The following is a 45,244-nucleotide window of genomic DNA, read 5'->3' as shown; positions in this document are numbered from 1 at the left end:
CCCCTGTCCCCGGGCCGGGGGGCGGGCGCGGGTTTGTTTTTATTCGGGCCTTAACACCATTTGGTTTCCCCCCGGGGGCGGGGGGGGGGGGGGGGCCGCCCCCCCCCCCCACTCCTGGGGAGGAACGTCTCCGTTGTCCCACAACGTCCGTGCAGTCGCCGTCGCCCTCGTACTCGCCGTGACGGCCGGCGGTGCCTCCGTCGCCCCCGCCGTGGCGGCGCCCGCCGCGACCGGTCCGTCGGCGGCCGCCGACCTGTCACAGGAGCAGGCCGTGCGCGTGCCCGAGAACGGGCTCCTGCGCGGCGGCGGCCCGTCCGGCTTCCTGACCGTCCACGAGCAGGCGCGCGACCGCTTCACCTGGACCCGGTACGCGGACGGCGGCACCGTCGAGCTGCCGGCGGGCACGTACCGGGGGTCCGTCGGCAGCGACGTCGTCGTGAAGCAGAACGGCCCCACCTCCTACGAGCTGCGCGACATGGCGACGGGCGCAGCGCCCGTCGTCGTCGACACCTCGTCCCTCGGCCCCGCCTCCGACCTCCTCAGGGCGGCTGGGAAGGCCCTCCTCCTGGCGGTCGTGGACGGCTCCGGGCGCACGAGCCTGCACCTGGTCTCCGCCGACGACGACGGCAGGCTCGTCGACCACGAGGTCGCCGGCCTGCCCGCGGACGCCGCCTTCGGGGCCTACGACCTGTCCGTGCCCGACGTCTTCGCCCTCGCGTACACCGGCACGGTCGGCGGGACGGTCCAGCGGCGCCTCGCCGTCGTCGAGCTGGCCACCGGCACGATCGCGGACGACCGGGCTCTGCCCGCCTCCGCCACCGACGTCAGCGCCTCCGCCACCCACGTCGCCTGGGCCGAGAAGGACGCGCAGGGCCGGCTGACCGTCGTCTCGGCCCGCCGCGGCGAGACCGCCACGGTCCGGACCCCGCTCACCGGCACCGGCACCGGCCTCCGGGTCGACGTCATGGGCAACTGGGTCACGTACACGGTGCACGGCGGAGCCGACGCCTCCGCGCCGAACCCGCTGTTCGCGCTCATGGCCCGCCCGCTCGCGGGCGGGGACGCGGTCAAGGTCATGGACAGCACGAAGGCCCTCTACGGCTCCGGCACGGTCCAGGGCGGGACCCTGGCTGGCGGCGAGGGCGTCTACCGGATCGACCCCGGCGCGGACGGCCGGCCGGTCGCGACGCTCCGCGCGAGCAACGGTCTGGCCACCGCGCTGACGCTGACGTACGAGTCGGTCCCCACCACCCTGAGCTTCCGTACGGCCGTGCCGCAGCCGACCCTGATCTGGCACGTCGGCCGGAACAACGCGGTGGCGGACTTCGAGCTCGTCCACAAGGCGACCGGCAAGCGGTGGACGAGGGGAGAGGGCCCCGTCAACGGAAACATCGGGCTCACCGCCGCCACCTGGGACGGCGTCTTCCCCGACAGGTCGGCCGCCCGCAACGGCGCCTACACCTGGACGCTGACCGCCAAGCCCCTCAACGGCATCGGCCCCGACCTCGTCCGGACCGGCACCCTCACCGTCGACAGCGGCACCGGACCGCACGACTACTCGGACAGCGGCGCCCCGGACCTCCTGGTCCGCAACGACGACGGCCGGCTGCTGTCGTACGACTTCCGGCAGATCCTCACCCAGTACCTGCACGTGTCCGAGCGGACCGACCACGGCGGCGGCTGGAACACGTACGACCGCGTCGTCTCCACCGGCGACGTCGCCGGCTCCCGCTTCGCCGACGTGGTGGGCCGCGACCGCTCCGGCGTCCTCTGGTTCTACCAGGGCACCGGCACCTCGCTCGCCCGCCGGGTCGAGGTCGGCGGCGGCTGGCAGACCTACGACAAGATCACCGCCGGCTCCGACCTGACCGGCGACGGCCGCGCCGACCTCCTCGCCGCCGACAAGACCGGCGTCCTGTGGCTCTACCGCTCCACCGGCAGCGCCACGAAGCCCTTCGCGCCCCGCGTCAGGATCGGCGGCGGCTGGCAGACGTACGACCGGATCACCGCCACCGGGAACATCGCCGGAGCCCGCGGCGGCGACCTCGTCGCCCGCGACCGGGACGGCGTCCTCTGGCTGTACCTCGGCAAGGGCGACGGCACCTTCACCACCCGCACCCGGATCGGCGGCGGCTGGCAGGAGTACGACGAGATCGTCGGCATCGGCGACGCCGACCGGGACGGCCGCGCCGACCTGCTCGTCGACGGGAAGGCGCTGTACAGGGGCCAGTCCCTCTCCTACTACAAGGGCACCGGCGACGTGCGCGCCCCCTTCGCCCCGAGACGGAAGCTGGGCACTCCGAACACCTTCAACGACGACAACGGGCTGGTCTTCTGAGAAGGCCGCGGAACCCCCGGACCTGACGGACTACCGGGTCACGGCCCAGCGGACGGCGCCCTTCGCCCCCCGGGCGCTACATCGGCTCGCTGTGAAGCGACGCGCAGCTCTACTGACCCCCTCCCCCCTCCCCCTCCCCCTCCCCCTCCCCCTGAGAGGCTTCCTTCCTTGGCTCGCCCCAGATACACCGCACACCGCCGTCTCGGCGCGGTCGTCGCCGTCGTCCTGATGGCCACCGCCGGCCCCGCCGTCCTCCCCGCCGGCGCCGCCACCAGGACCGGCTCCCTGCCCGTCACCGCGCCCGCCGCGACGGCGGACGCCACAGCGCCCGTCCTCAAGCCCGGCGACAAGGTCCTGGGCATGGGCCGGACCGGGTTCCTGAGCCAGGACGCGGACGACTACACCCTCCGGCGCTGGACCCGCCTGGCCGACGGGGCGGTGACCACCGTCCCGTACAAGCCCCGCACCTACCTCTCCCGCGACTCGGACATCGCGGTCCTCCAGAACCGTGCCACCACCACCCTGCGGGACTTGACCACGGGCACGGACCTCTTCTCGCTGCCTCTGGACTGGGACCGGTACGCGGGAGCCGTCGGCTCCCACCTCTTCGTCCGGGCCGACCTCTCAGGCCACAGCCCCCTGGACGTCTACTCCTCCGGCACGGACGGACCGGTGCGCCGAACGGTGACCGGGCTGCCCGCGGACGCGTCCGATCTGTTCGCGGTGGCGGGCGCCGACGGCGAGGCGCTGGTGAAGTACTTCACCGGTGAGGGGACGACAGTGGTGGCCAAGCACCTGGCGATCGTGGACCTCGACTCCGCCACCGTGGCCTCCTCCCGCCAGATCCCGGCCGAAGGCTCGACGGAGGAGTTCGCCTACGCTCTCTCCTCCGGGCACGTCGCCTGGACCGAGTACGAGTCAGGTGCGGGTACAAGCGTCGTCGTCCTCGACCGCTCCACCCAGATGGTCCAGCGCTTCCCGATGCCCACATCGGGGAGGCTGCTCCTCGGCCTTGCCGGGGACTGGGTCACCTACTCCCGGCCCGGAGGGCTGCTGGCGGAGGAAGCGAGCACGCTCATCCCGCTGACCGCCCGCAGCCTCACCGGCACCACCACGCGCAAACTCCTCGACCACACGGTGTCCGGTTTCGACACCGCCGGCGACACCCTCGGCTTCGTCGGCGGCACAGTCACCGGCGGCGAGGGCCTCTACCGGGTCGCGCCCGGCACGGACGGCGTCCCGATCGCCACCCGGCTCGCCGTGACGGGCGAGCCGACGCAGGTCACGCTGCTCGGCCAGGCCGTCCCCACGACGGTGGACCTCGACCTCACCGGCGGCAAGCTCCCCATGTCCTGGGTGCTCAGCCGGACCAACGTCACCATGTGGGTCACCCTCCGCAACACCCGCACGGGCGAGTCGATCACGGAGTACGTCGCCCAGCCGGAGCAGGGCGAGGATCCGCAGCCGACCCGGTTCGACTGGAACGGCACGCTCAACTGGCAGGGAACCCCCAACTTCTGGACCTCCGCCTCGGCCAGCCCGTACACCTGGGAGATCAGCGCGAGCCCGCTCAACCGCGTCGGGCCCACACTGAAGGCGTCCGGCTCCTTCACGGTCAACCGCAAGACCGGCGCGCACGACTACGACAGCGACGGCTCCCCGGACATCCTGGCCCGCGACGAATCCGGCAACCTGTGGCTCCAGGACGTCCACTACCGGGAGGAGGGGCGAGAGACCTACCAGAACCCGGACTCGCTCGTCGGCGGCGGCTGGCAGGCGTACGACCGGATCGAGGCCACCGGCAACATCGCCGGGGCCGCCGCCCCCGAGGTCGTCGCCCGCGACCGGAGCGGGGTGCTCTGGCTGTACCAGGGCACCGGCAACGGCAAGGCCCCGTTCACCACTCGCACCCGGATCGGCGGCGGCTGGCAGGCGTACACCCTCCTGACGGGCGGCAGCGACCTCACCGGCGACGGCCGCCCCGACCTCGTCGCCACCGACGGGTCCGGCCGCCTCTGGCTGTACCGGAGCACGGGCTCCGCGACCGAGCCCTTCGCCTCCCGCCGGCTGATCGGGAGCGGCGGCTGGCAGACGTACGACCGGATCGCCGCGACCGGCAACCTCGCGGGCGCCGCCCACGGCGACCTCGTCGCCCGCGACCGCACCGGCGTCCTCTGGCTATACCTCGGCAAGGGCGACGGCACCTTCGCCGCCCGGACCCGCATCGGCGGCGGCTGGCAGCGCTACGACGACCTGATCGGCTCCGGCGACGCCGACCGCGACGGCAAGCCCGACCTGTACGCGTCCGACGTCAACGACGCCATCCCGGAACCGTTCCTCTACCGAGGCACAGGCGCGTGGCAGGCGCCGTTCCGCCCCGGAGAGGGAGTGAACCTCATCCAGGACAGCCGTTGGTTCAACCTCTTCGCCTGATCCCTACGGCGCGACACGGTCGCCCAGACCGTCTTGCCGACCGTCCGGTCCCTGACGCCCCACGCCCTCGCTAGGGTGGCCACGAGCAGCAGCCTGTAGCCACCCTCGTCCGGCTCCCGGGACGGTAACGGCCGGCACTCGCCGCGCGCGTCCCGCAGCCCCACCCGTACGTGCCCGCCCTCCCCCTCCATCCGCAGCTCGAAGTCCCGCAGTTCGTGCTCCGTCTGACGCCCACGCCCCGGGGCGCGCGCCTGGCCCGGCGGCTGGCGGCGCACCAGCTGCGGGCGTGGGGGCCCGCGTCGGAGGCGGCGGAGCTAGTGGTGGCCGAGCTGGCGAACAACTCGGTGCAGCACGGGCGGGTGCCGGTCCGGGGTCTTACCGATCAATGCGCGCCGCCGTCACACGCTGGTGAGGAATGTGGTGACGCAGGTCCTCACGGCCGCCCTCAGGGCGTCGTCGCTATGTTCCGATGCCACCCAGCCCATGGAGCTGCGGATGGATTCCCTGACGAAGTTGAACGTGCGCCGCACATTGAGCTGGTCGAACCCATCGTCGGCGGCGAGCGTACTTGCCCCCCGCACCAGCAGTCCGGCATCCGGGAGTGAGCGCAGGCAGTTCACCCCTTGATCGTGAGCGGGCCCTGTTCGGCTTCAGAGACTTCGCGGGCGGGCGTGACTGTGCCCCGCAGCTTCTCGTTCGCGGGCCCCTTGTGCACACCGCGCTCGTTGTCGACACGCGCCCAGGTGCCGGCGACGTGCCCGGTCGGCGGTACCGTGATCGTTGTTCCGTCCTCCTGCCGGGGGTCGGACGGTACCTTCACCCACGGGTAGTAGACGGTGGTGTACCTCCGAGCCGACGTGGGAATCCCCAGCAATTCGACGGCGTCCTTGCTGGGTTCGGCATCCTGGGCCAGGTGCAAAACCGCCATCCGGTTACGCATCCGCTCGCAGTGCTCCGCGATGGCCGCCGCACGGGACCGCACCCAGCGCGACCACGACGCCGCACTGGCCGCCCGCGCCTCCACCAGCCTGCTCGGACTGATCGACCCCACCGCCCCCGCCGACCCGGAGAGCTGATGCCGCGCCACTCCAGGCTTCGGGCCGGGCCTTGTGCGCTTCACCGACGCACATCTGCAGGCCCTCGCCTCCGGCGTCGGCGGGGTCCAGCGCCTTCCATGGCAGCGCGTCGTTCGGCAGTGGGGCAGCGGCCGCGGGCAGGACAGTAGCGGCCGCTGCGGCCGCGCACGCCGTGAGGACTGGCAGGAAATTTCGTAAAGCCTTCATGAGATCCCTTCTCCATGGGGCTCGAGCAGGATGGTCAGCGAAAGCGGGCTGGCAGAAGGCAAGCGCCGGCTCAGGAAATCCGAGGGGCCGGCGACTACACAGCCGGGGTGTGGTGGACGACGGCCGTTTCGCACGGACCATCGGCGTAGACCTTCAGCGCGTCGGCCTCGCCCTGGTCGGCCGCAAGGCCCCAGCGGAGCTTGGTGGCGACCCACTCCGAGACGTAGCGGCAGTGCGCGTCGGGGAGCGGCGGCATCCATTCCCACGGGTCCTGGTCGGCCTTCGACCGGTTCGTGCGCACGCGAAGCTCCTGGTCGGCACGGGTGATCTTGGTCGTGAACCCGTCTACCAGGAGCTTCGTCGTTCACCTCGCGTAGGGTGCCCCAACCAGCCAGCCCCGCCAGCAGGTTGGAAAAGGCTCACTTCTCGTCAGTCCTCGACCCGGGGCGTCGGCTATGACTCCCTAATACTCCAGCTGTAGATCGTGATCTTCATGTCTGGGTTGCGGCTTGCCGCCGGTAATGGCTGGTGCGGGACCGGGCTTGATGGCGGCGTCGCCAGTGAGACCAGCCGAGTCGGTGGGCCATGTCATGGAGAGGCTGTACGACGGCCGTGATGAACAGGCGCTGGATTTCGTTGCAGGACAGCGGGACCAAGTCGGCCGGCCCGGGATGGCGGGCGTGTTCATCGGCACGGACCACCGCAAGGAAGGCGTGGGCGAGCATGGCGAGGGTGACCCAGCGGGTCCAGGAGGGGTAGCGGCGGACCTGGTGTTCGTCGAGTCCCGCCAGCCCTTTCTCGGCCTGGAAGGTCTCTTCCACCCGCCATCTGGATCCGGCGACCCGTACCAGCTCGGTCAGCGGCACCGGCCGAGGTGAGAAGCAGCGGTAGTAGGCGAGTTCGCCGGTGGTTCGGTTGCGGCGGATCAGGAGCTGGCGTCTGCCCGGCGTCGGCTCGGCAAGGTCGATGACGGCCCAGTCGTAGAACCGCTGTCCCTTCGCACCACGTCCGGCCGAGAGCTTCTGCCAGGCCCGCTTCGGCACCTTCGCCGCCAGGACATCCGCGCGGAACTTCCCCGCGCGGGTGGCGACTTCGGCCGAGCAGGCCACCGCGAGGACATGGCCGACGCCGCGTTCCTCCAGGGCCGCCCGCAGTTTCGGGTTGCCGCCGTAGACCTCGTCCCCAGTGACCCAGCCTACGTGGTGTCCGGCGTCCAGGAACCGTTCGATCATCGTGCGGGCCAGTTCCGGCTTGGTCGCGAAGACGGTGTCCTCGCCGAGCCCCGCTACCCGGCAGCGGTCCGGGTCGCACGTCCAGGAGCGCGGGATGTACAGCTCCCGGTCCACCGCCGCGTGTCCCCGGACGCCGGCGTAGACGAGGTAGACCGCGACCTGGGAGTTCTCGATCCTGCCGGCCGTTCCGGTGTACTGGCGATGGACCCCGACCGTGTGGGTGCCCTTCTTCACGTCGCCGGTCTCGTCGACGACCAGCACCGCGGCCTCGTCGTGGAGGTGCTCGACGACGTATTCGCGCACGTCGTCGCGGACGGCATCTGCATCCCAGATGGCCCGGCACAGCAGATGCTGCATGCCGTGCGGGCCGGCCTCCCCGGCCCACTCGGCGATCGTCCAGCAGTTCTTGCGCGGCAGGTCCGACAGCAGACCCAGCACCAACCGCTGGGCCCGCAGCCTCGGTTCGTACCGTGCGAACCGACCCGCGATCCGGCCCATGGCCGCCTCGAACGCCTCCCGCCATCGGGCGGGATCTATGCTGTGACCTGCGGCCACCGTCTCATCGTCAGTCCACACAACTCACGATGATCAACGGTGGCCGCACCCGTCTCTGCACCGGCCCCACCACCCTTCCCCGCACAAGAACTGACGGAAGGTCACGACATGCTCCTGATGGACCAGATCCGGTCGCTCCTGCTGGCGCACGACGACCCCCACCACCTGGAACGCCCCGCGGATTTCGACCTGGACACTTCGCGGGAATGTTTCGCCCGGCTGGTGGGTGCCCTGAAGGAACGCTTCGGGCCGTCCTGCTCAAGTGGCCTGGGGCAGGACGCCAGTTTCTACGGTGTCATCAATGTCCCAGCGGACGCGACGGGCCTCGGTCGGTCCATGTGTGTCGCGATGAGCAACTTCGGCAGCTACTTCGTCACCGCGGAAGTGGTGGTCGGTGAGGGTGTCCCCCGCGGCGAGGCGGGCCTGACCGAGGAGTTCGTGACGTGGCTCGACGGCGTCTGTACGGCGGTGGGGTGCACCTTCGTCCCGTCCGAGCTGCTCTGGGAGCCGTACGACGGGCCGTCGGTCCTGGAGGCGCACCGAGACGAGGAGCTGGTGGCGGTGCTCGTGGCCGCGCGCGAAGTGGCCGAAGACGAGGACGACGAGGAGCTGGGAAAGGCGTACTGGTACGACCGGTACTTCGAGTACATGTGAGACTCCTGGAGCTGCTGGTCCGGCACGGCCCTTTGGCCCCGCCCGGCCCGACCCGCGCGAACTGGCCCGCGATCTGCCCCTCGAATGCCTCCCGCCATCGGGCGAGATCTATGCCGTGACCTGCGGTCACGGTCTCAGCATTTATCCACACAACTCACGGTGATCAACGGTGGCCGCACCGTCTCAGCACCGGCCCCACCCGCAAGATCACGATCTACAGCTGGAGTACTAACCCGGCTCGTCGGCGTCGCGAAATAAGATTGGAAACCAGGAGGAGAAAAAATACGAGAACTGTAATGGCTGCGAATAAAATGCGGCCAGCGCCGTCATGTTCGAGTATTCGCCAGGCCAATACGCCAAGGCTCAGGCACAGCATCGTCCCGTATAGCCACGGCCCCCACGAGTTGCCCGGCGCGGTCCACGACGGCACGGTACGGCTGTCCGGGTTCCGCCTCACTCCTACCGCTTCCCTTTCCTGGAGCCGTGGAGGGCATAGGCGCCCATGGCGAGGGATGCGATCCCTAGGAAGCCGAGGATGAAGAGCACTACCTTTCCCGACCCTTCGGATGTGCTTCCCTGAATGAACGCCGCGATAGTGGCTGCCACGATCAGGAGAACGAACACCGTCATCTTCGCTTTGTTTCCCATATTTCTGCTTCCCTATTTCTCCGCTGTGGTTTCCTGCGTGCAGCCGAGGTGGGAACCCAGACCGGTTCCCACCTCGGCCGTGAATCGTCTACCGTTCTCCGGGGTATTTCATCCGTAGCTGATTATGTCCGCGTTGTTGTAGCCGAGGACCCCGCCTACGGCGCAGCTTCCGGCCAGCGCGAAACCAGTCCCCCAGGGTCCGTAGACGCTGGCGTACGCGAGCACCCCGGTTTCCGCGGCAGCGCCGATCCCAGCGACACAGCCGGTGACAGCCCCCCAGATGTCATTGCTGTCGTCCAGGAAGTCCGCCACACCCGACAGGAAGGAAAGACCTGTGGGGTCGGTGTGGTTGATGGGGTCGCCGCCGGCGTAGAGGTAGGGGTTGGTTTCCTGGCCGGAGGGGTCGGGCTGGGTGAAGCGGCCGAGGTTGGGGTCGTAGTAGCGGGCGCCCATCTTGTACAGGCCGGTGGGGTCGAGGTAGGCGCCGGCGTAGCGGTAGGGCTGGGAGAAGGACTCGACGGGGTCGCTGTAGTCGGTGCCGTAGGCGGTGTAGGTATAGGTGTGGGTGCGCTTGCCCGCCTCGTCGACCAGGCCCAGGACGTTGCCGGTGGCGTCGGTGAGGTAATAGGAGGACTTGCCGCCGTTGCGCACGGAGCTGAGTGTGCCCGCGGGTTCCCGGATGAATCCGGTGTCGGCTCCGGCGGTGGTGGTGCCGGTCAGGCCGAGCGCGGTGTGGTGGAAGGTCGTGTCGGCGAGCTTGGTGCGCTCGGTGTTGTCGGTGCCCGCGTGGGTCAGGGTCCGGGTGGTGCCGGAGGTGGTGATCGACTTCAGCTGGCCGTGGTCGGTCCAGGTCTCGCCGGTGCGGGCGGTGCCGTCGGCGGGGGCGGCGGAGGTCTCGTTGCCGGCCTTGTCGTAGGACCAGCCCGTGGTCACGCCGCCCTTGGAGATGAGCTGGGAGGCGTCGTTGTATCCGTAGCTGGTCGTGCAGGTGGGACGGGGGGCGCCGAGGAGATTGCCGGCCTTGTCGTAGCAGTACCGGGTGAAGAGGGTGCCCTGGTTGGGGTTGCGGGGTTCGACGCCGGACAGGCGTCCCTGGCTGTCGTAGACGTAGGTGGTGGTGGTCTGGGTGGCGTTGTCCTTCAGGGTGCGGATCTTGGTGCCGTCGGTCGTGCCACTGGTGCCGTACTTGTAGGTGTAGGCGAGGTCGACCAGGGTGGCGGTGCCGGAGACCGTTTTGATGGCGGTGGGGCGGTTGGGTGGGCAGGTCGGTGCCGGCGACCGTCTGGTACTGGGCGGTGGCGTTTGCGCCGGTGGGCAGTTTGGCCGCGATGGGGTTGTTGCGGGTGTCCCAGCCGTAGGTGGTGACGTTGCCGCCGGTGCCGCCGGTGCCGGTGCCCATCGCGTCGGTCGCGGTCTGCACCAGGTGGTTTTGGTAGGTGGTGGAGCGGTTGTGCCCGAGCGGGTCGGTGACCTTGGTGACCTCACCGTCCGCGTTGTGGGTGTGGACCGTGATGTCGCCGTCCGGGTCGACCGCCGTCGTGGTACCCGCCTGGTACGGGTACTCGGTGTTGTAGGCGTAGGTCCAAGTCGGGCCCGAACCGGCGTCCAGGCGCTGCATGGAGACGACGCGGTTCTCGGAGTCGTAGTTGAAGACGGTCTCGTTGCCCCGCGGGGTGGTGACCTTCGCGACCCGGTTGGAGGAATCGTAGGTGTAGAAGGTGGACTTGCCATCGGTGTCGGTGGACTTGATCAGGTTGCCGCCGCCCTCGCCGGTCGTGTCGGGCGCGGAGAGTTCGTAGGAGACGGTGCGGCCGGTGTTGTCGGTGGCCTGCCAGTGCGTCTCGTCCTGCTTGACCAGGTCGATCCAGCGGCCCGAGCGGGTCTCGGTGAGCTTGAAGCCAGCGTGGTCGCCGTCCTGGCTGTGCCGGGTGACGGTGATGACGCCGTTGTTCTTGTCGGTCACCTTCGTCAGGACGCCGCCGGAGGTGTAGGTGTCCTTCGAGCCGGACTTGCGGTCGGTCAGCGTGTAGGTGCCGTCCGCGTTCTTCCTCAGGTCCTTGCTGTAGCCGGCCGGCGTGCCCAGCGTGCCGTCGGCGTTCTTGGTGAACTCCACCGTCGCGCCGGTGGCGTCGTAGTGGAACAGCGTGTCGTTGAAGTGCACGTCCAGGCGGCGCTCGTAGCCCTGCCACCAGTTATCGATCTGGCCGATGGGCCCCGTGAAGGAGTTGTAGGTCCGGGTCAGCTGGAGCTTCTGGCCGACCCCGGCGATGTCGAAGTCGGTTGCCGCCAGCATCAGGTTGCCGGTGGACAGGTTCACCCGCGCCACCAGGGCGTCGGTGAGGCGCGTGGCGGAGTAGCGGTGCCAGGGGTACCTCCCCCTGCCCCTTGGGTACGAACGTCAGCACTCCCAGCGTCGAGGGCGCCGACTTCTGCGGCTCGCCCGGCTCGCCCCCTTCACGGCCCTGCTTCTGGGCCGCACGCCAGGCGGCCTCCTCCGCCGACGGGGCTGCCGACGGCTCGCTGGGCACCGGCTTGTTGACGCCCACCGGCACCTCCGGCGCGGTGGGCTTGGCGCCGTCCTTGCCCCAGGCGGATGAGGTTGGCGTCTCCTCCTGCGCGACCGCGCCCACGGCCGGCAGCGAGGACAGGGCCAGCGCACCGGAAGTAATCACGGCCAGCGCGGCCAGACGAGCGGTCTTCTTGCGGGCACGCCACGAAGACGTGCTTAAGAGGTCGCACAGATAGGCAGGTTGGGGAGTCCCTGGCGACAAGGCGGACACCGGTCCTGGTGATCACGAAGTTGCGACGCTCTGTGATCACTGGGCAGACCTGCGCACGTGCTGCCGTCATGCTGGAGTCTGAGCCCAGGTGGTGGCTGGTTTCAGCTGAGGGTTTCGCCGTCGTCGATGGTGATGTATCTGGCCAGTGACGTAGTTGTTGACCATGAGGAAGAGGGCCGCGGCGGCGGCTTCCTCGGTGGTGCCGAAGGCGACCGAGGGGAGCGGTCGATCTGGGGAGGCGGCGGTCGCGCGAGGTCGCCGAGGTCAGTGGTGTGGTCGGCGTAGCCCTGCGATGAGCAGTTCGGTCATCCGGCGTGCGTCGTAGCGGGGATCGCTGTCCGCGCCGATGCAGAGGTTACCGACGCCACGCATGAGCTGATACGCGTCGATGTCGGGGCGGATCTCGCCGGCGACGGCTGCGGCTTCGAGCAGTTCGGTGCAGACGGGTAGGAGACGGTCGAGGAAGTAGGCATGCAGCGCCTCGAAGCCGGCGCTGTCGGTCTGCAGCACAGAGGCGAGTCCGTGTTTGGCCACCAGGAAATCGACGAAGAGGTTGATCCACTTCCCTAGGGCTGTGTGCGGAGAACTAGTCGCCAAGAGGGCCGGGCCGGCATCGGCGCAGGCGTCGACTTGATGCCGGTAGACGCCGATGATGAGGTCCGCTCGCGTCGGGAAGTGGCGGTAGATCGTCCCCAGCCCGACGCCCGCCTTGGCCGCGATGTCGCGTACCGGCGCGTCCACGCCTGACGTGACGAAGACCGCTGCGGCTGCATCGAGCAGGGTTTCCTTGTTACGTCGGGCGTCCTTCCGCCCAGACGGGGCCGCCTGTCCTGCGCCCTCGCAGCTGTCGCTCACCACGTGTTCCTTCCACTCACCGCTTGCAAAAACGGAACCATGTTCCGTATCGTTCCGGAACGAGGTTCCGTTTTGCTCATAATGCCAGAGCAGGAACCCGGTAACCAAGCCATGTAATGCACCACGCTTCCCCCATGAGGAGACACGGTCATGCAGTACCGCACCTTGGGCCGCACCGGTGTGCAGGTCAGCACCCTCGCGCTCGGCGCGATGAACTTCGGAAAGATCGGGCGCACCACCCAGGACGAGGTCACCGCCATCGTCGACGCCGCGCTGGAGGCGGGGATCAACCTGATCGACACTGCCGACGTGTACAGCGGCGGCGAGTCGGAGGAGATGGTCGGCAAGGCCATCGCCGGGCGCCGCGACGACATCGTGCTGGCCACGAAAGCGACCATGCCGATGGGCGACGAGCGCAACCGCCAGGGCAGTTCGCGCCGCTGGCTGGTCACCGCGCTGGAGGACAGCCTGCGTCGGCTCGGCGTCGACCACGTCGACCTTTACCAGATCCACCGGTGGGATCCGAACACCAGCGACGAGGAGACCCTGTCAGCGTTGACCGACCTGCAGCGCGCGGGAAAGATCCGCTACTTCGGCTCCTCGACCTTTCCCGCCTACCGCATCGTGCAAGCCCAGTGGGCCGCCCGCGAGCACCACTTGAACCGTTATGTCACCGAACAGCCCAGCTACTCGATCCTGCAACGCGGCGTCGAGACCCATGTGCTGCCCGTGACAGAGCAGTACGGGCTCGGCGTCCTGGTATGGAGCCCACTGGCCTCGGGCTGGCTGTCGGGCGCGATCCGCGAGGGCAGGGACATCACCACCAGCCGCTCAACGTTCATGCCGCAACGCTTCGACACCACCACCCCCTCCAACCGGGCCAGGCTCGACGCCGTCGAGCGGCTGGCCGGAGTCGCCGACGACGCCGGCCTGACGATGATCCAGCTCGCGCTCGGCTTCGTGACCGCGCACCCCGGCGTGACCAGCGCGCTCATCGGCCCCCGGACGCCGGACCACCTGCACTCGCAGCTCGCCGCCGCAGACACCAAGCTCCCCACCGACGTACTCGACGCGATCGACGCCATCGTCGCCCCCGGCGCCGACCTCGCCGCACACGAGAAGAACGACACCCCGCCCGCGCTGCTCGACCCGTCCCTGCGGCGACGCTGATCGTCCCAGCGACAGCCTCCATCCTCTGGCGCGACATCACGAAGCTGCAGCAGTAGACGGCGATAGCACATTCCGCTTCATAGTCTGCCTATGGGACTTCCATCACCTGGCGGCCCATCAATAATCCGCCGCACTCACGCAGACAGGCGGCGTGGGAAGTCCCCGGCGACAAGGCGGGCCCAGGACCCGGTGATCATGGAGTTGCGACGCTCTGTGATCACTGGGGGACCTGTGCCCGTGCTTCCATCATGGCTGACTGACCCGCTCTGGGACCAATTCGCGGCGTTCTTGCCTGAGCGCCCTACGGTCGATCCGTCCCACCCGCTGGGGTGCCACCGCCGCCGCATCAGCGACCGGATCGTGTTCGACAAGCTGTTGCAGCTTCTGCGCTTCGGCTGCTCCTACCAGGCGATCTCCGACACGACCTGCTCGGCGACCACCATCCGCAACCGCCGCGACGAGTGGATCCGGCTCGGCATCTTCGCCCGGCTCAAACAGATCATGCTGGAGTCCTACGACCGGATCGTCGGGCTCGTGCTCGACCAGATCGCCATCGACGGCTCCATCACCAAGGCCCCCGGCGGCGGCGAGGTCGCCGGGCCCTCACCGGTCGATCGCGGCAAGCAGGGCTTGAAACGCTCAGGCATGACAGATGGTTACGGGATCCCACTCGGCCGGGTCCTGGCCGGGGCGAACCGCCACGACTCACCGCTTCTCGCGCCGACCCTGGACCTGCTGGACGACCTCGGGCCGCTGCCCGACGACATCACAGTCCATCTGGACGCCGGCTACGACTCGGACACTAGCCGCACCGAACTCGCCGCCCGCAACCTGCACGGCCGCATCGCGCACAAGGGTGAGAAGGCGCCGATCCAGGCGAGCCAGCGGTGGCATGTCGAGCGCACGCACGCCTGGCAGAATGCCTTCCACCGCCTTGCCCGCTGCTACGAGCGCCGTGCGACCGTCATCAACGCCTTCTTCGACCTCGCGGACACGATCATCACCATCCGTAGCCTGATCCGCCGAGCCTGGACCACCCACCGCTGGGACGACCGCCCCAAGCGACGCCCATGAGCGCCCGCCTATCTGCGGGAGCTCTTAGTCACGCCCAACAAGGACTTCTACCGGGTGGACACCGCCCTGGTCGTCCCCAAGGTGTCGGCGGATTCCTGGCGCCTGCGGATCCACGGACGGGGTGTACGCCGGGAGTTGGAGATCTCCTTCGAGGAGTTGCTCTCCCGGGAGCTCATCGAGCGCGACATCACGCTGACCTGTGTCTCCAACGAGGTCGGCGGCCCGTACGTCGGGAACGCCAGGTGGCTCGGAGTCCGGCTCGCGGACCTTCTCACCGAGGCGGGCGTCCGGCCCCCGTCCCAGGGCGGACCGGCTGATCAGCTCGTCGCCCGCTCGGTCGACGGCATGACGCTCGGCACTCCGGTCGAGGACGTCATGGACGGCCGCGACGCCATGCTCGCGGTCGGCATGAACGCCGAACCGCTCCCCTTCATCCACGGATTCCCGGTGCGCATGCTCGTCCCCGGTCTCTACGGCTACGTCTCGGCGTGCAAGTGGATCGAGGACATCGAGCTGACCACGTTCGACGCGTACGACCCGTACTGGGTCAAGCGCAAGTGGGCCCGCAAGGCACCGATCAAGACCCAGGCCCGTATCGACACCCCGAAGCCGTTCGCCCGCCCGGCCGCAGGGACGGTGATGGTGGCCGGTGTCGCCTGGGCCCAGCACCGCGGGATCGACCGCGTCGAGATCCGCGTCGACGACGGCCCCTGGCAGGAGACCGACCTCGCCGCCGAGGACTCCCGCGACACCTGGCGCCAGTGGTCCTACCCCTGGAAGGCCACACCTGGCACCCACACCCTCACCGTCCGGGCCACCGACCGCACCGGCGAGACACAGACCGAACGGCGCACACGCACGATCCCGGACGGTGCCAGCGGCTGGCACTCCGTCGTCGTCACCGCCGAATAGACCACCGCTGCCCTCTCCCATTCCTTATACAGAAATTCTTCGAAGGAGATCCCTCTCATGAACGTTCTTCGTTTCCGCCGCGCGGCCGTCGCCGTGGCTGCCGCGTCCGTCCTTCCCTTCTCGCTCGCCGCCTGCTCGGACTCCGGCAATGACGCCGCCTCCAACGAGACCAGCAGCGCGGCACCCGCGACCCAGGACGACTCCCCCAGCGCGGACGCCGACATGGCAGCGGACAAGCCGTTCGGTCCCGCCTGCGCAGGCGTACCCAAGGAGGGCGCCGGCTCCTTCGACGGGATGGCCAAGGACCCCGTCGCCACGGCCGCCTCGAACAACCCGGCGCTGTCCACGCTGGTGGCCGCCGTCAAGCAGGCCGGCCTGGTGGACACCCTCAACAACGCGCAGAACATCACCGTCTTCGCGCCCACCAACGACGCCTTCGCAAAGATCCCCAAGGCCGACCTGGACAAGGTCCTCGCCGACAAGGACACGCTGACGAAGATCCTCACCTACCACGTCGTGGGCCAGAAGCTGACGCCGAAGCAGCTGGAGAACGGCTCCTTCGAGACCCTGCAGAAGGGGATGGCCACCACCAAGGGCTCAGGCGAGGACTACACCGTCAACGACTCCTCCAAGGTCGTCTGCGGCAACGTCCCCACGGCCAACGCCACCGTCTACATCGTCGACACCGTCCTCATGCCCAAGTAGGCACGGCACACCGCGCACACACCGAGCCGTGCGACCTCCCGAAGCAGGGCGGCCGCATGGCTCGGCGTGCGTGCGGCGACAATTGCCGCTCGCGGAGCGACGGCATGACCCAAGCGTCCTGCCGCCCTCCCGCCTCACGTGGTGGGGAAGGAGGTGAGGGCGAGTGGCGCGCTGGTGGGCTGGGGGGATCCACCGGCCGGTTCCAGGGTGATGCCCATGCCCCTCGCCCGACCCACCGGCCCGTCGAGAAGGGTCACTGTGGTGGTCCGGTCGGGTTCGATCAGACCGGCCGGGCGCATGGCGCCCCGGTCTTGGTACCACAGCTGGTACACCTTGCCGGCGGGCGGTTCGGCAAGGCCGGTCGCGGTGAACACCGCTTGGTCGCGGCTCTTGGACACCGCCACGGTGCCGGTGGCCTGCTCCGGCAGTCGCGTCACCGCGAGCTGGGCGTCGGGAGCGGACAGGACGGCGGCAACGGCGTCCGCCGCCTGCTGGACGCGCTGGGTGTCCCGTTCCGCGTCGCGGGCCGCATTCGTCTGCACGACCGCGGTTCCACCGAGGATTACCGCGGAAGCGATGCTCGCGGCCAGGGCCCATATCAGGCCCGCCCGTCCGGCTCCTTTGCGCTTCTGCCGCAGCACAGGCGCTCCGGATACCGTGGGCGGCAGCTGGCGTACGCGAGGGATCTGCCGCATGACGTCGTTGTGCAGGGATTGGGGGGCGGGCGCCGACACCGCGAGCGCGAGCCGCGCCGCCGTCTCGGACAGCTCTCGTACTTCCTGGGCGCACGAGGCACAGCCGGTCAGGTGCCGTTCGAACGCCTCACGTTCTGCGTCGTTGAGCGCGTCGAGCGCGTAGGCACCGGAGAGCATGTGCAGGTCGTCCGGGTTCATGCCGTCACCCCCAGGCAGTCGCGCAGCTTCATCAGGCCGTCCCGCAGACGGGACTTGATCGTGCCCAGCGGCTGGGCGAGCCGTTCGGCGACCTCGCGATAGGTCAGACCTCGGTAGTAGGCGAGCGTCACCGACTGCCGCTGCAGTTCACTCAGCCCCCGTAGACAGGACCTCACGGCCTCACGCTCGAACCGCGCCTCGACCTCCTCGACCACCTGGTCGAACTCGGTCTCACGGTCGAGGAGTGCCACGCGTGCCTCACGCGAGGATGCCGCCTGTTCCGACCGGACACGGTCGACCGCCCGGCGATGAGCCATGGTGAGCACCCACGCGAACACCGACCCACGGCCGGGATCGTAACGAGGTGCCGTCCGCCATACCTCCACCAGAACCTCCTGAGCGACCTCCTCCGACATGGCGCGGTCCCGCAGGACACGGCTGACCATGCCGAAGACCGGATCCGACACTGCCTGGAAGACCCCGGTGAATGCCTCCTGGTCGCCCTCCGCCACCTTCTTCATCAGCGACGGCAGGTCGGCCTCTAGCTCGGGGGTCCTGTCACTGCGGACGTTGTCTGTCACGGATGTGATTCTCCAGCACCGCCCGCCTACGACCCTTATTCGGAGCGGCAAGCCGCCCGGTTTGGTCCCCATAAGGACAAAGGCATGCAAACCGTAAACCTCGTCGACAGGGGCACCTCGGGTAGCCACGGAGAGTACACAAAAGGCTGCAAGGCGAAGTGCTCGGCGGAGATGGTGACGGCCTCGGTGTCGAGCGGACACCGAGGCCGTCGTGATGACGGAATGGCTGTGGTTCCAGGACAGGGGGAGCCACCTTTTGAAAGAGGCTAGTTCTTGCCCATGGAGCCGCCGCTGTGGCCTTCGATCGTGCCGCAGCTGGCGGGGGCGGTGGCCTCCTGGGGCAGCTTGGGGTCGAGTTCGCTCTTGCCCTTGCCGAAGTCGTACACGCCGTTGCCGTTGGGGTCGATTCCGTGCTGGACGAGGTGCAGGTAGGTGATGTTGTCGGCCACGGCCTGGGAGACGGCGATGGTGCGCGAGTAGGAGAGATTGCCGTTCTTGTCCGCGACCGGCATCCGGTCGACGGCCAGGCCGCTGGCCTTGGTCGTGTCGCCCTTGGTGGTCAGGGAGATGTTGATGTCTCCGTAGGCCGGCAGTCCCTCGGTGGTGGTGACGACGCCGTCGCCGTTCTTGTCGGCACTGGCGTCGGGGCAGGTGAAGTCGTGTCCAGTGGTGGAGCCGTGGATGTGCTGGGCGTGGGGCTGGCCGGGGACCAGGCCCTGGGCGTCGATCTTCACGGTGAGCTGGCGGCCCTGCAGGCTGAGCTCGGCGGTTCCGCGGGCGCCCGAGTCGTTCAGCTGCCGCAGATCGACCTGGTAGCTCCCGCCGTGCTGCGTCTGCCGGGCTCCTTCGCTGGCATCGTGGGCCAGCGCCGGGGCTGCCATGGCGAGCGCGAGGGCCGCGGGCAGGGCCACGAGGGCGGTGATACGGGTTGAGCGCTTGACTGTCATCGCGATGCATCCCCTTCCGGGGAGATTTCACCGGCATGAGGCCGGATCGAATTCGGACATTTGTCCCTTTCGCTCTCTATTCGGAGTGATGCAGTAGAAGGATTGGTAACGGGTGGGACTCCTGTGATGTGAGAGAGGAGCGGGCCAGGAGGTACCCCCACCTGAGAGGCGCCGGGCGCGTGGGGCTGGCCGGCCCACTTCGCCGGGGAAGTGGCTTTTCAACACACGGGTTTCCACGTGGCTGGGGTCCCCGCAGGTCCGCTGGCCGTCCGGGGGCTCATGAGGGGTAGAGCTTGATGGTCTCGGTGATGAGGTGCCGGGTGTGGTCCGGGTTGAGGGCCTGGGCCTGGAGGTGTGCTACAACCGGCTGTACTGCTGCACGTCGGCCGGCCTTTCCAGGCAGAGGCCGCTGGTGAACCTCTCCAGATACACCACCGCCTTGGGGCTGTCGGGGAACCGCAGGAGGCAGAACTGCCCCGAGAGGCCCGGGTGAGCGCCCGCCGTGTGCGGGAGGACCTGCACCGTGATGTGTGGTTCGGTGCTCAGGGCGTGCAGGTGCTCCAGTGCCGACGACGCGCCGCAGGGCCGACTCGTCCAGGACGACCCACAGACGCAAGGGACAAGCGGGGTCGTAGATCCGGTGTTGACGGCGAAGCCGCACCTTCAGGCGCGCGGCGGCCTGGTCGACCGTGACCAGGGGGATCGTCTCCTCGATGACCGCGGCCGCGTAGGCGGGGGTCTGCAGAAGTCCGGGGATCACCATCGGCTCGTAGGCATGGATGGAGGCGGCGTCCGTCTCTGGTCCACGTAGACGCTGTGGGGGATGTCGCCGTAGGCGTGCCACCAGCCCTGCCGGCCCGATTCCCTCTGTTCCATTCGACCGCCCATGTCGTCGCCCCACCAGCCAGGCCGCCGTGTACCCGCGGACCCTCACCGCAGACTCCCCCACTGGCTCCCCTGACCGGGCCGTAGCAGGGTCCCCGCCAGAGAAGCACCGTGAGTCCCCCGCAGGGGGCGGCCTCACCCGGCGGGCGGGAAGACGCGGTTGTGCCACTCGTGCGGGGGCTCGAAGCCGTCCCACCCGATGACGGCACGGACGGGCTCGACCACGAACGCGTCGCCGGGCGCGCCTGCGTGGGCGTGGGTGAGGTACTTGCTCACGGTGCCATTTCCTCAGCGCAGACGGCCGACTCCGGCGGTGACCTCGAACTCCCCGCGCCCCGCTCTGCCCTAGCACTGGCTGCTGCCGAGCAGGGGCTCGCGGCCATCAGCACCATGCAGGGTCAGATCGCGAGTCAGCCCTGACGCTGATCGTTTGCAGTGCCTGCGCAGGCCCGCAGTTCGCTGGAAGCAAGCGCGCCTACCACCGTGGCGATGGCTGCTGCCGCGGTGTCGCCTTCACCGATGACCGGCCGTGACCCTGTCGGCGATCTCCGGCCGGTCTCCCCCACCCGCCAGATGCTCGAACCGGCTCCCGGTGAACGCCACCGTGCCGGGCGGCAGACCTATACCGAAGTATCGCCGCAGATCATCTGCAACACGCTCTGCGCTCAGCAGTACGCGCAGCCGCTGCCAACGGCGACAACGACGTTCCAGTGGAAGAGATCACACGAACCCATCCTTCATAAGACGAGCAGTGGCCCGAATCCCCCACCGCCCCTCTCCGGCCTGAGAAGCGGGGAAGCTCCACACCTGGTGCGGGGTGTGGAGCCCAGCTCACTCAGCGGAAGGGACCGTCGGTCGCGAAGGCGTGAGCTGCAAAGCGCTTGCCCATTCGACGGTAGGCGGTGGCGGTGGGGTGAAGGCCGTCGGCCAGGTCGTCTGCCTCGTCCGGGCCGAGCAGCTCGCGTCCGTCGAGATAGTGGAGGTGGGGATCGGACGCCTGTCGTGCCGCAGTGATCCGGGCAAGCTCGGCACGGACCACCGCCAGCGACAACGCCCCGCCGGCCACATCGGCCGGGTCGCCCAGGGCGGCGAGCCTCCCGTCAGGGCCGGTCGCGGTTGGGCCGGGAGTCTCCTCCAGGGCCGGGCAGCTCACCGGAGAGATCAACAGCAGCGGGGTGTCCGGGTGTCCGTCCCGGATCGTGTCCAGGAATCCGTGTACCGCCGGGCCGAACGTCCGCAGTCGGAAGGCGGACAGGCTCACGATGTTGATGCCCACCTTGAGACTGATCAGGTCGGCGGGCGTATCGCGGATCGTCCGGGCGACATAGGGATCCAGCAGCGCGTTGCCCGCCTGGCTGAGGTTGATCACCTCCACCCTTCCGAGCGCAGCTGCCACCACCGGCCAGGTCCCGGTCGGGCCGTCAGCCTCGATGCAGTGGCTGATGGAACTGCCGTGGTGCACCCAGCGGCGCCGCCCGTCCGGCAGCGGCGCCAGCACGTCACCGTCAGCACGCAGGGCCACCAGTTCCGTCGGGGTCTGCTGTGGCAGCCACAACTCGACGTCCTTCATGCCGGCCGGCAGCCCGGCGAACCGTACGGTTGCTGGCTCGCCCGGGATGAGTCGCTGTACGGTTCCGGGGCCCGCCATCCGCAGCACGTTGCCCACCGGCGCCTGCTGACGCCCGGCCAAGGCGCCGTCCACCAGCAGCTCCAGCATCCCGGTCGGGCGAGGCTGGGGGTCGGAGGCGAGCTGGCCGGTGGAGGTGAGTACCTCGAACTCCAATGTGCGCGCATCGGTGCGGAACACCAGTCGCACTCCCGAAGGCATCACGGTCACCCCGTAGACCGACGGGTCCTGGTACTGCTTCTTGGTCCACGCGGGCAACCGGCGCGGCATCACCCCGGCCTGTGTGGTCTCCAGGTCCAACGCGCCCCGTATCTCCACCGGCCCGCCCACCAGCGGAACCGCCCGCAGCGCCACCGTCACCGCCGCCGTCCCGGGTCGACGTGGTCCGGAGATGTCATCGACCCGGCGTCTTCGTGGCTCATCGACGCCCGCCGAACTCCCAGTCGTGGACCTCGATGTCCGCGTACCGGTCCGCAGTCAGGACGGCTCGTGCCGTGTCCGGGTCGGGGGCCCTGAGCAGCACCGCCGTACCCAGCCAGGTGTTGCCGTCGTCGGACAGCAGCGGCCCGTACGCGACCAGCTCGTCCCGGTCGAGCGGCGGGGCAAGGTCGGCGGCCGGGCCCTCGCCGAGGCCGAGCACCAGGTACCGGTTGCCATCGGTCCGGCCACCGGGGAAATCCCACATGGTGCGCCCCAGCACGTTCCGCCACCGGCGCAGCAGCACATCCCGGTACGCTCCGGCCTGGTAGTTGGGCTCCTCGAAGGCGAACGCGCGGGCGGCGGCGGGATCGGGCAGATCGACGATGTGCACGCTGCCGGTGGGTGTTTCACCATCACCGGCGAAGGTCGGGCCGCGAGCGATCAGCTCCTTCGCGTACCGGTCCATGTAGGACCAGTGCTCCTCCACCAACTCCTCGCGTAACGCGAGGGAGCCGGGCCGGTCACGGTGGTAGCAGAAGAACTCCATGACCACAGACCCTTCCCCATCAAAGGCACCATCTCAACTGGCTTTCGGCAACGATGACCAGCGCTCCAAACCTACGACCGGGACGGCAACCTGGCGTCTGAGCCCGCACGCCGGCGTCCGATCAATGACGAGGCCAGGATCCGCCGCATCGGACGCCTTCCCCACGTCGTGTTCCACTCCGACGCCCTCAACAGCCCTTACTTCCGCAAGGTGCCCCGGAACGCCGGTGCGAGGCCCTCGGCCGTGTCCTCGAGGTCCTCCTGCGCGCGCCGACCAAGGGCACCGTGGCCATCGGCCCCGACGCCATCACAGTGACCGGGAAGAAGGTGACGATGACCCTCACCCCGGACTGCAGCGCCGCGCGCACCCTGAACCCGCCCTGACCGGTCAACAACGAACCTGCCCAGTACCGGGCCGCGAACTGGCCCAAGGCCCGCGAGCGCTCCCGGGAGCCGAACCCCGAACCGTAAACGCCAGGGGACGACCTGGCGCGCCGCACAGCCGCGGTGCCCGGCAAGCCGCCGACGGGCGGGGCTCCGGCAGGCTTCGGCACAGGCCCCGTTCATGACTGGGCCGCCCTCACGGTCACTACCGCCGGACGTGCGCGCCGAGCGCACTCCCGTCGAGGGTGTGGTGCCGGCACCGGCGCTGCCGCAGTGCCAGAGAGGGGACAACCACGAATGTGGCGGGGGTCGGCGCGGCAGCGGCGATCACAACCGTGTTGCGCCGCCGTCCCGAAGGCTGGCTGGCAGCGTGCGGTGGGCGGCCTTCCCCGCCGGCGCGGCGGGCTACGAACGGGTGCCAGGGCTCAGTCAGTGTCAATGCCGCGCGCGGCGAAGACCTCTGCCGCGTCCGGCACAGCCAGAACACCGTCCTCTACGAAGGTGACCTCCCGCAGGTTGGGGAGCAGGGTGAGGTCGTCGAGCGAGCGGACGTCGAACAGGTCGTCCTCGCCGTCCCAGGCGGGGGCGCAGTGCCGGAATACTTCCGCCCCGGCGTCGAAGCACAGCTCCCCGACGCGGGCGAGCAGCTCGGCCGGGATCTCCAAGGCCTCGAAATGGGCTCGGGGCTCCGGCAACACCTCCGCGTGGAGGCCGTTCTCCAAGACGTAGGACGCGGGGTCGCCGATCCCCCGCTCGGCCAACCGCGCGGACAGGTCGTAGACCGGGAGGAGCGGCTTGGTGCCGTACATGAGCTCCTCGATGACGAGCAGCTTGAGGTTGAAGTCGCGGAACTGGCTCATGCGACATGCGTACCACGGAGGTGCGACACCGTGTCTCCGCCTGGCCCTCGGCCGGGTGGAGGAAGGGATACGAAACGGGCCGTTCCACGGCCGCATCCGGCTACGTTCAGGCCGCCGTGGCGGTCATCTTGCAGCAGCCTGCCGCCGCAGGAGGTCTGCACCATCTGGACGAGCAGGCGCAGCGGCTCGGCGAGAACCGGATGGCGACCTGTATGTACGCGGTGTACGACCCGGTCTCGCACCGGATCACCGTCGCCACCGCGGGCCATCCGCCGCCGATACTGCTCCACCTCGGCGGCCGCGCCGAGGTGCTGCGGGTGCCGCCCGGCGCCCCGATCGGGGTCGGCGGGGTGGACTTCGAGGCGGTCGAGCTGGACGCGCCGGCCGGTGCCACGCTGCTGCTCTACACGGACGGCCTGGTCGAGTCCCGGCTGCGGGACGTCTGGACCGGGATCGAGCAGCTGCGGGAGCGTCTCGCGGCGACGTCGGCGGCCGCCAGCGCTGTGCCGACCACGGCGGCGACCCGGGCCGGGATCGCCGCAGCCGCGGCACGGGCGTACTCGAGGAGGGAGCTGATGACGTCGACGGCCACCTTGGAGGTGCGGATCGCGCTCTCCTTCCCCTCCTTGCGCAGCTGCGCGAGGGACCGGGCCTGCGGCTTCGGCGGGCGTGTCATCTTCGCGGAGATCTGGTTCAGCTTGGCGCGGGCCCGCTCGGAGACCACGGGCAGGAACCGCGGCTCGCCGTCGTCGTCGACGGCGGTGACGTACTCGCGCTCCAGCTCGGCCAGACAGTCAGCGATCTGGTCGCTGCGCCGGGAGGTCCAGCGGATCAGCTCGTGCCCCACCCCGGCAATCTCCATCACAGGCCGGCGCACCGAGGTGACGACGCGCGGCTCGGTCGCCACCCCCAGCGCCTCACAGACCTCAGCGGCCACCAGCGGCATCGGTTGGGGCAGCCATCTCACCTAGCGACTAAAGACTGAATTACAGCTGGACTGAATTCAGGCCAGCCGATGAGGTTTGCCCCATGAACATCATGGCCGAACTCGACAATTTCCTCGGCGAGAAGCGTGCCCTGGTCGATGCGATCACTCGGGAGTTCCGTGCCGGCCACTGGCCAAGGAGATCGCGCGCATGGTCGCACCGGCCTTCAGCCGGGACCAGGTGACCCAGTACCTGTCTGCCGTCGCCCTGGCGGACAAGGCCCGAAAGGCCCTGGCGGAGACCGGGCTCACCTTCGCCGCCGACGTGTCGGTGAGCGGCATCGACGCCCCGCGCGAGGCGCGGCTGATCCCCGCAGCGGACCCGGCCGAGACCCCCGACTACCCCTCCCTGCACACGCGGATCCGGGACGCGCTGCGCGACTTCCACATCACCCTGGGCCTGCTGCAGAACCGGCGAGCACGACAAGAACACCAGCGACACCGAGATCGACGAGTTCTTCCTCGACGGTCAGCCCGTCCGCCTGACCAAACTGAAACCGCGCACCTGACGGACCCCGTATGCGGGAAACACCGACCGGCATGATGCAGACGGTCAGACCTGTTGGTTCCAACGGGTCTGACCGGGGCCGAGCTGTGTGGGTTCAGGCGAGGGCGGCTTCGGCGAGCATCCGGCGGGTCTGATTCACCGTGTCGGCGTCGGTCGTCTGCTCCGGGGCGCGGCCGGCCGGTCGGTCCGTGCGGCCCACGGCCTGAGCCCGTGCCCTGAGCGCGTCGGCAGCGAGGCGGGCCCGCTCGTACGGCGGGGCAGACCTTTTGCGGATCAGCGGGCGCAGCACGGCCTGGTCCTCGATGCCGCGCGGTAGAGCGCGCGCAAGTCGGCGGTCATCATCGGCCGCGCCCAACGGGGCGGGTGTAGTCGTCGACGACCGTCTGCACGATCTGTTCGTCCAGGCCGGGTTGGCGGAGGCGGCCGCGCAGGACGAGGAGAGGTGGTGGCGGGCTTCGGCGAGCAGGTGGTGGCGGGCTTCGGCGAGCAGGTGGTGGCGCGCGAAGGCGCCACGCATCACGTACACCACGGCGACGACGTCGACGGCGGCGAAGGCGAGGTCGGCCACCGGCCGCACCCGCGCCCACACCGCCGCGGCCGCCGCTCGCGCCCGCTCGGCGAGCCGGTAGACGGTGCAGGCGCCGAACGCCCGGATCGCTGAGGCGCGCCATCGCGTCCGCAGGTGGGTCAGCGACAGCAGCTCCGTGCGCTTGGGCGGGCGGGTCTGGTTGGGGCGAAGGGAGCGAAGTGGCCATCGGCGTCCTTGATTTGCTGCCACGATGGGTGGGGGCAGCAGACAGTGCGAGGAGGTGCCGTTGAACGAGCCGACGGAGAACAAGGGCCCGAAGGTACCGCCGAGCAATCCGCGTCGCACACCGCCGCCGCAGAAGAAGCCGGTCGAGCTCCCCCGGCCCGAACCGAAAACGAAGCCCGTCAGCACCGCGCTGCCCCTGCCCGGCCCAGTCCAGGCCCGAATCGAGACCCGTCGGCCTCGCATGGCGGTGCGGAACCGGCGCGTCCACAACTGGGTTCTGGCCGCTGCCCCCTGGGCGGCCGGCAAAGCGGTCCGCCATGTCACCCAGGCTGTGCGCGGCTGGGAGTACAGCCACCCCCGGAACGGCTTTCTGGAGGAGACCGTACGGCTTCTCGTGGAGACGGCCGTCAAGGACGCGGGAAAGCGTGTCAGCGTCCACCTGGCCGACCAGGACGGCATGATCCTCCTCGTCGTCCTCAGCCACACCGAGGCCGAGCCCGACCAGAGCATCCTGACCGCACTCGCCGGCGTCACCGGCACGGTGAGCTGCGGCACCGACGCCTCCGCCGAGGGCAGAAGGCTCTGGTCGCTGCTGTCCACCGAACCTCCGCGCAGCCGGACACCCGCCTGACCCCCAGCCGGCTGATCCGCACGACGCGAAGGGAACCCACGAACACCGCGGGCTTCGGCCAAGCCACCTCATTGACACGGGCGTCGGCATCACGAGTGCCGTGGACGATGCCCGTGAGCTCGCTGAGGACGAGGTGAACGGCGCTCTCCTCGGCGACGGGCCCGTGAGCCGGGCCGGCCTGCCGCGTCCCCCAGGGACCGGGGTGGACCGGGCTCCTCCGCGCTCCAGAAAGCCTTGATGAGGGTCTGGACGAATTCCACGATCGAGGGCTGCCCGGGCACCCAGTCCAAGGTGCTTCAGGACTTCACCCGGGCGTGCATGTATACCCGCGACTACCGCGACCTGGCCGAATCTGCGCCGCATCCTCGGTGTGCTGCGTGAACTGGGATGTGATGGGTGGCTGGACTACAAGCGGGACTGCGACACCGCCAGAGGGCTGTACGGGCGCGGAGCGCTGTACGGTACGCAGTGCCCGGGAGCGTGGTCATCGAGGTCCCCCGGTGGTCAGTCGGGCGGAAGATGGACCTCGAGTCGTCGGATACGGCGGTCGCGGGGCATCGCCTGCCGTGACTCGGCATGACGCTCTGTCCTTCACGGCTCTGTCGTCACAGGAGGTCGGAGACGGCCTTCAGTGCGGCAGGCCAGGGGTAGGCGAACCGCTCGCCCTGGCCGGCTCGGTCGGCACGAACCCGCCCTCGCCGCACACAACGCGTGCGCCGGCGCCGCAAAGGGTCTCGATGGACCGCTCAAACTGCGGGTTCGCGGTGTAGGCGCGGTTGACGCACGGCATCATGGCGATCGGGATGCCCTTGCCGATGCCGGGGGCAATGCTTGATGAGGCGGCGGAAAGGTCCGTCGTCGGTGGTGCCGGCGGGGGCGGTGTAGCCGAAGCGGGCGCGGGGCTTGACCGTGATCCCGTGGGTGGTCGCGGCCTGGCGCTGTCGGCGACGGCGCACCTGGGGCTGTCAGCGGGCCTGTACCGCGGCGTCGCTGCACGCGGCGACCTCGCTGTACGGGTGCTTGCGGGGCGTTGCCGGTAGCGGTTGACGGAGTCGGCGGTGATGCCGATCTGGGCTTTGAGGGGCTTGGGCGGCCGGCGGGTGAAGTGCTCCTGACCGGCCCGCTCAAGCGCGTCCTCGACCTCTCTCACGGCATATTTCCTTGTTGAGTAGCGGGGGTGGGGGCACCGATGGCGCGTAGGGCGACCTCGGCACCGCGCGCCCCTACACCGGGAGGTGACACCGACCAGCCGCCCCCGGCTACACCCCGGAGCAGATCGCGGAACAGGAGCGGATGCGCCGGCTCGTCACCGATCTGTCGGCAGCCGTCGCTAACCACACCTTTTGGGCGACCCTGGAGCTGGGGCCGCCGCGGGCCGCGGCCCGTATGGCGGCCCAGGCCCGGGCCGCGGTGGCGGTGGTAGTGGTGACGGCGGCGGCGTAGACCGGTGGACAACCCTACGGGTCGTCAATCGGATGTCATGCGCCCGAGTTAGGAGTTGCTCCGCAGTTTTCCTTTCGGGGAATCGCTCCGCGACCCCGCTTGCATTCGCTCCGCGAATTCGGAAAGCGGCTGGCTACTGCGTGACGGCTGCCCGATTTTTGGTGCGGATTTCATGTGCTTGCCTTTCGGTCCCGTCGCGGGCATCGGTGCCGACGCGCGGGTCTCGAGGAAGTGTCGCCTCAACGTCCACTCCGCGACGCGTTTCCCGGTGGCGCTGCCGACGATGTCCGCGCTCCTGGTGTGGATTCCGGACCAGACACGCGCGTCGACGACGTCGCGGAGATACTCCGCGGAGTGTTCGTAGTGCCGGGTGGTGCCGATGCCGACGGAGTGGATGTCGAGGTCGACCCGCGAGGTGCCGAGAAGCGTTTCCAGAGTCCGCATGAGCGCTCCGGCCGTAGCGGCATGGCCGCTGAGGTAGTCGGGGTGCTCGGGTGTGGCCAGGAGCGGTTCCCACGCCGGGTCGGCTCGGGTCGCGGGATTGCCGTCCCTGTCGGCTTCGCGGATGGCCGTGATCGGCCGCCACGTGGCGTAGTGCAGCTTGGCGTCCCAGGCGGCGATCATCGCGTCCATCATGACGGTGTTCGCGGCGGCGTACAGCCGGGCGGTCTCGGTAACGTCGAAGCCATGTCGCGCGGCGCGGTCACCGAGCGCCCGTTGGATGTCGACACGCGCTACGAACAGCGCCGTCTCCGTCTGCCATGCGCTCCGCCGCGAACCGTTCTTCGCACCATAGGACTTCACTTCGGCCAAATCCCGCGCGTACCGCATGGAGGTCGGCTCGGGGGGCGGTCCCGGGCGGAACCGGCCGGGCTCGTCCATGAGGAACGGGCGGAGCCGACCGATCCACGCCGTCGCGAAGGGCCCGTAGCGGGGCGGCGCGGGTCGCCAGCCACCCGGCGTCGACGAGGGAGAGAACGGCACGGAAGCGCCTCGGTCGTCGTCGGCGCGCAGTGCCATGAGGTGCTGCGCCGCCCGCTTCCCGAACGCCACTCCCGCCTGCTCGCCGGGCCCGTCCGGAACTCTCGCCAACGAAGCCGTCCACGCGCTTCTCAGCAGGGGGCCGGCCTTCGGGAAGCCAGTCAGGAGCACCTGGTACGCCGCCGTCGCGGCAGCCGCCTCGGCCGACGCACCGCGGGGAGCGGCCACCCGCCAACGGTACGGGGTATAGCGGCCCTCAATGCCCACCACCGCGTTGTACATGGCCAGTGACACGTACGTGTGCCACACCGCCTCCTCCGGAGCGCGCAGCGAGCCCTCCGGGTCCACGGTCGCGGACACCCTCTGCGCCCATTCGCTGATCACCTGGTGGGCGTCCGCCGTCCCCGGGGCAGGAGGCGTCTTTGCCTCGGCGCCGTTGCTGCAAAGCGTTCCCAGCAGCAGCAACGCCGCGGCGGTCGCCGCTCCGCCTCTGAGCTTTCCGATGCGCATGGAGTGTCCCTTTCTGTCCAGGCAGCTCGCATGACCCGACAGAACACATGACACCTGGAGGGAAGCAGCAACCGTCGAACCAGCCGTCTGAGCGTGCGCGCCACCCGCTCGGGGGCCGGAGGGCCGCCATACTGACCCCCTAGCGGGTCTGTCCGCGATCGGGATGCGATGGACGTAGAGCCCCGTGTTCCGTGTCCCGCGCCAGCCTGGCGCGGGACACGGGACACGGGGCACGGTGCATCGTCAGGGCTGCATCCCTCTCCAGCGTTCGATCAGCTGCCGTGGAAACCGGGCTGCCCAGGCCAGGACGGATGCGGCGGGTGACGCCTCGGCGGGGGGGCGGGGAGGTCAGCCGACGGGGCTCGTGCGGTGTCGTACTGCTCCACGGCCCAGGGCAGGACGACGCAGGCGAGCAGGAACCACTCGTTACCGGTACAGCTCCCAGTCCTGCACGGGGAGCCGAGGCTCAGACCCTCCCACGTCCTCGAACACCGCGATAAAACCTCCGCGACGGCTCCCCAGCTCGCTACAACCAGTCCACAGGACGAGTATCGCCTGTGGCCCCACCGGACAGCGCCTTCGAAGTAACCGCTGATGAGCGCCCTTCAAGGCAAGTCACGGTCAAACGCTCTCAAACCGATCTCTTATGCGGGCAACACTTCGCCCGGCCGGTACGGAACCAGCCGGGCGGAGCGCCACAGTCCTGCGTGTCTGGCGGGTGGTGCTACCTCTTTCGGGCCTTACTCACCAGGAACGCCACCCCGACGATGACGACCAGGGCGATGGCGATGATCCAGAAGGGCGGAGTGCCCTCCCCGGCGCCCTTGGCTAGGAACTGGCCGTATGGCATGTCGTCCTCCCGCTGCTGTTTACCGATTTCGATGTCTAATTCAGGGCGCTGGTTGCGGCCTTCTCGCCCAGTTCGCCAGCCCCGTATCCGACGGCGAAGCAGGTGGCGCCGACAGCCAGCCCGCCCACACCTGCGGTGGGTGCGCTGACAGCGACGGCGACCGCGCCGCACCCGGCCTCGGCGGCGGCACCCGCCGCCAGGCCGACCCCCGTGGCCAGGGCGTCCTTGTAGTTGCCCTCGGACACGTCCTTGGCCATGCTGCCGATGTCGTACATGTCGAAGCCCTTGCCGACCGCGTCAAAAAAAGCCAGCCCGGTGGGGTCGATGCGGTTGACGGGGTCGCCTTCGGCGTAGAGGTAGGGGTTCTTCTCCTGGCCGGAAGGGTCGGTGCTGGTGAAGCGGCCGATGTTGGGGTCGTAGTAGCGGGCGGCGAAGTGGTAGAGGCCGGTGGCGTCGTGGTAGCCGCCCGCGAACTGGTAGGGCTGCGGGACCTGTTCCGAGGTTCCGGTGCGCTGGACGCCGCGGGGGCTGTAGGAGTACGTGTTGACCTTCGTGCCGGCCCCGTCCGCGAGCGCGACCACCGAACCGAGCGCGTCGGTGAGGTAGTAGTAGGACTTGCCTCCGGTGGTCATGGAGTTCAGGGTGCCCCCGGGTTCACGGTTGAATCCCATGTCGACGCCGCCGAGGCTCTTTGCGGACAGGCCGAGCGGTCCGTTGTGGAAGAACGTCTCGCCGAGCTTGATGCGCTCGCTCTGGTCCGTCGAGCCGTACTGGCCGGCGTAGGTCTTGCCGCCCACGATGACCGAGGTCATCTGGGAGTAGTCGGACCAGGTCTCCCCGGTGCGGGTGCCTTCGGGGGTGGAGGCGCCGGCGGTCTCGTTGCCGACCTTGTCGTAGGACCAGTTCGTCGCGACGCCGTTCTTCGCGGTCATCTGCTGGGCGTCGTTGATCGTGTAGGTGGTGCCGCGCGGGCAGCCGGGGTCGACGCCCTGTGAGGTGAGGTTGCCGGCCAGGTCGTAGCAGTACTGCCAGGACGAGTTGAGGGTGGTGCCCTTCTCCTCCTTGGCGTAGGAGAACCGGCCCGCCCCGTCGTAGCTGTAGGTCGTCTTCATTCCCGCGACCGCATCCGTCCGGGTGCGGATCTTGCCACCGTCCTTGAGGGGGGTGGTGGTGTTGGCGTCGTGGTCGTAGCCGTAGGTGTAGGCGAGGTCGACCAGCGTGCCCTTCGGGGACGTCGCCCGGATCTTCTCCGGTCGGTTCGACTTGTCGAGCGTGACCTCCTGGGCGGTGCCCCCGGGGTACGTCGTCTTCGTGCGGACGTCGTTGTTGTTGTACGTGTACGTGGTGAGCTTGCCGGTCGGGTCCTTGAACTGTGCGAGCTTGTTGACCTCGTTCCAGGTGTAGTCGGTGAGGCCCGCCGGGTCCTCGTACGTGTCCACGTTGCCCGCCGCCGTATAGGTCAGGCGGGTCTGCGAGCCGTTCTGCAAGGTGCGAACGGTCTCGCGGGACAGCGGATCGAACTCGTAGGAGGTGACGCCGGTGCCGTCCGACCGCTGGGTGAGATTGCCGTCTCCGTCGTAGGAGTAGGTGACGGTGGCGTAGCCGGAGGTGTCGACCTTCGTGATGCGGTCGCGGTGGTCGTAGGTGTAGAGAGTCGTGACACCGCGGCCGTCCTTGGCGGTGGCAGGCCGACCCAGGTCGTCATAGGTGTACGTCGTCACACCGAGGGGGGCGGGTGGGGTGACCTTGGTCAGATTGCCCTTGGCGTCGTATGTGAAGGACGTGGAGACCGACTTGGTCGACGACATCTTCGTCGTGACCTTGCAGCGCTGGCCCTCGAAACCGCCGCAGGTGGCAGTGGCGGGATTGTAGTCGAAGGACTGGGTCCCGCCGCCCGTGCCGGTCACAGCGACCGACTTGGTGTTGCCGGCCGTGTCGTACGTGTAGTCCGTCTTCTCCCCGTCGACGGTCGTCATCGAGCCGGGCAGATCTGCGCCTGAGAGCGTCTGGTAACCGGCCACGGCGGCAGTGGCTCCGGTGGGCAGCTTCGCCGAGGTGAGGTTGTTGCGTGTGTCCCAGCCGTAGGTGGTGACATTGCCACCGACGCCACCGACGCCCATCGCGTCCGTCGCGGTCTGCACGTTGTTGTTTCCGTCGAAGGTCTTCGAACGGGAGTGGCCGAGCGCGTCGGTCACCTTGGTGACCTTGCCGTCACCGTCGTGCTCGTACTTCGTGGCGTGCTGCTCGGGGTCGGTGACGGTCGTCGTGCCCGCGTCGGAGGGATAAACGCCAGTGTAGGCGTAGGTGTACGTGGGGCCGGTGTGTCCAGAGCTGCCGGTCTGGGTCGCCCGCAGCATGGAGATGACCCGGTTCTGGGCGTCGTAGCTGAAGACCGTCACCCGTCCTTCCGGGGTCGTGACCTTAGTAATCCTTCCATCGGCGTCGAAGGCGTAGGAAGTGGTCTTGCCTTCGGTGTCCGTGGTGCGCGAGAGGTTGCCGCTGGCGTCGAGATCGAAGACAGCGGTCCGGCCGGTGTGGTCCTTGGCCTGCCACTGGTTGGGATACGTCTTGAGCAGGTCGATCCAGCGGCCGGAGCGGGTCTCGGTCAGCTTGAAGCCCTTGTGCTCGCCGGTCTCATCGTGCTGGTCGACCGTGATCGTGCCTTTGTTGCGGTCGGTGACCTTCGTCAGCGTCCCGTTCGCGTCGTAGGTGTCCTTCACACCCGACTTACGATTGGTGAGTGTGTAGGTGCCGTCGGCGTTCTTCTTCAGGTCCTGCGAGTACCCCTTGGGCGTGGTGAGGGTGCCGTCGGCGTTCTTCGTGAACCTGACCGAGGCACCCGTCGCGTCGTAGGCGACGACCTCGTTCGTGAAGATGTGCAGGTACCGTTCGTACTCCTGCCACCAGCGGTCCGAGACCTTGCCGTAGGGCCCGTGCAGCGAGTTGTACGTACGTGCCAGGCGCAGTTTCTGTCCCACACCGGCGACCTCGAAGTCGGTCGCGGCCAGCATCAGGTTGCCGTTGGACAGGTTGATCCGCGCGACGAGGGAGTCGGTGATGCGGAAGTCTGAGATCTGGTGCCAGGGCACCGAGCCCTGTCCCTCGGGCACCCATACCAGGGTTCCAGTCTCGCCGGCCGTGCGGTTGGCCGTGACCTGACCCCCGTTCGACGGGACGCTGCCGGTGCGCGCGCGTTCTTTCTGTGCCGCCCGCCAGGCCGCCTCTTCCTTCGACGGCGCCGCCTCAGGCTTGCCGGGCACGGGCTTGGTCGATCCCACCTTGACCGGCGGGATCTCCAGAGGCGCCGCCTTCTTGCCCCACGCGGACCCGGGGCCCGGACCGGCCGCAGGCGCGGTGGCGAGTGCCGGAAGCGCCGACGCACCCAGCGCGAGAACCGCGATCGCCGCGGTCAGGGAGTGTCTTGCCGTCATACGGGCACGCCGAGAAGGCGTGCCGGAAGCACGCGAAGTCATGCACTTCCCCCCACGAGAAGAGATGTCACAGCAGCCCCATCGGCCACTGGAGCCGCACACGCTGCCACAGTTGCTTCCCGACCGGCCGGTGCCTGCCCGCCATTCAGTCGCACACACGGGCGAGAACCAGTCAAATATGCGACCGACCTTCCCGCCTCAAATCATGTCGCAGGACAACACTGGGCATGTCGCAAGACACTTTTCCTGAGAGGCAAGCTGACCGGAAACCGCTTTCCGCGAAAGCCGGAGCGCTTCCCGTTCCCCCAGTCAGCCAGCCTCGACGTCTCCCCCAGAGCGAAAGCCACGGCCGTGCCATCGCCACCACTACAGCCGATCCTGCACGGCTTCCGCCTGCCTGGACCGCAGTGGGCTGAGTCAAAGAGCGTTTTGTCCTGGCACCGCTGCGGAGCGGCCCGGCGTCCGGCTCTGCTCCCCTGTGCGGTGCGTCGGCCGAACTCGACCCCGTCCTGTAAGGCTTCGACACTGGATTCGACACCGACCAGCGAGGGTGACCGCTCCCGGACGCGGCTGGCGCGAGCCGGTGAAATGGAAACAATTGTTTCCATTTCAGGCTCATGAAAAAGAGGACGACCCTCAATCGAGTGCGTCCCCGGAAATGGATTACAGGGTTCCGGCGGTTACCCCCTATGGGGGGGGACAAATCGTTTCGCATGGTTTCATTTCGCCATGATATCGAAGCCGCACGCCAAAGATCGCTCGCCACAGATCGAACTCCGTATCGGTGGCGTGCACTTGACCATCGAGCGCATACCTGTCTGGCTGCTGACGCTCGTGCCCACTGCCGTTGGCACCGGGGTCGCTTGGTGGACGAGTCGATAGACCAGGGACATCTCGCGACATGCAGGCATGGGCCTCAGGCGGACTTCCGTCGCCGTGGCGTCGTGGTCTTCTTCGCGGTGGTCTTCCTGGCCGCGGTCGTCTTCTTCGGCTTCGGCATCTCGTGGACCGTGGCCGGCCCTTCTCCGGTCTCGCCGCGCGACTCCTTCGCCTTCGCCACCGAGGCCTCCAGGGCGGCCATCAGGTCGACGACCGGCGCCGACGGCGCCTCCTCCCCCGCGACCGGCGCGGGCGAGCGGTGCTCGGCCTTCGCGCTGAAGACCTCGACCAAGGCCTCGGTGTAGTGGTCGGTGAGCAGGTCGCCCAGGTCGGCCAGGTGCTCCACCGACATGTGCTCCATCGGTGCCCGCACCGGTGAAGTCGAAGATGTCTCCGTCTCCGGCGGGCACGGCACGTATCGGCTGGACTGGGACCGTCCTATCAGCATCAACCAGACCGGCGACCCGTCCCTCGCAGCCCACGACGGCCGTCCCGCCTTGGCCATCACGGCATGCTCCTCGGTCCAGTTCCACCCCAGCTGCCCGCCTCCCAACCGCCCGGGCCCGCGCGCTCTGGACGGCTGACCTGCATGGTCCGTCGAGCCACTGCCCGGCTGGCCCGGCACCGCCCACCCCCACACCGGTGAGGTGACCGGCGGCCGGGAGCCTCCCCCGGATACATCCCCGAGCAGATCGCGGAGGAGGAGCGGCTGCGCCGGCTCCTCACGGACCGGAGGCTGTCGGCACCCACCCGTACTGGGACACCCTGGAGCTGGGGCCGGCGCGGGTCGCGGCCCGGATGGCGCTGAAGCACCTGCCCGAGGTCCAGGCCGACGTCCAGGCCCAGGCCGAGGTGGCGGCGTAGCGCGGTGAGCAACGTCGAGCCGGAGATAGCCAGCCGCTTACCGGGACGACATCGGCTGAAGTGCCGCCCCGAACTGGAACCGCCGCGACACCGGCTGGGGGACCGCCCCCACGCCGTCGGCAGCCTTCTCGGCGGCGGTGGCGCCAAGCCTCCTGGGGAAGAGGAAGTGGACTGACCTCGTACGCACCGAGGCCGCGTCCGCAGGAACACTCCTGCGGGCGGGGCCTCGTCGTACGCGCGCCGCCGGCCACGACTCGGGGGGGTATCCGTCGACGGCGGCGCCGACGCCGCTTCTGCCCACGGAATCGCACCCCACACCTCGCCGCGGCGGCTACTTCGGCGGGCTGCTCGACGGAGCCGGCGGCCGGGGCGAGGCCGAGGGGGCCGTCGTCGGGAAGGCGGGCGGCGGTCCGGCGGCCACCGCGTCATCCACCGACACGCTCGGCACCTCGGCCGGCGCCTTGCCCGGCTCGATCCGGTCCACCACCGGGACGATCGCGTCGTACATGCGGCGGGCCAGCGGCTCATCAGCGGAGTCCCGGAAGTTCCCGCCGTGGGCGTCGTAGTCGAGCTTGCGCAGGTACTCGACCAGCTGGGGTCCGGTGAGGGTGACCTCGATCAGTCCCCGCCGGCCCTGTTCGCCGCCGAGCTTGCGCGGCTTCACCTCGTCGAAGGAGGTGCCATTCGACTGGGGCCGGCCGCCCTGCCGGGTGCGGTCCCACATGTCCTGCGTGCTGACGATGCTGAACTGGGCGACCCCGGCCGCCTTGTTCAGCCGTTCCTCGTGCTGGGGCGGGGAATCGGTCCCGCATCCCGACAGGGTGACGGAGGCGGCGAGGACGGCGAGCGCGGCGGCGACGGAGCGGAGCCGGCGGGAGCGGCGGTTGATGATCACCGGGCGATTGTGGCGAGACGCTCCCCGCCTCGGGGTGCCTTCGCTGCCCCGGTCACCGGATCGAGTGCACCGCGCCGTACGACGGCCCGGCCCCGCCCGCAGCGCCGACGAGGGCGAGGGCGGCGGCCGTGGTGTCGGCCAGAGTCGTGCACACCGGCACGCCGTGGCGGCGGGCGACGTAGATCAAGTACCTGTTGCGCTCCGGGTTCGGGCAGTCGGGAGGGCAGCCGAGGACCGCCCGGCCCGTCGACACGTCAAGGCCGAACTCCACGTTGCTGGTCCTGCTGCTCGTACCGGTCCGCGCGTACGCCGCCACGGGACTCGGGGCTCAGGACGGTCAGCGGTACGGTGCCGGTCCACTGCGCGGCCAGGAACCGGACGGCGTCCGGCGCCAGGACGGGGCACTGGGCCTGGTGGTCGTGGAACTGAAGCAGTAGCGGACCTGCCGGGTTCTCGACGCCGAGCGAGGTCATGCGCACAGACCGGGTGGTGACGGCCCATCCGGTGTTCCAGGTCGCGGCCTAACTAGAACACCGTACGCGCCGTGATGGAGGGCCTCCAACCTTTAGGTCGTTCCGTACGAATCAGAACCAATGGCGTGAACAAGGATGCTCCTCGATCGGCGCGAAGGTGCCTCCCTGACACGTGGAGGGACCGACGCCTGGCAGGACGGCTGGAAGGCCGCGCAAGTGGGGAGGGGACGGTACGACCCGCGGTCCAACCGCCCGCGGGGCGACCAGGGAGGACACATCCATGGCACAGGCCCACCGACCGACCGGCACCAACTCCGGAGCCTGTTCCCCGGGATCGACCCCTGCCACCCCACGGAACTGGCTCCTCCGGCTGGGCGCGCCGCCCCTCGCGGCGACCGCGCTGACGGCGACCGTCGCGCTCTCCATGACCCTGGTCGCCTTCGGGAACATCACGGACTTCGGGACCAACCAGCAGTTCGTCCAGCACGTCCTGAGCATGGACACCACGTTCAAGGACCCTGACCTGATGTGGCGAGCGGTCGAATCCCCCACCCTCCAGAACGCCGCCTACGTCGCCATCATCGCCTGGGAGACACTGGCCGCTTCGGTCCTCCTCACCGCCACCTGGTTCTGGATCACGGGGCTGCGCCGCAACGCGTACGACCGCGCCCGCGCGGCGAGCACCGTGGGCCTGGTGATGACGCTGCTGCTCTTCGGGATGGGCTTCCTCGCGATCGGCGGCGAATGGTTCGCCATGTGGCAGTCGTCCGACTGGAACGGTCTGGACGCCGCAGCCCGCAACGTCGCGCTGGCCGCCTTCACGCTCCTCCTCGTGCACCTGCCCGGTGTTCGCCGGGCAGGTACCGAACGGACCTGACGCCCCTCGGCAGACGCACGGGGACCACGAACCCCGTGTGTCTGCGCAGGAGGCCGACCACCGCCCTAGTCGCCGCGAGCCTCCGCGCACCACCATCGATAAGTACGACTTCTTCCTCTTCGGGGCAGGGAGAGACGCCCCGACACGGGATACGGTCACCCGACCGGGCGCGCACCCGCTCACCGAGCAGCCCACCAGGATTAACCTGCGAAAACGGGCGGTGTCCAAAGCCAGCGGTTCAGCCGCTACTCGGTGCAACCCGCTCCGGGGTGAGCGCGGCCGCAAGCCGGTCCAGCCGCTCGTAGAGGGCGCGGACGAGGCGGCCGCGGTTCTGGACGCAGTGCAGTGCCTTCGATCGTCGTGGACAGCCGGCTTTCTGCCTCGCGCAGGACGACATCGGCGAGCGCCTTGGGGCCGCTGTCCTTGGGCGACTGGGCGGCGCGGCGGCGGACGTCGGAGGCGACCGCGCGGGCGTGGCCGGTCAGCTGGAGGGCGATCTGCTCCAAGCCGCGGGTGGTGAGGGTGTCCTCGCCGGTCCACGCGAGGACGGCCGTAACGAGGCACTCGTACGGTTCACGATCCAGCGGGAGCCCGCCTTCGATGAGGACGTCGAGGTCGTACAGGCCGTGTGGCGGCTGGTGTGCATGGCGGGCCTCGCTGCCGGGAGCGTCGTGTGCGGGTGGCCGGCGGTCACCGCTGGGGGTCCTCGCCGCTTTCGGCCCCGTCGTCCTGGTCCTCGTCGTGCTGGCCTAGGAACCGGGCGAAGCCACGGTCCGCGCGGGCGAGCAAGGCCGGTGAAGGGGCGCCGTAGGCGGGCGACTGCAGGCCGCGGCAGCCCTCCGGGGCCGGGGAGGTGGAGTCGGTGTGTGCGCGCATGAGGCCCCGCCTCTCCGGCTGGTGGTCCGTCGGTGCCGTCGACGCTACGTACCTGCGGTCCGGGCTGCCGCGGGTCGGAGGCGGTGGTCAGGGTGCAGGTGACGCCCCTTGGGGGTCGGTGTACGTCACTCCCGCGGGAGGCCGGCCGTCGGTGCCACGGCCAAGCCCCGCGCCTCCGTTCCCCGCCCTCGTACGGTCGGTCAGACTGAACGGGCGTGATGCCGGGATCGGCCGGACCGACACCGAGAAGGTGCCGCCGGCCGAGATGGAGCTCCAGTAGCCCGGCGGGCGCGGGGGCGGGCTCGTCGCCCCTCACGCACAGCCCTCACGGACTCAGCTCGCCAGCCCACTGATCGCGTCGCCGATGTACTTGGCGCCGAGGACGATCAGGACTGTGGTCATGATGGCCGCGTTGTGGCGGCCATCCATGCCTTCCACTCGCCGAGTACCTTCGCCGACTTTCGGCCGCCGAGGAGGTAGACGCCGAGCGGCAGCAGGGTGCACAGGGACGCGATCAGCACCATCAGGACGGCGGCGGCCGTCTTCCCGCCTGTCGAGGCCGTACTCGCGGCGATGGAGACGGCGCCACCGACCGCCAGGACAAGGTTCTTGGGGTTGGCGACGGCGAGCGCGGCGGCGAGTCCGGCCGACTTGCCCGGGGTGAAGGTGTCGATCGCTTTCATCCAGCCCGGTGGCTCGGCCGCGCGTCCCTCCCGCGGTCGGTCCTTCCACTGCTTGACGCCCATGAGCAGGAACAGGACGCCGAGCCCCAGCTTCAACCACAGGGGCCACGAGGCCGGGCCCTCGTCGTCGGCGCCGGAGGCGTCACCGCCCGATCCGGCGAGAACGACGACCGTGACGAGCACGGCGAGCGAGACCAGCCAGCCCGCTGTGAAGGCGACGCCGTTGCCCCGGCCCTTGGGGGTGGCCAGCATGAGGATCACGGCGATGAGCGGCAGGGGGCTGGTGGCGATGCCGACCGCGGAGGCGAGCATCTGCCCGACGGCGTCTCCCACGGTGGCCTCAGCCCTTCGCCACGATGGGCGGCAGCTGGTAGGTGCCATCGAGGACGGACTGCCTGGGCGTGTAGAGGCGGATCATGGGCCGGAAGTCGCCTTCCGGGGCGGGCAGCCAGTTCGCCGCCTCGGCCGGGCTGTCGGGCCGTTCCCGTTGGATGACGACGGTCAGCGAGCCGTCCTCGTCGTACGCCAGGCCGGGGGTGCGGTCGCCGAGTGAGTAACGGCCCGCGGGGTTGGCGACGAGGTAGTACTCAGGGGTGTCGTACATGGTCACCGACCAGAACGACTCCACGGGCGGCGGCTGCTCGAAGCGCAGGGTGTAGGAACGGGATCCGTTCAGCTGTTCGCCGTCGGAGTCGGTGAAGGTATGCGCGTACACCGCCTCGTAGCCGTGGTTGCCCCACAGCGCGGCCCGTGCCGCGGCGGCCCGTACGAGGTAGGACGCCTCCCGGTCGGTGATCTTCCACTGCGGCGCGTCGATCGTCCCGATGCCGAGGTGGTCGAGGTTGTAGTCGAACAGATGCGGGTTGGCCTCCCAGGCGCCCGGCGGGCGTCCGTCGTCGTCAGGGGGATTCGACGCGGCTTCGACCCTCGCCCTACCGGCCGCCAGCCCCTCGGTGAGGGCTTTGACGAGGGCCGGGTCGGCGTTCACGTACGGCGTGGGGCCTTCTTCGAGGAGCCCCAGGGATTGGAAGCGTTCCTGGTAGTCCTGGTCGGGGCCGGCGGGCGGGAAGGTCGCCATCCAGAGGCGCAGCTGCTCGTAGAAGCGCAGTTCCTCGGGCACGTCGGGATCCGGTGCGGGCAGGCCCGTGCGGTGGGTGGCTGTGTCGAGCGGGGTGAGTGTGAGCCGCTGCTGCAGAGCATGAACGCGTGGCATGTCGTCGGGGCCGTCGCATGCGTTGCGGCCCACGATGGAGAGCACTGTGGTCGGTGCCTCGATCACCCCGCGCACCTTGTCGGGTGCGCTGCCGGACCAGCCGGGCGGGACGATGAGCCAGTCGCCTTCTTCCGTGCCGGTGGCGCGTTTTCCCAGGTAGGCGAAGTTGTTGCTCCATACGTCCACGAACTGCAGGACGTAGTACGCGCCGGCGGTGTCCGGGACGTGGAGCAGGATGGGGCCGCCGGAGAGGTCTACCTGGGCGATGGAGTAGACGGTGTCGTTGTTCACGGACACGAAGTGGGCGTCAGGGGTGGCCAGTTTGGTGGAGTGCCCGAACTGGTTGAAGGGGGTGGGCGCCAGCGAGCCGAAGCCCTTCTGCATGAACGCGGAGATCATCGACACGTCGAAGACGAGGGGGTAGCCGTAGACGTACGCGTCGGCGGCCAAATCGGTGAGGCTGGCGGCGCTGGTCTTGCTGGTCATGGCTGGCTCCTGTCAGGCGTCGACGCTCAGGGCGGGCAGGGTCCAGGAGCCGTCGAGGACCGAGGTCTCGGGGCCGTACACGCGGATGGCGATGGTGAAGGGCCCGTCGGGCGCGGGCAGCCAGTTCGCCGCGTGTTTCGGGTCGGCCGGGCGGTGTTTGCGTACATAGAGGGTGAGGCCGCCGTCGTCGTCGTGGACCAGTCCAGGGGTGCGGTCGCCGATCGAATAGCGGTCGATCTCGTTGGCGACGAGCAGCCGCTCGGGCAGCCGGTACATCGTGACCGACCAGAAGTAGCGGGCCGACGGCAGCGCGCCCGGGGCGAAGTGGATGACGTGGTCGTGTGTCGAGGCGTTCGGCGGCCGGTGGCCCTGGTCGTCCTGGGCCCAGCCGGCGTACCACGCCTCGGCCGCCGGCAGGCCGTAGAGACCCTTGTCGACACCGACCGCCCGGGTGAGGTAGTCGGTACCGTGCTCGGCGCGGGTGCCGAACCAGTGAGTGGAGTCGACGGCGTCCTTCTTCGCCTCCTCCAGGCGGGCGCGGGCGTCCGCGATGCCCTGCTCGACCGCGGCACGGATCTCGGGCTCAGGGCGGCGGGCTCAAACTCGCCGCTGCCGGTGACACCGAGCGCGGCGAGCCGGTCCCGCAGTTCCCGCTCGCCGCCGAGGGCGGGGAAGAACTGGAGCAGGAAGTCGAGAAGGGTGAAGAACTCGACGGTGCCAAGGTCCTCCTCCCGCCAGACCGGCCTCACGGGCTCGTCGACCGGGTGCGGTGTGGCCGTGTCGGCAAACTCCGACAGCGGGCGCAGCACGTACTGCTCCTGGATCGCCCGCAGCGCCGGTACGTCCTCGGGGCCGGCCAGATAGGTGCGGCCCAGGACGCCGACCAGGAACGTGTCGGCGCGCAGCACGCCCCCGATCCCCGCGGGAACGGTGCCGTCCCAGCCGGGCCCGGCGACCAGGTAGTCACCCGCCGCCGGGCCGGTCGTCCGGGAGCCGATGTAGCCGACATAGGAGGTGTCCAGGTCGTGCAGCGGCAGGACGTAGTACCGGTCCACGGCCGGCACCGAGATCACGTAGGGCTCGGCCCGCAGATCGAGCCAGGCCCACGAGTAGGGGGTGTCGTTGTTCGGGGTCACCACGTCCGTGTTGGCCGGGGTTAACGGCTGCGAGTAGTGCCGGAATCGACCGAAGCCCCCCACATACCGGGGATCCGCCGGGTTGATGGCCTGGGGGTACATCGTCCGGTAGTTCTGCAGGAGCGCGTACCCCCAGATCCAGCCCTCGGCCGCGGTCCTCCGCGCCTCCTCGTCGGTCAGCTCCAGCACGGCACCTGGACGAAGACGTCCTCGCCGAGGCCGCCGCCGAAGCGCGGGCCTTCGGCGCCGGCCCGGCGGCCGCCGTCGACGAGCTGGTGCGCGGCCTGCTCGGGCAGTTGGCCGACTGGCAGCAGTCGATCGGCGAGCTGGGCCGCGCGCTCGCCATGGCAACTGAAGGCCGACCGCTACCCGGCTGGTCCACCGACGCCGGCAGCACCGAGGACATCGGGTGGCGCCAGGCCCGCACCACGCTGCTCGAGGCCGTCACACGCCACCACCACGCTCACCTGCTCGCCGACATCGTCGAGCCCGGCGGTGAGCTGGAGCTCCCAGCTACCCGTAACGGGCGCTTCAGGGACGCGGCCATCCCAGAAGGCTGCGCGGTCAGCGACGCCGGCCGCCGCCGATGCGGCGGTCGTCGGCCAGTGCGGTCAGCGGGCCGAACTCGCAGGCAAGCTCGTTCCACGTCAGAACCTCGCCACAGCGGGCCGGAAACTCCTTCGGGTTGAACTCGGGCATGGTCCAGGTGCCAGTGCCCCGGTCCCGCAGCCACAGGTCCCCGTCACCGTCGACCACAGTCGGCGGGACCGGTACGGGCTCGGCCTGATCGGTGGGTTCCCAGGTGACCCGGCCCGGGTGGGAAACGCGACGCAGCTCGGTGGTGGCCAGCCGCGCGGCCAAGTCACGGGTGGACTCTTCGGCGTCCTTGACCGACTCGAGTCGGAATGCGTCGTCAAGTACGGGCAGGGCTGGATTCTTGCTGCGCTTTGAACTCATACGCTGACTACCTCCGGCGGGGGGCGTCACATCCGTTATGGCACCCCGTAGAGCAACACGGTATCCGAGGCGGGAGCCGGGCCAGACCTCCTCCGCTGGAACGGTCAGCAAGCCCGCCGACGCCCAGGAAGATGCTCTGCGCCAGGTCAGCGACTTGTTGGGTGAGGCGAGGAAGGCACTCGACACGCTGACGAAGTAGCTGGAAGCAACCGTCCAGCCCACGGTTCAGCCCCCGCTCGGTCCAACCCTCTCCGGGGCGAGCGCGGCCTCCAGGCGGTCCAGCCGTTCGTAGAGAGCGCGAACGAGGCAGGCGCGGTTCTGGACGCAGCGCACGGCGCCCTCCAGCGTCGCGGACAGCCGGCCTTCCGCCTCACGCAGGACGACGTCGACGAGCGCCCTGGGCCCGCTGCCCTCGGGCAGCTGGTCGGCGCGGCGGCGGACGTCGGAGGCCACCGCGCGGACGTGGCCGGTCAGCTGCAGGGCAATCTGCTCCACGTCGCGGGCGGTGAGCGTGTCCTCGCCGGTCCACGCGAGGACGGCCTGCCAAGAGCGTCGTGTGCGTGCCGGGGGCGGCCGGGCCGCCGCCGAGACGGCGCCGGACGGACCCGTACGGCCGGCCGAGAGGGCGGTTCAGCGGTCCAGTCACCGGCAGCGGAACGCTCAGCGGCGGTCAGGGCGCGCGGATCGCGCGCGGACGGCTCGGCCACGCCGGGACCAGGGCCGAGGGCCGGGCCCGTGCTGGAGGGGTCGAAACTCCAGTCCAGCCCCGCCCCCCGCCCGGGACCGCCGCCCCCCTCTGCTTCGGGAACAGCCACCGAGCACACCCCTGCCGTCCGCGACAGTGCGGCCCCAGGGCACCTCACCGTGCGGGCACGCGCCGCACCGCCTTGCCCTGTCCCTCCGCCTCCAGTAACGCCATGGCGGCGGGCGGGGCCGACCGCTCCACGATCCGGCGCCGCCCGGCACACGGTCCTCTTCCACCCGGGCACCACGGGCCCGCGCGCCGAACGGCCCGCACCGTCACCCGGTGCGGGCCGTTCATCCACCCAAGGGCCCGCCGGAAGGGGGAGTACGGCAGGCCCTGCATATCCAGAGCGGTCCCACGCGCTCACCACCCGCATGCCCCCGGCACCGTGATCCACACCCCCGGCCTTCCCGGATCCCGGGGCCGTGCCGCCTACCGCCAGGTGGCCGCGTCCGGGTCGATGCCGTGGGCGCGGGCGCTCGCGTCCACAACCGTGCGGAACCACGCCGCGAGACCCGGGCGGACGCCGTCGTAGTGCGCGGCGAAGCCCGGATCCGACGCGTACGTGCGGGCCAGGCAGACCTGCATCTCCCTCGTCAGGGGGAAGTACGCGGCGAAGACGGCGCGGTGGCGGTCGACGAGGGCGTTCGCCTCCGGGCTGCCCGGTGTGACGCCCGCGTCCAGCGCGGACGCGAGCTCGCCGTCCAGGGCGGCTACCGCGTCGTGGACCGCCTGCCACTCCTCGGGCGCGCGGGCCGCCGAACGCTCGGCGTACTGGCGCCACTGCAGGGTGTCCCCATACCGCTGCCGGGCCTTCACCGGCCCCTCCGGGTCCCAGTCCGGGCCGAAGATCGCGGCCTGCTGTTCGACGGTCAGCAGCAGACCGCGCTCGTGCGCCTCGATCATCCGGTCCAGGCCGGCGTCGAGCCGCTGGAGCCGCTCGACGCGTTCCGTGACCTGGGCGCGCTGGGTGCGCAGCGCGGCGGGGACATCGGTGCCGGCACCGTCCAGGACGGCCTGGATCCGGTCCAGGCCGAGGCCGATCTCGCGGTAGACGACGACGCGGTGCAGGCGTTCGAGATCGGCGGCGGTGTAGAGCCGGTACCCGGCGCCCGTACGCAGCGAGGGCCGGGCCAGGCCGATCTCGTCCCAGTGGTGCAGCGCGCGGACGGTGACGCCGAGGCTCGCGGAGACCTGGCCGACGGTGAGGCCTTCGGTGTCCGTCACTTCGGGGCCGGCGCCTGTGCCTGTGCCTGTGCCTGTGCCTGTGTCAGTGTCGGGCATG

Annotated in this window: 38 protein-coding genes and 11 pseudogenes (1 of these 49 running past the window's edge); 12 read left to right on the top strand and 37 right to left on the bottom strand. The window is 69.7% G+C overall.

The genetic code is table 11. The features are described 5' to 3' along the window. The first annotated feature begins 133 nt into the window (after nucleotides 1-133). The 3 genes and pseudogenes from ACIRB7_RS30595 to ACIRB7_RS30585 form a co-directional block, all read left to right on the top strand. The gene (locus ACIRB7_RS30595; RefSeq protein WP_403604995.1) at nucleotides 134-2,338 is read left to right on the top strand and encodes an FG-GAP repeat domain-containing protein; all 2,205 of its coding nucleotides are present in this window, start codon (nucleotides 134-136) and stop codon (nucleotides 2,336-2,338) included. Between the two features lie 168 nt (nucleotides 2,339-2,506). Continuing rightward, nucleotides 2,507-4,771, top strand: coding sequence for an FG-GAP repeat domain-containing protein (locus tag ACIRB7_RS30590; protein ID WP_403604992.1), 2,265 nt, complete (start codon nucleotides 2,507-2,509; stop codon nucleotides 4,769-4,771). 170 nt (nucleotides 4,772-4,941) lie between these two features. Continuing rightward, nucleotides 4,942-5,142 (top strand): annotated as a pseudogene (locus ACIRB7_RS30585) (ATP-binding protein); the annotation flags it as partial. Between the two features lie 27 nt (nucleotides 5,143-5,169). Here ACIRB7_RS30585 and ACIRB7_RS30580 read toward each other — a convergent pair. The 4 genes from ACIRB7_RS30580 to ACIRB7_RS30565 form a co-directional block, all read right to left on the bottom strand. Then, nucleotides 5,170-5,391: a phage tail sheath C-terminal domain-containing protein gene (locus ACIRB7_RS30580; protein ID WP_403604989.1), complete on the bottom strand. Its 222-nt coding sequence runs from the start codon at nucleotides 5,389-5,391 to the stop codon at nucleotides 5,170-5,172. After that, the gene (locus ACIRB7_RS30575) at nucleotides 5,388-5,711 is read right to left on the bottom strand and encodes a phage tail sheath subtilisin-like domain-containing protein (protein WP_403604986.1); all 324 of its coding nucleotides are present in this window, start codon (nucleotides 5,709-5,711) and stop codon (nucleotides 5,388-5,390) included. The genes ACIRB7_RS30580 and ACIRB7_RS30575 overlap by 4 nt, the downstream gene beginning before the upstream one ends. 437 nt (nucleotides 5,712-6,148) lie before the next feature. Continuing rightward, nucleotides 6,149-6,355 (bottom strand): hypothetical protein, encoded by a 207-nt coding sequence (locus ACIRB7_RS30570; RefSeq protein WP_403604983.1) that lies wholly within the window; start codon nucleotides 6,353-6,355, stop codon nucleotides 6,149-6,151. A 190-nt stretch (nucleotides 6,356-6,545) separates the two neighbouring features. Continuing rightward, nucleotides 6,546-7,784 (bottom strand): IS701 family transposase, encoded by a 1,239-nt coding sequence (locus tag ACIRB7_RS30565; protein ID WP_403605089.1) that lies wholly within the window; start codon nucleotides 7,782-7,784, stop codon nucleotides 6,546-6,548. A gap of 165 nt (nucleotides 7,785-7,949) precedes the next feature. Between ACIRB7_RS30565 and ACIRB7_RS30560 the strand changes: the two genes are divergently transcribed. Beyond that, nucleotides 7,950-8,495, top strand: coding sequence for a hypothetical protein (locus tag ACIRB7_RS30560; protein WP_403604980.1), 546 nt, complete (start codon nucleotides 7,950-7,952; stop codon nucleotides 8,493-8,495). Nucleotides 8,496-8,954: 459 nt separating this feature from the next. On the opposite strand, the gene ACIRB7_RS30555 is transcribed toward ACIRB7_RS30560, so the two are convergent. From ACIRB7_RS30555 to ACIRB7_RS30540, 4 genes and pseudogenes are all read right to left on the bottom strand, one after another. Continuing rightward, the gene (locus ACIRB7_RS30555; RefSeq protein ID WP_403604977.1) at nucleotides 8,955-9,143 is read right to left on the bottom strand and encodes a hypothetical protein; all 189 of its coding nucleotides are present in this window, start codon (nucleotides 9,141-9,143) and stop codon (nucleotides 8,955-8,957) included. 108 nt (nucleotides 9,144-9,251) lie between these two features. Beyond that, complete coding sequence (locus ACIRB7_RS30550) at nucleotides 9,252-10,076, bottom strand: RHS repeat-associated core domain-containing protein (protein WP_403604974.1); 825 nt, start codon at nucleotides 10,074-10,076, stop codon at nucleotides 9,252-9,254. A 715-nt stretch (nucleotides 10,077-10,791) separates the two neighbouring features. After that, nucleotides 10,792-11,436 (bottom strand): annotated as a pseudogene (locus ACIRB7_RS30545) (DUF6531 domain-containing protein); the annotation flags it as partial. A gap of 751 nt (nucleotides 11,437-12,187) precedes the next feature. Continuing rightward, a complete protein-coding gene (locus ACIRB7_RS30540; protein WP_403604971.1) occupies nucleotides 12,188-12,778 on the bottom strand; it encodes a TetR/AcrR family transcriptional regulator in 591 nt (196 codons plus the stop codon). A 150-nt stretch (nucleotides 12,779-12,928) separates the two neighbouring features. On the opposite strand from ACIRB7_RS30540, the gene ACIRB7_RS30535 reads away from it, so the two are divergent. The 4 genes and pseudogenes from ACIRB7_RS30535 to ACIRB7_RS30520 all read left to right on the top strand — a co-directional run bounded on the left by ACIRB7_RS30535 (nucleotide 12,929) and on the right by ACIRB7_RS30520 (nucleotide 16,639). Continuing rightward, nucleotides 12,929-13,948, top strand: a complete 1,020-nt coding sequence (locus ACIRB7_RS30535) for an aldo/keto reductase (protein ID WP_403604968.1) — start codon at nucleotides 12,929-12,931, stop codon at nucleotides 13,946-13,948. A 231-nt stretch (nucleotides 13,949-14,179) separates the two neighbouring features. Then, complete coding sequence (locus ACIRB7_RS30530) at nucleotides 14,180-15,022, top strand: IS5 family transposase (RefSeq protein WP_403604966.1); 843 nt, start codon at nucleotides 14,180-14,182, stop codon at nucleotides 15,020-15,022. A gap of 30 nt (nucleotides 15,023-15,052) precedes the next feature. Beyond that, nucleotides 15,053-15,934, top strand: a pseudogene (locus ACIRB7_RS30525) (molybdopterin-dependent oxidoreductase); the annotation flags it as partial. A 57-nt stretch (nucleotides 15,935-15,991) separates the two neighbouring features. Then, complete coding sequence (locus ACIRB7_RS30520) at nucleotides 15,992-16,639, top strand: fasciclin domain-containing protein (protein WP_403604963.1); 648 nt, start codon at nucleotides 15,992-15,994, stop codon at nucleotides 16,637-16,639. Between the two features lie 134 nt (nucleotides 16,640-16,773). On the opposite strand, the gene ACIRB7_RS30515 is transcribed toward ACIRB7_RS30520, so the two are convergent. The 9 genes and pseudogenes from ACIRB7_RS30515 to ACIRB7_RS30475 all read right to left on the bottom strand — a co-directional run bounded on the left by ACIRB7_RS30515 (nucleotide 16,774) and on the right by ACIRB7_RS30475 (nucleotide 23,782). After that, nucleotides 16,774-17,532, bottom strand: a complete 759-nt coding sequence (locus ACIRB7_RS30515; RefSeq protein ID WP_403604960.1) for an anti-sigma factor domain-containing protein — start codon at nucleotides 17,530-17,532, stop codon at nucleotides 16,774-16,776. Continuing rightward, nucleotides 17,529-18,113 (bottom strand): ECF RNA polymerase sigma factor SigK, encoded by a 585-nt coding sequence (gene sigK, locus ACIRB7_RS30510; RefSeq protein ID WP_403604957.1) that lies wholly within the window; start codon nucleotides 18,111-18,113, stop codon nucleotides 17,529-17,531. Before sigK ends, ACIRB7_RS30515 begins: the two co-directional genes overlap by 4 nt. A 278-nt stretch (nucleotides 18,114-18,391) precedes the next feature. Continuing rightward, nucleotides 18,392-19,060 (bottom strand): annotated as a pseudogene (locus ACIRB7_RS30505) (hypothetical protein); the annotation flags it as partial. Nucleotides 19,061-19,337: 277 nt separating this feature from the next. Continuing rightward, nucleotides 19,338-19,927, bottom strand: a pseudogene (locus ACIRB7_RS30500) (DUF5753 domain-containing protein); the annotation flags it as partial. 153 nt (nucleotides 19,928-20,080) lie between these two features. Beyond that, nucleotides 20,081-20,221 (bottom strand): hypothetical protein, encoded by a 141-nt coding sequence (locus ACIRB7_RS30495; protein WP_403604954.1) that lies wholly within the window; start codon nucleotides 20,219-20,221, stop codon nucleotides 20,081-20,083. 237 nt (nucleotides 20,222-20,458) lie between these two features. Further along, nucleotides 20,459-20,587, bottom strand: a complete 129-nt coding sequence (locus ACIRB7_RS30490; RefSeq protein WP_403605086.1) for a hypothetical protein — start codon at nucleotides 20,585-20,587, stop codon at nucleotides 20,459-20,461. Nucleotides 20,588-20,780: 193 nt separating this feature from the next. Then, on the bottom strand, nucleotides 20,781-21,932 hold the full coding sequence (locus tag ACIRB7_RS30485) for a GDSL-type esterase/lipase family protein (protein ID WP_403604951.1): 1,152 nt from the start codon (nucleotides 21,930-21,932) through the stop codon (nucleotides 20,781-20,783). Nucleotides 21,933-21,990: 58 nt separating this feature from the next. Then, complete coding sequence (locus tag ACIRB7_RS30480; protein WP_403604948.1) at nucleotides 21,991-22,539, bottom strand: YciI family protein; 549 nt, start codon at nucleotides 22,537-22,539, stop codon at nucleotides 21,991-21,993. Nucleotides 22,540-23,347: 808 nt separating this feature from the next. After that, nucleotides 23,348-23,782: a DUF6892 domain-containing protein gene (locus ACIRB7_RS30475; RefSeq protein WP_403604946.1), complete on the bottom strand. Its 435-nt coding sequence runs from the start codon at nucleotides 23,780-23,782 to the stop codon at nucleotides 23,348-23,350. Between the two features lie 138 nt (nucleotides 23,783-23,920). Here ACIRB7_RS30475 and ACIRB7_RS30470 point away from each other — a divergent pair. Continuing rightward, a pseudogene (locus tag ACIRB7_RS30470) lies at nucleotides 23,921-24,270 on the top strand (PP2C family protein-serine/threonine phosphatase); the annotation flags it as partial. Here ACIRB7_RS30470 and ACIRB7_RS30465 read toward each other — a convergent pair. Next, on the bottom strand, nucleotides 24,186-24,728 hold the full coding sequence (locus tag ACIRB7_RS30465; RefSeq protein ID WP_403605083.1) for a relaxase domain-containing protein: 543 nt from the start codon (nucleotides 24,726-24,728) through the stop codon (nucleotides 24,186-24,188). The pseudogene ACIRB7_RS30470 and the gene ACIRB7_RS30465 sit on opposite strands and share 85 nt — an antisense overlap. Nucleotides 24,729-24,918: 190 nt before the next feature. Between ACIRB7_RS30465 and ACIRB7_RS30460 the strand changes: the two genes are divergently transcribed. Continuing rightward, nucleotides 24,919-25,311 (top strand): hypothetical protein, encoded by a 393-nt coding sequence (locus ACIRB7_RS30460; protein WP_403604943.1) that lies wholly within the window; start codon nucleotides 24,919-24,921, stop codon nucleotides 25,309-25,311. Between the two features lie 67 nt (nucleotides 25,312-25,378). Here ACIRB7_RS30460 and ACIRB7_RS30455 read toward each other — a convergent pair. Continuing rightward, nucleotides 25,379-26,005, bottom strand: a pseudogene (locus tag ACIRB7_RS30455) (conjugal transfer protein TraA); the annotation flags it as partial. Nucleotides 26,006-26,090: 85 nt separating this feature from the next. On the opposite strand from ACIRB7_RS30455, the gene ACIRB7_RS30450 reads away from it, so the two are divergent. Continuing rightward, on the top strand, nucleotides 26,091-26,660 hold the full coding sequence (locus ACIRB7_RS30450) for a hypothetical protein (RefSeq protein ID WP_403604940.1): 570 nt from the start codon (nucleotides 26,091-26,093) through the stop codon (nucleotides 26,658-26,660). An 821-nt stretch (nucleotides 26,661-27,481) separates the two neighbouring features. Here the strand turns inward: ACIRB7_RS30450 and tpg are convergent. The 8 genes and pseudogenes from tpg to ACIRB7_RS30410 form a co-directional block, all read right to left on the bottom strand. After that, a pseudogene (tpg, locus tag ACIRB7_RS30445) lies at nucleotides 27,482-27,810 on the bottom strand (telomere-protecting terminal protein Tpg); the annotation flags it as partial. 341 nt (nucleotides 27,811-28,151) lie between these two features. Further along, complete coding sequence (locus ACIRB7_RS30440; RefSeq protein WP_403604937.1) at nucleotides 28,152-29,594, bottom strand: vanadium-dependent haloperoxidase; 1,443 nt, start codon at nucleotides 29,592-29,594, stop codon at nucleotides 28,152-28,154. A gap of 724 nt (nucleotides 29,595-30,318) precedes the next feature. Continuing rightward, nucleotides 30,319-30,444, bottom strand: coding sequence for a hypothetical protein (locus tag ACIRB7_RS30435; RefSeq protein WP_403604934.1), 126 nt, complete (start codon nucleotides 30,442-30,444; stop codon nucleotides 30,319-30,321). Nucleotides 30,445-30,479: 35 nt separating this feature from the next. Beyond that, nucleotides 30,480-33,875: an RHS repeat-associated core domain-containing protein gene (locus tag ACIRB7_RS30430; RefSeq protein ID WP_403604931.1), complete on the bottom strand. Its 3,396-nt coding sequence runs from the start codon at nucleotides 33,873-33,875 to the stop codon at nucleotides 30,480-30,482. Between the two features lie 916 nt (nucleotides 33,876-34,791). Then, nucleotides 34,792-35,127: a hypothetical protein gene (locus ACIRB7_RS30425; RefSeq protein WP_403604928.1), complete on the bottom strand. Its 336-nt coding sequence runs from the start codon at nucleotides 35,125-35,127 to the stop codon at nucleotides 34,792-34,794. A gap of 822 nt (nucleotides 35,128-35,949) precedes the next feature. Beyond that, on the bottom strand, nucleotides 35,950-36,513 hold the full coding sequence (locus tag ACIRB7_RS30420) for a hypothetical protein (RefSeq protein WP_403604925.1): 564 nt from the start codon (nucleotides 36,511-36,513) through the stop codon (nucleotides 35,950-35,952). A 52-nt stretch (nucleotides 36,514-36,565) separates the two neighbouring features. Then, entirely contained in the window at nucleotides 36,566-36,784 is a 219-nt protein-coding gene (locus tag ACIRB7_RS30415; protein ID WP_403604922.1) for a hypothetical protein, read from the bottom strand. Further along, nucleotides 36,768-36,992, bottom strand: a complete 225-nt coding sequence (locus tag ACIRB7_RS30410) for a hypothetical protein (RefSeq protein ID WP_403604919.1) — start codon at nucleotides 36,990-36,992, stop codon at nucleotides 36,768-36,770. The genes ACIRB7_RS30415 and ACIRB7_RS30410 overlap by 17 nt, the downstream gene beginning before the upstream one ends. Before the next feature lie 274 nt (nucleotides 36,993-37,266). Here ACIRB7_RS30410 and ACIRB7_RS30405 point away from each other — a divergent pair, with 274 nt between their 5' ends. Beyond that, complete coding sequence (locus tag ACIRB7_RS30405; protein WP_403604916.1) at nucleotides 37,267-37,863, top strand: DUF2165 domain-containing protein; 597 nt, start codon at nucleotides 37,267-37,269, stop codon at nucleotides 37,861-37,863. 238 nt (nucleotides 37,864-38,101) lie between these two features. On the opposite strand, the pseudogene ACIRB7_RS30400 reads toward ACIRB7_RS30405, so the two are convergent. The 10 genes and pseudogenes from ACIRB7_RS30400 to ACIRB7_RS30355 all read right to left on the bottom strand — a co-directional run. Then, nucleotides 38,102-38,509 (bottom strand): annotated as a pseudogene (locus ACIRB7_RS30400) (DUF6415 family natural product biosynthesis protein). 44 nt (nucleotides 38,510-38,553) lie between these two features. Then, complete coding sequence (locus tag ACIRB7_RS30395; protein ID WP_403604913.1) at nucleotides 38,554-38,739, bottom strand: hypothetical protein; 186 nt, start codon at nucleotides 38,737-38,739, stop codon at nucleotides 38,554-38,556. Between the two features lie 398 nt (nucleotides 38,740-39,137). Then, complete coding sequence (locus ACIRB7_RS30390; RefSeq protein WP_403604910.1) at nucleotides 39,138-39,755, bottom strand: GAP family protein; 618 nt, start codon at nucleotides 39,753-39,755, stop codon at nucleotides 39,138-39,140. Between the two features lie 7 nt (nucleotides 39,756-39,762). Further along, nucleotides 39,763-41,121, bottom strand: a complete 1,359-nt coding sequence (locus ACIRB7_RS30385) for a DUF1254 domain-containing protein (protein WP_403604907.1) — start codon at nucleotides 41,119-41,121, stop codon at nucleotides 39,763-39,765. A gap of 12 nt (nucleotides 41,122-41,133) precedes the next feature. Continuing rightward, nucleotides 41,134-41,538: a DUF1214 domain-containing protein gene (locus ACIRB7_RS30380; RefSeq protein ID WP_403605080.1), complete on the bottom strand. Its 405-nt coding sequence runs from the start codon at nucleotides 41,536-41,538 to the stop codon at nucleotides 41,134-41,136. A gap of 440 nt (nucleotides 41,539-41,978) precedes the next feature. Beyond that, nucleotides 41,979-42,359: pseudogene (locus tag ACIRB7_RS30375) on the bottom strand (DUF1254 domain-containing protein); the annotation flags it as partial. 462 nt (nucleotides 42,360-42,821) lie between these two features. After that, nucleotides 42,822-43,214: a hypothetical protein gene (locus tag ACIRB7_RS30370; protein WP_327159530.1), complete on the bottom strand. Its 393-nt coding sequence runs from the start codon at nucleotides 43,212-43,214 to the stop codon at nucleotides 42,822-42,824. A 225-nt stretch (nucleotides 43,215-43,439) separates the two neighbouring features. Beyond that, a pseudogene (locus tag ACIRB7_RS30365) lies at nucleotides 43,440-43,757 on the bottom strand (DUF6415 family natural product biosynthesis protein); the annotation flags it as partial. A gap of 634 nt (nucleotides 43,758-44,391) precedes the next feature. Continuing rightward, entirely contained in the window at nucleotides 44,392-45,243 is an 852-nt protein-coding gene (locus tag ACIRB7_RS30360; RefSeq protein ID WP_403604903.1) for a MerR family transcriptional regulator, read from the bottom strand. Then, on the bottom strand, nucleotides 45,230-45,244 hold the 3' portion of the coding sequence (locus tag ACIRB7_RS30355) for a VOC family protein (protein ID WP_403604901.1). It continues 558 nt past the right edge of the window; 15 of the gene's 573 nt are visible here — the last part of the coding sequence; its start codon lies off the right edge, out of view; it ends in the stop codon at nucleotides 45,230-45,232. Before ACIRB7_RS30355 ends, ACIRB7_RS30360 begins: the two co-directional genes overlap by 14 nt.

The sequence above is a fragment of the Streptomyces sp. NPDC093795 genome, from assembly GCF_044764665.1.
GTDB lineage: Bacteria > Actinomycetota > Actinomycetes > Streptomycetales > Streptomycetaceae > Streptomyces.
The sequence above is the reverse complement of the archived record's forward strand: the minus strand, read 5'-3'. Positions and strand labels throughout refer to the sequence as shown.

What these genes read in the sequence shown, in the direction of transcription:
- ACIRB7_RS30575 (WP_403604986.1), bottom strand. Translation starts at nt 5,711, where the DNA reads ATGCGTAACCGGATGGCGGTTTTGCACCTGGCCCAGGATGCCGAACCC.
- ACIRB7_RS30565 (WP_403605089.1), bottom strand. Translation starts at nt 7,784, where the DNA reads ATGGGCCGGATCGCGGGTCGGTTCGCACGGTACGAACCGAGGCTGCGG.
- ACIRB7_RS30560 (WP_403604980.1), top strand. Translation starts at nt 7,950, where the DNA reads ATGCTCCTGATGGACCAGATCCGGTCGCTCCTGCTGGCGCACGACGAC.
- ACIRB7_RS30555 (WP_403604977.1), bottom strand. Translation starts at nt 9,143, where the DNA reads ATGGGAAACAAAGCGAAGATGACGGTGTTCGTTCTCCTGATCGTGGCA.
- ACIRB7_RS30535 (WP_403604968.1), top strand. Translation starts at nt 12,929, where the DNA reads ATGCAGTACCGCACCTTGGGCCGCACCGGTGTGCAGGTCAGCACCCTC.
- ACIRB7_RS30520 (WP_403604963.1), top strand. Translation starts at nt 15,992, where the DNA reads ATGAACGTTCTTCGTTTCCGCCGCGCGGCCGTCGCCGTGGCTGCCGCG.
- ACIRB7_RS30515 (WP_403604960.1), bottom strand. Translation starts at nt 17,532, where the DNA reads ATGAACCCGGACGACCTGCACATGCTCTCCGGTGCCTACGCGCTCGAC.
- ACIRB7_RS30480 (WP_403604948.1), bottom strand. Translation starts at nt 22,539, where the DNA reads ATGGAGTTCTTCTGCTACCACCGTGACCGGCCCGGCTCCCTCGCGTTA.
- ACIRB7_RS30475 (WP_403604946.1), bottom strand. Translation starts at nt 23,782, where the DNA reads ATGAGCCAGTTCCGCGACTTCAACCTCAAGCTGCTCGTCATCGAGGAG.
- ACIRB7_RS30465 (WP_403605083.1), bottom strand. Translation starts at nt 24,728, where the DNA reads ATGCCGCTGGTGGCCGCTGAGGTCTGTGAGGCGCTGGGGGTGGCGACC.
- ACIRB7_RS30460 (WP_403604943.1), top strand. Translation starts at nt 24,919, where the DNA reads ATGGTCGCACCGGCCTTCAGCCGGGACCAGGTGACCCAGTACCTGTCT.
- ACIRB7_RS30440 (WP_403604937.1), bottom strand. Translation starts at nt 29,594, where the DNA reads ATGCGCATCGGAAAGCTCAGAGGCGGAGCGGCGACCGCCGCGGCGTTG.
- ACIRB7_RS30435 (WP_403604934.1), bottom strand. Translation starts at nt 30,444, where the DNA reads ATGCCATACGGCCAGTTCCTAGCCAAGGGCGCCGGGGAGGGCACTCCG.
- ACIRB7_RS30430 (WP_403604931.1), bottom strand. Translation starts at nt 33,875, where the DNA reads ATGACGGCAAGACACTCCCTGACCGCGGCGATCGCGGTTCTCGCGCTG.
- ACIRB7_RS30405 (WP_403604916.1), top strand. Translation starts at nt 37,267, where the DNA reads ATGGCACAGGCCCACCGACCGACCGGCACCAACTCCGGAGCCTGTTCC.
- ACIRB7_RS30395 (WP_403604913.1), bottom strand. Translation starts at nt 38,739, where the DNA reads ATGCGCGCACACACCGACTCCACCTCCCCGGCCCCGGAGGGCTGCCGC.
- ACIRB7_RS30385 (WP_403604907.1), bottom strand. Translation starts at nt 41,121, where the DNA reads ATGACCAGCAAGACCAGCGCCGCCAGCCTCACCGATTTGGCCGCCGAC.
- ACIRB7_RS30370 (WP_327159530.1), bottom strand. Translation starts at nt 43,214, where the DNA reads ATGAGTTCAAAGCGCAGCAAGAATCCAGCCCTGCCCGTACTTGACGAC.
- ACIRB7_RS30360 (WP_403604903.1), bottom strand. Translation starts at nt 45,243, where the DNA reads ATGCCCGACACTGACACAGGCACAGGCACAGGCACAGGCACAGGCGCC.